Origin of the sequence: Rhodococcus sp. IEGM 1354 (assembly GCF_030056855.1) — a bacterium.
Lineage (GTDB): Bacteria > Actinomycetota > Actinomycetes > Mycobacteriales > Mycobacteriaceae > Rhodococcoides.
The window spans coordinates 227360-284545 of the sequence record NZ_JASHKT010000003.1 but is presented as its reverse complement, the minus strand read 5'-3'; the positions used below and the strand labels follow the sequence as shown (position 1 = coordinate 284545).

Here is a 57186-nt window from a genome sequence, read left to right as displayed (position 1 = left end):
CGACCACGACGATCAGTCGATCGTCGCGACCGTCGAGAATGTCGACGACACCGGAGCGTCCGGTACGAACACTGGCCGAGATCGCGTCGTCCACCGCATGCTCGCGGCGCACGACCGACGGCGCAACCAGCGGACTGATACTGATCGTGCGCTGATCGTCGAGTGACGGGGTGTCGAGGGAGAGCGTCATGAGAGGGGTTCCTGTTCCCAGGCCGGCTCCGCATGCTCCACGCGCACTTCGAGCCGGTCTGTATCCGGCTCGTGGGGTGGAGGTCAGCGCATGGCGTCGCTGGCTGACCCACCCGGGGCCGGCCTGCTAAACCAGAAATACGTGCGCTGCATGGAAAGCACCGTAACAGACTCTCCCGCGATGCATCCATGTGCTGACCCCAGGCTAGGGTTACCTATCCATGCCCGCTCGGTGAAAGAGATCGAAGTGAAACGTCTGCTCGTCGCCACTGCCCTTGTCGCAGTCGCAGCTCTGACCACCGTCGCGTGCGGCGACAGCGGCGAGCAGACGCCGAGCACCGCCACCTCTCCCACCTCCAGCACCGACGCGGCATCGGACGCACCGGGCCCCACCGGCATCCCCGACGGGATGGGTTCGGGTGCTGCCGACGGCGAGTTCCCGCGCACCGTCGGGCATTTCGGCGGATCCACCGACATCCCCGCCGAACCGAAAAAGATCGTGGTGATCGCCACCGGCCAACTCGACGCCGCGTTGACCCTGGGCGTGATCCCCACCGGTGCCGCCTACGGCGACGGAGCCGATCTGGTGCCCGACTACATCAGCTTCTCGTTCCCCCAGTACGCGGACCGACTGGCGCAGATGGCAGATCTGGGCAACCGCCAGAGCGTCGACATCGAGGCCGTCGCCGCCGCCGAACCCGACCTCATCCTGGCCAACAAGACCGGCTCGGAAGACATCTACCCGACCCTGTCGGCCATCGCGCCGACCGTACTGACCGAGGGCACCGGCGTGAACTGGAAGCAGGACTTCCTTCTTCTCGCGGACGCACTGGGACGCACCGAGCAGGCGCAAGGGTTCCTGGACACATTCGCGTCCGACGCTCGCGCACTGGGTGATTCGGTCTCCAACGGCGGCGGATCCGGGGGCGCTCCGACGGTGTCGTTCGTCCGCTTCACCGCAGACCGGGCCCGCGTGTTCGGCGTCGCGTCGTTCGCGGGATTCATCGCCTCGGACGCTGGGCTGGCGCGCCCGCCCAGCCAGCAATTCGACAAGACCTCGCAGGACTTCAGCGAGGAAGAGATCCAATTGGCGAACGCCGATTGGGTATTCGTCTCCAGTCAGGACGCGGGAGCCGATTCGAGCGCCGCGTCGTACACCACCAATCCATTGTGGACCGGGATGAGCGCGGCAACGCAGAACCACATCGTGCGCGTCGACGACGACCCGTGGTACCTCAACGCCGGCCCCACGGCGGCAACCATCGTGCTCGACGGCCTGAAAAACGCCCTGCAGAGCTGACCCCCATGTGAGTGACGGAGCCTGATTGGTCGTTCCGCAGGCTCCACTCCCGACTCGTAGCAGGCCACGAAGTTCCACTCAGATCGAGCAGATAGGTTGCACACAACTTAACTGTGCGCTACCGTTCTTCTCGTGACCAACGAACTCGCACTCGATCGTCAGGTGTGCTTCGCGCTGTACTCCGCATCGCGGGCTACGACCGCGGTGTACCGCCCGATGCTCGACGAGCTCGGCGTCACGTATCCGCAGTACCTGGTCCTGCTGGTGCTGTGGGAGAAGGACGGGCGCGGCGTCAAGGAGATCTGCGCCGAACTCGACCTCGACACCGGCACTCTCTCGCCGATGCTCAAGCGACTCGAAGGTCTCGGTTTCATCGAGCGTCGACGACTGAGCACCGACGAACGCCGGGTCGAGATCCACCTCACCGAGACCGGTAGCGCCATGCGCGCGAAGGCACTCGACCTCCCCCGCAAGCTGGCCGAGAAGACCGGCATGGGAGTCGACGATCTCGTCAGGCTCAAGGAATCGCTCGACGCATTGACGAGCGCTCTGCATCACACCGATTCGCGCACGACAGAAGGAGAATCATGAAGACCATCTACACCGCCGAAGCTCTCGCCACCGGCGAAGGACGCAACGGCCACGCCCGCACCTCCGACGGACGTCTCGACCTCGATCTCGCCATCCCGGAGGCCATGGGCGGCAGCGGAAACGGCACCAACCCCGAGCAGCTGTTCGCAGCCGGCTACGCCGCGTGCTTCCACTCCGCACTGCAGATGGTGGCGCGTCAGGACAAGGCCGACGTCACCGACTCGGCCGTCGGCGCTCGCGTCGACATCGGACCCAACGACGCAGGCGGCTTCCAGCTCGCAGTCACCCTCGAGGTGACTCTGCCGAACCTGAGCCGCGAGAACGCCCAGGCCCTGGCCGACAAGGCCCATCAGGTCTGCCCGTACTCCAACGCCACCCGCGGCAACATCGACGTCACCGTCACCGTCACCGAAGACGAGTAAGAGGAAACACCATGAAGGCACACGAAATTCACCTCGCGTCCCGCCCAGAAGGCTGGCCGACCGAAGACAACTTTCGCGCGGAGGTCGTCGACCTTCCCGAACTGCAGGACGGGCAGATCCTCGTTCGCAACATCGTGATGTCGGTCGATCCGTACATGCGTGGTCGGATGAACGACGTGAAGTCGTACGTCCCGCCGTTCCAGCTCGATGCGCCGCTCGACGGCGGTGCCGTCGGCGAGGTCGTCGAATCCAAGGCCGACGGTTTCGCAGCCGGCGACGCTGTTGTGCACGGCAAGGGATGGCGCGATCTCGCGATCGTCCCGGCGAACGGCGCAAGCAAGGTCGACCTCTCGGCCGCGAAGGCGTCTGCATACCTGAGCGCACTGGGAATGACCGGAACGACGGCGTACGCCGGTCTGACCGAAGTTGCCTCGTTCGAGGAGGGTGACGTCGTCTTCGTCTCCGGCGCTGCCGGTGCAGTCGGGTCACTCGTCGGCCAGATCGCCAAGGCGCTCGGCGCTTCTCGCGTCATCGGCAGTGCCGGGTCTCCCGCCAAGGTCGCCCGCTTGCTCGAGCTCGGGTTCGACGCGGCATTCGACTACCACGACGGCCCTGTCGCCGAGCAGCTGCGCAAGGCGGCACCGGACGGCATCGACGTGTACTTCGACAACGTCGGCGGCGAGCACCTCGAAGCCGCCATCGGTTCGATGAACAAGCACGGCCGAATTGCCATGTGCGGAGCCATCGCTCAGTACAACTCCACCGAGCCGACTCCCGCTCCACGCAACCTCGCGCTGGCGATCGGCAAAGAGCTGACACTCAAGGGCTTCATCGTCGGTTCGTATGCGCACCTCACCGAGGAATTCCGCGCGAAGATGACGGAATGGCTCGCAAGCGGCGCAATCGAATTCGACGAAACGATCGTCGAAGGCCTCGACAATGCTCCGGCCGCCTTCATCGGACTGATGAAGGGCGAGAACACCGGCAAGATGGTCGTCACCATCTAGATCGGACCAGCACGGCGTCACCGCAATCCACACCCCGGTCGGGAATTCCGACCGGGGTGTTTCCATGCGCGTACCGATTACAGTCGTTGCATGCCTGCCGCCCCACTTCCGTTGCGCGACGGCCTCGACCCCACCAGGGTGCGGATGCCCGACGTCGCGACCGGCGCAACGGTGCTCGAGTATCTGTGTGCCCGCTTCCCGCAGGATGCGGCCAGGCTGACCGAAAAGGTGTCCGGCGGGGAGGTCGTCGATGCGACGGGCGTACCGATCGACGCGTCGACGATCGCCGGCCCGCGCGCGGACATATATCTCTACCGTGACCCGCCGGTGGAATCGGCCGTGCCGTTCTCCCTCGATGTGCTGCACCGCGACGAGAACCTGCTCGTGGTGGACAAGCCGCACTTTCTCGCCACGACGCCGCGAGGCGCGTACATCGCACGCTCGGCGTTGGTCCTGCTCCGCCGCCGGTTCGACCTACCCGAGCTGAGCCCGGCGCACCGTCTGGACAGGCTGACAGCAGGCGTTCTCGTGTTCACCGTCAGACAGCAGGCTCGCCGGCCGTACCAGGAGCTGTTCGCTCAGCGCACGATCACCAAGCAGTACGACGCCATCGCCCCACTCGCTCGCGAACTCCGGTTCCCGATGACGGTGCGCAGTCGAATCGTCAAGGAACGCGGCGTTCTTCAGGCCGTTGAGGTACCGGGCGAACCCAATGCCGAGACACGCGTCGAACTGGTCGACACTCTCGGGTCGTACGGTCGATATCGGTTGCACCCGCGCACCGGGAAAACGCATCAACTTCGGGTTCATCTGTGCTCGTTGGGAATCCCGATCGTCGGAGACAACTTCTACCCGTCGTTCCGCGAGGTCGCCGACGACGATTACTCCGATCCGCTCCGCCTACTGGCTCGCTCCATCGAGTTCGTCGATCCGCTCAGCGGCGTGGTCCGACGGTTCGAGAGCAATCGGAGTCTCGATCCTCCGGCAGCACAACCGATCCCGTAATTCTGGCCATCTCGTCGGCTCGGACGGTGATGCGGTGCGAGATGACCGCGAGCGCGAACAGGCCGACCGCCACATTCCCCAGCGCAGCGAACCCTTCCTGAGCGAAATCCACGAGCGCGTTGAGCAAAGTGAACACCAGTGCGGACACGCGGAGAGTGCGCAACGGCCACAGGGGACCGTCCGTTCGCCACCGCAGCATCGCCGGAAGCGCCGTGGCGAATGTGATGCAAGCACTGACGAACAGGATGCCGCTGGCGATGCCCATCCTGTCGACGTCGATCGTCAGGTCTCGGCGATCGATCAGCAGGTCACCCAAGACGAGTTCGACGATCCCGAACACGACTCCTGCCCCGGAAATCAGGACCAGCCCCCAGCCGACGACGGGAACCCAACGGGGACTGGTGAAGAACGCGGGGATCAGCCGTGGAACGAACTGGCGCATCGAGTGGGTACGCGATGTCGACCGGCGGCAGGTGCCGAGCAACAGTCTAATTCCGGCTACGGTGTCCGGGTCGGCTCCGTCCGACTCGGCTCGCGCCACCATCCGCAGCGCCCAGTCGCGCCGATGCTCGGGAAGACCGTGCGCGACGCCATCGGCGGCGATCGCGGCCGCATTCGCCAGTGACTCGTCCCGCGAGGGCCTGCGGAACTCCCGCACGATCCTGCTGAACACCAGCAGCAGCACCACCAGGACGTACATGATCTCCGACGACGGGCCGTAGAAGTAGTCGTTGTCCTTGGTGACGAACTTGCCGACCTCGTCGAGAAACAGCCCGAACCCGATTCCGCCGAGCACCACGGTGAAGACCCGAACGCCGAACCCGATGAACATCCACCCGATCAACAGAGCCAGCATCATCGCCGCCCCGCCGTACAGGGCGTGCGCGATGTGCAGCGACTTGCCACCGACCTGCGGGTAGTGGGTGAGCTCCAAATACGCCCTGGTGACCAGAATCGTTGCAATGGCCACCACCATGAAGGCCTCGGACGCGGAACTGCCGTAGGCATCGCGGACCACACCAGTACGTTGCGGGCGCCCCGGACGAGCGGTCATCAACCGAGTATGAGCTTCCCGCCGTCGCCTCCGGGCTGTTTTCGCCTGTGCATTCCCGCGCGCCCGTGTGAGTAGCTTGACAAATTCGTTTGCCGAAACTGCAATGGATCGATGACCGATGCAGAAACCACCCTCGACGAACTCATTGCCGGCCTCGGCCCCCGCCTCAAGCGCATCCGAATGGAAAAGAACACCACCCTCGCCGCGCTGTCCGACACCACCGGAATTTCGATCAGCACGCTCTCGCGGCTCGAATCCGGTGACCGCAAACCCAGTCTCGAACTGCTGTGGCCGATCGCCCGCGCGCATCAGATGGCGCTCGACGATCTGGTGACGGCTCCCCCCGTCGCCGATCCCCGGGTACGCACCACGGCCACCGTGCGCGAGAACCTGACCATTCTTCCGCTGACGCTCCGCCCGGGTGGCCTACAGGCATACAAGCTGGTGGTTCGCCCCGACGACAAGGAGCCGCGCCCGCGGGTGCACGAGGGGTACGAGTGGTTCTACGTTCTCGACGGAACCCTGAGACTGATTCTCGGCGAACACGATCTGACGATGAAGGCCGGTGAGGCCGCCGAATTCGACACCCGGGTACCGCACTGGTTCGGCGCAGTCGGTAACCGACCGGTGGAGCTGCTGAGCTTGTTCGGACCTCAGGGCGAGCGCATGCACGTCCGTGCGAAACCGACTGTATGAAAAGTCATGTCGGTGTGAGACAGTGAAGCCCGCTCGACGCAGAATCCACTCGGTCATCCGCACCGACAACACCATCTCGAGGAAAAAGATGACCGACAGACTGCCCGATTCACCCGCCTCTCGTACCGACGTCGACATCGCGACCGGAGTGCTCATCGGTATCCACGGTGGCTCGGTGGCCGACGCCATCGACGAGTTGTTCACCACGGCGAAGAATCACCGGGTAAGTCTGTTCGAGCTCTCCCGCACGCTGATCACTGTCGCCGAAGGGCGCGACGTCGAGCAGTCCACGACGACGGACGCGGTGTACTCGGTGTGGGGTTCGGCGCTCGGTCGGCGTGGAGCCGAGACCACGTTCGGCTTGGTCACCGGTTCCGCCGCAGTCTGATCCGGCGGTCGCTATCCGCGCACTGCCGGGTCGGTCCGCAGTTCCGGGAATCGAGCCGTCATCGCGTCGATGTGCCGATACATCTCGTAGAGCTCGGTGCGCAGAGTGGATGCCTCGGACTCGAATTGCCTCGCGCGAGACTCGGCACGGTCGGCGCGAGCCCGAAATGCTTTGGATTGCGCAATTTCGATGGCCGCCGAACACGTCCGAATGTGTTCGGCCAGTCCTCGCGCGAACACTCTCGCCTGGGCAAGATTGACGTCGTAATTGTCGTCGCGCGGTGACGGTGCGCCGTTCGCTGTGCCCATGAAATGAAGTCGCCCTCGGTCGTCGGCCTCGATATCCTCCGACGAACTCTACGCTCGGATTCGAGCGACCCGTTCGAGAACCGCCCCTCCGAGAATCGCCATCACCCGAAGACGAGTGCCAACACCACCGACGCAGAGGTGGCAACGATGGCAATGACGATGGTCGCTGCGATCGCACGTTGCCGCACGGTGCGGTAGCTCGACGTTTCCAACCCGTCGTCGGCATCGTCCTCGTCGACGGTGCGCGCGCCGTAGAAGTCGTCGGAATCGACTCCGTCCTCGTCGAAGTACACGACATCGCGCGGTGGGATCCAGCTCTGCCCGTTGGCTGCGATTGCGGCCCCCAGTCGTTCCAGGCGCATCTGAGCCCGCACTGGATACCAATCCGAGGGCGCGTGGATGGGGAGCGCTCCGGCGAGCATCAGCGGCGACCGGTACTGCTTCTGCAGTGCCGCGAACGCAGCGGACGCCGTCGGATCGTCGTCGGCCTTGTCGGTCAGAAACCACACGGCACCGGCAGCCGCACGATCACCGAGAAGGAGATACGTGTACGCGAGCAATTCCAGAACCGTCGGCGACGACGGGTTGCGAGGCAAAGCGTCGAGCAGCCCGTTTCGTGCGGCGATGGTGTCTCCACGTGCGAGATCGGCTTGCGCGCGAGCGATCACATCCACCTGTCGAGCCTAACGTTGCAATCGCGCGCCGTCACGGGACAGTGGGTACAACCGCACACGACAAAGCCCCTCCCGACCGAAGTCGAAAGGGGCTCTGTGCGTGTTTGTCGATCACAACCGTGGTGGCCAGGGCCGGGATCGAACCGGCGACCTTCCGCTTTTCAGGCGGACGCTCGTACCAACTGAGCTACCTGGCCGGGCGGCACCGGTGAAACAATGCCATCGCAATGCCGGTGCTTTCACACCGATTCTGCGACCCTGACGGGACTCGAACCCGCGACCTCCGCCGTGACAGGGCGGCGCGCTAACCAACTGCGCCACAGGGCCTTGCTGTTGTTGCCGCGCTATTTCTAGCGCACCAACTCTCCGAACTGCAAATCTGCTTCTCGCCGGAGCGAGATGAAGAATGCTGTACTGCACATCGGATTGTCAATCCGATGTTTTCCTGCGTACCCCCTACGGGATTCGAACCCGCGCTACCGCCTTGAAAGGGCGGCGTCCTAGGCCGCTAGACGAAGGGGGCCCGCCGAATTGCTTCGACGCTACCCTCAACGGCGTTCCGTTGGGAGCTGGGATAGCTTAGGACACTTTCGCTGTAAATCTCAAACCGGCAGGTCAGAGGCGGTTTTTGCCTCGTTTTCGCCGAATTGCTCCCACCCGTGCAGTTCGAGTTCGGCCAACCAGCTGTCCGACGCCATGGCGAGCAGCACGATCTCGACGGACTCCTCGAACCGTTCGCGTAGATCTGCGTTGTCGGCCACCAGATCCGACATGTAACGCTGACCCGCCATCGACGCGGCGAGCACTCGCACGAACTTGGCCGCATCGAACTGCGGCTTGAGGTCTCCCATCGCCAGCGCCCTCTCGGCCTGCGCGTACCCCTGTGCACCCCACACCCGGCCACCACCGGAGTGCACCTCCGCGTAGAACTCGGGCTCGACGATCAGCCGGAATTCTGCACGCACGATCACGTCGTTCTGAAAGTTCTGCGCGATGTCGTCGACGATTCCCTTGATGACGTAAAAGGGATGTGCGGTCGAATCGGCCCATTTCTCGGAGATTGCGACATAACGGTCGAGTCCGGCCGCGAGCACTGCTCGGGCCAGATCTTCCTTGGATTGGAAATGGAAGTACATCGCCCCCTTGGTGGCGTTCGATCCTTCCAAGATGGTGTTGACGGACGCAGCCGCATATCCGCGCTTGGCGAATTCCGCCGCCGCTGCCTCGACGATCGCCGCCCGGGTCCGCCGTGCGCGCTCCTGTTGTGCCATTTACTCCGTGCCTCCGAGCCCAAGCGCCCTGCATATCCACAGGTAGTACAAGTAGAGAGTACTTCACCCGAACGACACGCGACTCGACTCACCTGCGGTCCGCTACGACGCGTGCAGCCGACAGAAAATTCGGTTGAGTAACTGAAACAAGCCGAATGGTATTGTTCACCCGGCTCGAGTGCGCTGCAGGGGGTGCGCACTCGAGCCGATTTTCGTACTTCCACTCGAGCCACGTCGACATCGTCCTTCGAGCCGGAGCACCGATACCGGGGATGGATACGAACTCCGCAGCGTGGCCGCCGGTGTGCGCGCCGGTCTCGCACATCGAAAAGCAGTTGAATATCGAATTAGATTCTGCACGAGCATCTCTCGCGACATGTTCGTTTGCATCGCTCCTTAGCGCATGAAAACTGTTGCTCGTCAATCGAATACGAAAAAAGCGCTCCACAGGGTCACCAAAAGTACTGTCCGCTAGTCGATGTCAGCGGAGAATCGATAACGGTTTCGACACGTTCTCGCCATAGTCGGCGACGTACACCGCCTCGGGCATAGCGTGATGCGCATCACACACGATGCTTCGGCCGATCGGGGACGGGTGCACGCCATGAATCTATCGATCCGCGTATGTCGTTCGATGACAGTACTACTCGTGTCGTCGGCATTGACGTTGTCGACGGCTCACACAGTCGCCGCCGATCCGCTGACGAACTTCCTCGATCCCGTCGCCGATCCCGCCCTCTACCTGCCGACACCACTCGGCGAGCCGTTCTTCGACCCGCCGGCAGGATTCGAGCAACTCCCGCCCGGATCGATTCTCGGCACCAGACGCGTGAGCGTGGGGCCGCTGTTCACCCCGGTCACCTCGACCCAAATTCTCTATCGCACAAACGATTCCAAAGACCGACCCGTCGCAGCGGCCACGACGGTCGTCGTGCCCGACGCGCCCTGGGCCGGTCCCGGCACGCGTCCCGTCGTCGCGTACAACATGGCCATCAACTCACTGGGCAACACCTGTGCACCGTCGTGGACCCTGCCCCGAGGTATCGCCCGCGAGATTCCAGCGGTGCAGGCGTTCCTCGCCAAGAACTACGCAGTGGTCGTCACCGATCACGAGGGTCCTCGGCAGGCGTACGCGGCCGGGCGCATGGCCGGCCATGCGGTGCTCGACGCGTTGCGCGCGATGGTGCGCCTTCCCGAACTCGGGTTGCCCGCGTCCTCCCCGATTGCCGTCACAGGCTATTCGGGCGGGGCGATCGCCACCGGATGGGCCGCTCAACTCGCCCCGTCGTACGCGCCGGAGGTCAATCTGGTGGGCGCGGCCTTCGGCGGTCCACCGACCGACTACCGGATTCTGCTGACGTCGATGAACGGCAACGTCGCGTCGACGTTGTTCCTGTCCGCAGCGCTCGGAGTTGCCCGCGAGTATCCCGAGATGTTTTCCCTGATGAACGCCAACGGACTGCGCCTGGCCACCGTGGCCAAAGATCTCTGCATCACTTTGCTCGCTCCCGGCGGCCTGGTGGCACCGATCCCGGCGCAGGCCCTCTCGGACGTGCCGAACGTCGACCGGACCGAGATCGCCGAACGCATCATCGCCGCGACCCGCATGGGCGGTGATATCGCCCCCACCGTGCCCACGATGATCTACCAGGGCCGTCAGGAATTCTGGATCCCCCGGGAAGGTGCGGAGACGCTGTACGACGAGTGGTGCGCACACGGTGCCGACGTACGCCTCGAGGAGTACTTCGGTGAACACCTCGTCGTCGCGATCAGTGGCATTCCCGGTGCGTACTCCTGGATCGACGACCGCCTGGCCGGTATCCCCGCGCCGCAAGGCTGCAGCAGTTTCGGGCGCTGACCCCCGAAACGCGGTGCCGGGGGTGCATGACCGACACGGCTGCACTGCCCATTACACTTTCGATCCGCGCCCCTATAGCTCAGTTGGTAGAGCTACGGACTTTTAATCCGCAGGTCGTAGGTTCGAGTCCTACTGGGGGCACCACACACCTTTCCGCCGAACTGCATTCGGCGGCACCCGGTCCGTACACTCGGGGTAACGATCGGCCCGTCCGCAGCGACGTGCAGGGAGAACTGCAGCAGTCGCGAAGATCCCCACATCGGCCGATGTCGGTCGTCACGACTGCTCGAACAGCAAGTGAACAGCCGCGACACGGTTCACACCGAACCTACGGTGCCGTACGCTGGACCGGTCGTACGCAATCTATGGAGGCGATCTAATGGCGAGGGATCTGACACAGCTCGAGCTTCTGCAAGAGCTGGTGCCCACTGCCGAGGACAACGTGAACCGTCACATTTCGATGGCGCGTGAATGGCACCCCCACGACTACGTGCCGTGGGACGAAGGCCGCAACTTCGCCGCACTCGGCGGCAAGGACTACGACCCGGAGCAGTCCAAGCTCTCCGACGTCGCGCAGGCTGCGATGATCACCAATCTGCTCACCGAGGACAACCTGCCGTCCTACCACCGTGAGATTGCCGAGAACTTCTCCCAGGACGGTGCCTGGGGAACCTGGGTCGGCCGCTGGACCGCCGAGGAGAACCGCCACGGCATCGTCATGCGTGACTACCTCGTCGTCACCCGTGGCGTCGATCCCGTCGCCCTCGAAGAAGCCCGCATGATCCACATGACCAACGGCTTCGCGTCCCCCGCAGGTTCGCAGACCGGTTTGCTCCACTCGGTTGCCTACGTGACCTTCCAGGAACTGGCGACCCGCGTCTCGCACCGCAACACCGGCAAGGTCTGCGACGACCCGATCGCCGACCGCATGCTCCAGCGCATCGCCGCCGACGAGAACCTGCACATGATCTTCTACCGCAACATCACCGGCGCAGCGATGGACATCGCACCCGACCAGACCCTCGACGCCGTCTCCGACATCGTGACGAACTTCGTCATGCCGGGCGCGGGAATGCCCAACTTCCGCCGCAACGGTGTGTTGATGGCCAAGCACGGGATCTACGACCTGCGTCAGCACCTCGAAGACGTCGTCTGGCCCGTGCTGCGCAAGTGGAGCGTCTTCGAGCGCAACGACTTCACCGCCCGCGGTGAGAACAAGCGCGAAGAACTCGCCGCGTTCCTCGAAGACCTCGAACGTCAGGCCACCAAGTTCGAGGAGATGCGAGATCGCTCGCTCGCTCGCGAACGCGCCAAGGCCGAAGCACGCGCGTCCTGAGTTTCGATCGACTGGTGTGCCCGGTACCGACTTCGGTGCCGGGCACCGCCTTTTCTCCCGAAAGTTCTCCCTTCGTTCCAAAGGCTTGTTTTCCATGACATTGCAGATCGGCTCCCTGGAGTTGCGCAGCCCCGTCGTCCTCGCACCGATGGCAGGCGTCACCAATGTGGCGTTCCGCACGTTGTGCCGTGAGCAGGAACTCGAGCGCGCGGGCAGCACGTCCGGTCTGTACGTCTGCGAGATGGTCACCGCACGCGCTCTCGTCGAACGGCAACCCGCCACGATGCACATGACGACGTTCGGGCCCACCGAAACTCCCCGGTCCTTGCAGCTCTACACGGTCGATCCGGACACCACGTACGCCGCGGCGAAAATGATCGTCGACGACAACCTGGCCGATCACATCGACATGAACTTCGGCTGCCCGGTCCCGAAAGTCACCCGCAAGGGCGGCGGTGCCGCATTGCCGTACAAGCGAAACCTGTTCGGCCGCATCGTGGCTGCGGCGGTCAAGGCCACCGAGGGCACCGACATCCCCGTCACGGTCAAGTTCCGTGTCGGAATCGACGAGAACCATCACACCCATCTCGATGCCGGCCGGATCGCCGCCGACGAGGGTGCAGCGGCCGTGGCGTTGCACGCCCGCACTGCCTCGCAGCGGTACTCCGGCACCGCCGACTGGAACGAGATCGCTCGACTCAAGGAGCACGTCACCGGGATTCCCGTCCTGGGCAACGGCGATATCTTCTCGGCGTCCGACGCCGTCCGCATGATGGCGGAAACCGGATGCGACGGCGTCGTCGTCGGGCGTGGCTGCCTCGGTCGTCCATGGCTGTTCGCCGAGCTCAGTGCCCGCCTGAACGGGCGGCCAGAGCCGACGCCGCCGACCCTGGGTGAGGTGGCCACTATCATCGCGCGCCATGCCGAGTTGCTCGCGCAGCACCATGGTGAGGGCAAAGGCCTGCGAGAGTTGCGCAAGCACGTGTCCTGGTACCTGCGCGGCTTTCCGGCCGGCTCGGATCTTCGGGTGTCGATGGCACTGGTGTCGACCCTCGCCGAACTGGACGACCTTCTGGCGCAACTGGATCCGACCGTTCCGTTTCCCAAGGACGCCGAGGGTCCCCGCGGCCGGCAGGGCTCGCCCGGCGCAGTGTCGCTGCCCGACGGATGGCTCGACGATCCGGAGGACCTGTGTGTCCCCGCCGGTGCAGATCTGATGCATTCCGGCGGCTGATCGACCCCCTCACCAGGGCCCGTCTCGCACGAAGTGGACCGCGCCGCTCGAGTCAGTACTATGGCTTGGATTGCCGAGTAGACGGCACATGCGTGTGATGGAAGGCCAGGTTCGAATTCGTGGGAGACGATCGAGAGTCGGGCCCGTCTGTGCCCGAGGGTCGCGCCCCATGGGAGCGCCCGCTGTCCTCTATCGGACGAACCGGCGCAGGCGGACGTTCCGGACAACGTCCCCCTCGGTCCGACGACCCCGCCACACCCGACCCCTCTGGTTCGGAACCCGACTCGACAGACTCCGATTCTCCACCGAAGCCGGGTGACAGCGGCCGACTGGGTAAACGCTCCCCGCGCAACGCGGACACGGTGTCGGTCGCCGAGCTGGTCGACAAGATGTCTCGTTCGGGAGCCACCCGACGTGATCCCCCCGAACGGCCGGACGTCGAAGAGCCCACCGAGGTCATCTCACCGATCACCGACTCCACTCCCCCGCCGGCTCGGGCGAACCGTCCGATGCCCACCCCGCCGCCGCACGCTGCCCCCGAACCCGTCGGAGCACCCGCCGCCGACCGGCCGGCACTGACGCGTCTGGCGATGAGCCGAGTACGGCGACGACGACGGATACGCATGATCGGCCGAAGTCTGGTCTCGATCGTCGCCATCCTCGCCGTGGCACTCACCGGAGTGGTGTGGGGCTATCTACGCAACACCGATCAGGGATTCCTCCAAGTCGCCGCGCTCGACCCCGATTCGACCGACGTCGTCGACGCCGCAGGCCAGTACGGAGACGAGACCTACCTGATCGTCGGCACCGATACGCGCGCCGGTGCCAGTGGGCAGGTGGGCGCAGGAACCGTTGCCGATGCCGAGGGATCTCGATCGGACACCGTCATGCTCGTCAACATTCCAGCCGACCGCAGCCGCGTCGTCGCCGTGTCGTTTCCTCGCGACCTGGACGTGACCCGACCCGAGTGCGAGCAGTTCGACAACGTCACCAATACCTACACGGGCGAGATGTTCCCGGAGGCGTACGGCGACAAGCTGAACGCCACCTACGCCCTCGGCGGCCCGAAATGCCTGGTCAAGACCATTCAGAAGATCTCAGGACTGCGGATCGGACACTTCGTCGGCATGGACTTCGCCGGTTTCGAGTCCATGGTCGACGAGGTCGGCGGTGTCGAGGTGTGTACCGCTCAGCCTCTCGTCGACTACGAACTCGGAGACGTGCTGCCCAACGCCGGTACCCAACGCATCGACGGACGCACCGCACTGAACTACGTCCGAGCCCGGAACATCGAATCGGAGGGCAACGGCGACTACGGCCGGATCAAGCGCCAGCAGCGCTTCCTGTCGTCGCTGTTGCGATCGGCGTTGTCGAACAAGGTGCTTCTCGACCCGGGCAAACTGAACGGATTCGTCAACGCGTTCACCTCCGACACCTTCGTCGAGAACGTCAAGACCCAGGATCTGGTGACACTCGGCCGATCGTTGCAGAACGTCGACGCCGGCGCGGTGACCTTCCTGACCATTCCCACCACCGGAACCAACGACTACGGCAACGAGATCCCCAACGAAGACGCCATCGGTGCCATCTTCCAGGCGATCATCGACGACCTACCCCTGCCCGGCGAAGAACGGGCCGAACCGGTGACACCGGAACCGACCCCGCCGCCCGCCGCTCCCGACGCCCCGCTGCTGGCCGTCGATCCGGGCACCGTGTCGCTGCAGGTGTCCAACGCGTCGGACATCGCGGGAATGGCACAGACCGCATCCGATCAGCTGGCGACGTACGGGTTCCAGATCCTCACGGTCGGCAACTTCTCCGGCTCCGCCGCTCAGACCGTCGTTCGGTACTCCCAGGATCAGGAAGCCGCTGCGGCGACGGTGGCGTCGGCGATACCCGGTGCTGCCACCGAACTGGCTCCGAGCCTGAACAACGTCGTGGAAGTGGTCCTCGGTTCCAACTACCCGGGCTACACCCAGTACCCGGCCGAGGTCGGTGCGCAGATCGACCCCACCCAGGTGGAGGGAACGACCGAAAGTGCACAGTTGCCCGAGGATCTGTCGTTCACCAACGCGGCCGACGACACGTGCGCCTGACTCCATTCATTCCCCGTTAACCCTCGGGACAGAGAACTGGTCGGTGTGACCTACTAAACTGCGCTCATGCGCGTCGCCTACAACGAACAGATGAACGAGCTCGCCGATCTCCTCGGAGAAATGGCGAGCCTGGCTGGTGCGGCCATGGAAAAGGCCACGCAGTCTCTCCTCCAAGCAGACCTGGTTCTCGCCGAGCAGGTCATTTCCGAGCACGACAAGATCACCGAGCTCAGCGCGATCTGCGAGGAGAAGGCATTCACGCTTCTTGCGCTGCAGGCTCCGGTCGCGGGCGATCTCCGTTCGGTGGTGGCCGGCATCCAGATCGTCGCCGACATCGACCGAATGGGCGCACTCGCACTCCACGTCGCCAAGATCACCCGTCGCAGGCACCCGAACCATGCCCTCCCCGAGGTCGTCAACGGCTACTTCGCCGAGATGGGACGCCTCGCCGTGCAGATCGGTGCGTCGGCCCGTGAGGTGCTCGAGACCCGCGATCCCGAGCGCGCTGCGAAGCTGCAGGAAGAGGACGAGGCGATGGACGATCTGCACCGTCACCTCTTCACGGTGCTGATGGACCGTGAGTGGAGCCACGGCGTCGCCGCCGCGGTGGACGTGACCCTGCTGGGCCGCTTCTACGAACGCTTCGCCGATCACGCCGTCGAGGTCGGCCGCCGAGTCATCTTCCTCGTCACCGGCCAGCTTCCCGCCGACCTCCACCAGCAGAACATTCCCAGCTCGTAGCACCCACTTCGTTCGAGGTCGAGTAGCGCTGCGCGACAACGCCACTCGATCTCGACCCCAGGGCAGGCGCACAAAAGAACCCCCGTCGAGCTTTCGCTCGGCGGGGGTTCTCTGTGCGGTGTGCGGTTATCCGAAGCGGCCGGAGATGTAGTCCTCGGTGGCCTTCTGCGTCGGATTGGAGAAGATCTTCTCGGTGTCGTCGATCTCGATCAGCTTGCCGGGCTTGCCCGTTGCCTCGAGGTTGAAGAAGCCGGTCTGATCGCTCACGCGCGCGGCCTGCTGCATGTTGTGCGTGACGATCACGATCGTGAAGTCCTGCTTGAGTTCCTGAATCAGGTCCTCGATCGCCAGGGTCGAGATGGGGTCGAGGGCCGAGCACGGCTCGTCCATCAGCAGCACGTCGGGAGAGACGGCAATGGCGCGGGCGATGCACAGACGCTGCTGCTGACCGCCGGAGAGCCCGCCGCCGGGCTTGTCGAGGCGGTCCTTGACCTCGGTCCACAGGTTGGCACCCTTGAGCGAGCGCTCGGCGATCTCGTCGAGCTCTTTCTTGCTGCGGCCACCCTGCAACTTCAGCCCGGCGACGACGTTGTCCTTGATGGACATGGTCGGAAACGGGTTGGGCCGCTGGAAGACCATGCCGATGGTGCGTCGCACCCCGACGGGGTCGACGCCGCTGCCGTAGATGTCCTCGCCGTCGAGCAGCACCGAACCTTCGACGCGAGCGCCGGGCGTGACCTCGTGCATACGGTTGAGCGAACGCAGGACGGTCGACTTACCGCAGCCGGACGGTCCGATGAACGCGGTGACGCTGCGCGGCGGGACTGCCAGAGTGACGTCGGAGACGGCATGGAACTTGCCGTAGTAAATGTTGACGTCCTTGAGATCGAGACGCTTTGCCATGTTCTGATTCCTTAGGATTCTCTGGAGTCGGGTGGGTCAGAAGTTCTTGGGCGAGAAGAACTTCGAGACCAACTTCGCGCCGATGTTGAGTATTGCGACGATCAGGATCAGCGTCAGGGCTGCTCCCCACATGCGCTCCGCGGTGAGCACGCCGGTTCCTGCTTTCTGCAGGTCGACCATCATGAGCGGCAGTGACGTCTGCGGCCCCTCGAAAATATTGAAGTTGATAGCAGTGGCCGAGCCGACCAGGATCAGTACCGGAGCCGTCTCACCCATGACGCGGGCCAGAGCCAGCATGATGCCGGTGACGATGCCGGACAACGCGGTGGGGATGACGATCTTGGCGATGGTCTTCCACTTCGGCACACCCAGTGCGTACGACGCCTCGCGCAGGTCCTGCGGGACGATGCGCAGCATCTCCTCGGCCGAGCGCACGATGACCGGAATCATCAGCAGCACGAGGGCGAAGGCAACGGCGACACCGGAGCGCTGGAACCCGAAGGTGGCGATCCACAGCGCGTAGATGAACAGGGCCGCGACGATGGACGGGACACCGGTGAGGATGTCGACCATGAACGTCGTGACCTTGGCCAGTTTGGTACCTGCGCCGTACTCGACGAGGTAGATGGCGACGAAGATGCCGATCGGGATGGAGATGACGGCGCAGAACAGTCCTTGCAGGAGGGTTCCCACGATCGCGTGGTACGCACCACCGCCGGCGATGAACTGGGTGATTCCGGCCTGCGAGTTCTGCCACCAGGCCGGTGCGACCACGGCGGACAGTCCACGCGAGATCACCGTGTAGAGCACCCAGATCAGCGGTACGAGGGCGACGAGCACCGACAGGCTGACGAGAATCGTCGCCGCGAGGTTCGACGCCTTGCGCCGGGCGCTGACGCCCTGGAACGTGGGCTCCTTGACGGGCTTGTCCATGGTTGCGGTCATGGGTCAGTCCTTCTTTCCGGCGATGGCGGCGCGGGCACCGGCGTTGACGACGAAGGTCAGGACGAACAGCACCAGACCGGCGGCGATGTAGGCACCGGCCTGCAGCGGGTTGTTGAACTCGCCCGCTGCCAGCGCGATCTTGGTCGCGAAGGTCGAACCACCGTCGAACAACGTTCCGCCGAAGGTCGCCTGGGTGCTGCGAATGATGATGTAGAGCGCGATGGTCTCACCGAGTGCGCGGCCGAGGCCGAGCATCGAACCGCTGACGAAGCCGGACTTGCCGAACGGAATGACCGTGGTGCGTACGACCTCCCAGCGAGTGGCTCCGAGCGCGAGAGCCGCTTCGACCTGCCCCTTGGGCGTCTGGATGAACACCTCACGGGTGACGGCGGCAATGATCGGCAGGATCATCACGGCCAGGACGATGCCGCCGGTGAAGATGGTGCCGCCGCCTGCGATCGATACCGAGCCGGTGCTGAAGAGCGGGAACCAACTGAGCGACGAGTTCAGCCATTCGGCGAACGGGCTGATCGCCGGGGCCAGGACGTACAGGCCCCACAGGCCGAAGACGATCGACGGGACCGCAGCGAGGAGGTCGATGACGTAGCCGAGCGGTCCGGCAACACGCTTGGGCGCGTAGTTCGTCAGGTAGATCGCGATGCCGAGCGCGACGGGCATCGCCAGGATCAGAGCGAACAACGACACGGTGACGGTGACCAGGAACAGGTCGAGTACACCGAACACCATTGCCGAGGTGTTCGAGGTGTCCCACGCGCCGTTGTAGGTCAGGAAGTTGACCGTGTTGTTGGACAGTGAGGGAATCGCTCGCCAGAGCAGGAAGATGCCGACCGCAGCGATCAAGGCGATGATGAAGATGCCCGAGCCCTTGGCCAGGCCGGAGAAGATCCTGTCACCGGGACGGGTGACCGTCCCCGATGTTTTCGAGTCTGACAATTGTGGTTCTTCCGGTTCGTGGGCGGCACCTGTGGTAGGCACGGTAGCCGCTGAGGGGATGCCGGTGATCGAGTGGGTGTCGCTCATACCGCTCACTGTCTCGTGTCGATGCAGGGTGGTCCGCCTTCGGCCCGCGTCACCGCGAACCGAAGGCGAAACCGGGTTTATCGAGGATCAGGCGATCGCTTCGATGGCGGCGACCAGGCGTTCCTTGAATGCGTCGGGCAGCGGCACGTAACCGGCTTCTTCGAGGCCCTGCTGGCCCTCGTTTGCCGCGCTGAGCAGGAACGACTTGACGGCGGCCGTGGTGTCGGCGTCGTAGCCCTTCGAGCAGACGATCTCGTAGGTCGCGAGGACCAGCGGGTAGGTGTCTGCTTCGTTGCTGGCGTAGAGGCCGTCGATGTCGATGACGAGGTCGTTGCCCTCGCCCTTGAACTTCGCGGCGTCGATTGCCTTGCCCGCGGTCTCGCTGCTCAGCTCGACCGGTCCGTTACCGAAGTCGACGGCTGCCTTGCCGAGGCTCTCCTGATCGGCGAAGCCCTTCTCGACGTAGGTGATGGCGCCGGGGGTAGCGGCCACGGCCTGGGCGACGCCAGAGGATCCGTTGGCACCTTCGCCGACGCCGCCGGCCCAATCGGAGCTGTGGTTCAGCGTCCATGCCTCGGGAGCGGATGCGGCGAGGAAGCGCTGGAAGTTGTCACTGGTGCCCGACGAGTCGGAGCGGTAGACCGGGGTGATCGCGGTCGACGGGAGCGTTGCGCCCTCGTTGAGTGCGGCGATGGCCGGGTCGTTCCAGGTGGTGATCTTGCCGGTGAAGATCTGTGCGATGACGTCGGGGTTCAGCACCAGGTTGTCGACACCGTCGACGTTGTAGGCCACTGCGACCGGACCGAAGACCAGCGGCAGGTTCCACGCCGGGTTGTTGGCGCAGCGGACTGCGGCCTGTGCGGCCTGGTCGTCCTTGATGGACGAGTCGGAGCCGGCGAAGTCGACGAGGCCAGCGACGAACTGCGTGCGGCCGTTACCCGAACCACTGGTGGTGTACTCGACGGCCTTGCCTGCGCAGACGCCGGAGTAGATCGAGGTGAAGTTGGACATGGCGTTCTGCTGTGCGGACGAGCCCTCACCGGTCAACGGGGACTTGCCTTCGCACGAAGCCGAGGACTGCGATGCACCGTCCGTGGTGGCGACGTTGGCGTCGCTACCGCATGCGGCCAGCAACATGGCACTGACTGCCACTGCACTCATGAGAGCACCGTTGCGCTTGAGGTTCACCTGTTTCCTCCGAGGAATCTTGGGCCGTGGTCGCGGCGCGAACCCGAGGTTCGCGTCGAGACTGTGAAGGTGCCGGCTCAGAAGAAACCTCGCACCAGGCAGCGTAGGTTGCCGCCCAGAGAGAAAGGTAAAGGCAGGTGGTAGACGTTTACCCCCGCGTGGGTGAACGGAAGATGAACACCGTGCTGGAAATGTCCGATTACACGGTCCGCGCGTATGCGGCGTCGACGTGGTAATTCGTGAAACCGAGCTTGGTGTACGTGTGCACCGCCGCGGTGTTGTCGGCCTCGACGTACAGCATGATCTGGTCCAGTGCGCGTCCGCGCAGATAGTGCAGCCCGGCCAGGGTCAGTACCCGTCCGAGACCGCGACCCTGCGACTGCGGATCGATACCGACCACGTACACCTCGCCGATGGCCGGGTCGTTGCTGTCCGCCGCATGAACTTTGGTCCAGTGAAATCCGAGCAGGTGGTCGCTGCCTTCCTCGAACGCCAGGAACAGGCCCGCCGGATCGAACCACGGCTCGTCTCGCCGCGACGCGATGTCGCGATCGGTCCAGCCGCCCTGCTCGGGATGCCAGGAGAATGCCGCGTTGTTCACCCTCAGCAACTCGGCATCGTCCTGGTGCCCACGATAGGTTCGCAGCGAAATGCCTTGCGGTACAACCACATCGGGCAGGTCGGGCTCTGCCGCGGCCCGTCGCATCTGTAGCAGTTCCCGTGCCACCGTCAGCCCGAGCGCACGCGCCACGGACTGCGCTGCGGGCAGATTTCCGTGCGCCCAGATCCGCGTGTCGGAGCCGAGATCGAGTGCGCTGGTGACCAATCGACGACCGATGCCGCGGCCGCGATACTCCGGATCGACCACCGCCTCGGCCATACCGTCGGCAACGCCGGCGTACCCGACGACTCGATCTGCGTCGGTGGCGACGAATCGCACGACGCGCTCACCCCCGTCGACGGCCTTGACGGCCTGCTCCGAGAGAGGCGCAGTACCGTCGACTTCGGTTGCACGCGAAAGGATCCGGTGGATACCGTCGCTGACGCGCGAGGACGGTGCGTCGCCGTCGATGGGGTGGACGTCGAACGCAGTATCCGAATTCATCTACGAGAGCGTACTCTCTTGCTGGAACTCGAAATCCGCATCGTCGGAATCGCCGGCCATGGCGTCCGGAGCCGTACCGCCCTTGGAGTTACGCGACGGACGCACGGCCTTGTAACCCACGTTCCGCACCGTTCCGATCAGCGATTCGTACTCGGTACCGAGCTTGGCGCGGAGACGTCGAACATGGACGTCGACGGTCCGAGTGCCACCGAAGAAGTCGTAGCCCCATACCTCCTGCAGCAACTGGGCGCGCGTGAAGACGCGGCCCGCATGTTGAGCCAGGTACTTCAGCAGCTCGAATTCCTTGTAGGTCAGATCGAGTGGGCGACCGCGCAATCGTGCGGTGTAGGTGCCCTCGTCGATGACCAACTCACCGAGCGTGATCTTGCCCGACGTCTCGGGACTCGCGACCCCGCCGCTCCGGCCGACCAACAGACGTAGCCGAGCGTCCAGTTCCGCGGGACCGGTGCCGGGCAGCAGGATGTCGTCGAGCCCCCAGTCGGAGTTCACCGCGACCAGGCCGCCTTCGGTCAGGACCGCGACCACGGGGATGGCCGAGCCGGTACTACCGAGCAGCCGACACAGACCGCGAGCAGCAGCCAGGTCGGTACGCGCATCCACCAGCGCGATGTCGGCGGAACCTGCTTCGAGGAGAGAAGACACCTCGGTCGGTACCGGCCGGATGTGGTGGGCCAGCAAAGCAAGAGACGGGAGTACGCCCTCCGGATTGGGATCGGAGGTCAGCAACAGGAGCTCCACTGCGTCTCCGTTCTTACCGCTGGCCGGTCCAGCACAGGCTGGAATCGAGTGATCGTCAAGGACACAGACTAGCTTGTCCGTACAACCGGTCGAAGCGGGCAGTACGCGATGCTTCGGTCACAATGGACCGGTGCGCACACTTCTCATCGGACTCGTCAGCCTGTTGGCCCTCGCGCTCGTCGTCGATTTCGGGGCCGCGGCCTACTCCGAATATCGCGTCTCGCGTGCCATCCGCGACGGCGGCGAACTCACCTCGGACCCCCAGGTGATCGTGCACGGTTTTCCGTTTCTCACCCAGGCCGCCGACGGGCGCTATCAGAACATCGAGATCCGAGCCCAGGACGTACCGACCGAATACGTCGGCTCGACGACCATCGAAGCCAATCTGCGCGGCGTCCACATCGCGCTGTCCGATCTGATCGACAACAACGTCCGCGACATCCCGGTGGACGAGCTCGACGGCCGCGTCCGCATCGAGGCAACCGACCTCGGGCGGTTCCTCGGCATCGTCGACCTGCAGGTTTCCGCACCTCCGGCCGACAAGTCCGACGGCACGGGCGGCTCCGGCGGGTCGGGCAAGACCACCGCCGGTGGCGTCGTATTGACGGGAACGGTTCCGGTGGGACCGTTGCAGACCACCGTCAGCGTGCAGGCCGACCTTCTGCTCGAAGGTGACAGTGTCGCCATCGTGGCATCGGACTTCTACTTCGGGCCGGAGGGGCAGGCCGACTTCACGATTCCCGATTTCGCCAAGCCCACAGTTCTCGGTCTGTTCACCAAGACCATCGAACGCCAGAGCCTGCCGTTCGGACTGCTGCCGACGGACGTCTACGCGGAGGGTTCGCAGATCGTCGTCGAAGGGTCGGGAGAGAACGTGAACATCGACCTCAACGAGATCGAAAAGCCGTGACAGGGATCACAGTTCTGGTGGTCGTGGCGGTCCTTGCCGTTGCTGTCGGTTTGATTCTGCGTCGTCGTTCCGGTGCCGTACGCACCATCGCGTCCACCGATTCCGACGACCTTCGCCCGCTGCTCGTCGATGCAGGCGTCACCTCGGGAACCGCAACTATCCTGCATTTCTCGGCGGACTGGTGTGGACCGTGTGCCGCCGTGCGTCGTGTGGTGCACCAGGTTCTCTCCGATCGCACCGATGCACGCGACGTCGAACTCGACATCGATACTCATCCTGTTCTCGCCCGTGAACTCGGAGTGCTGTCTCTGCCGACGACCTTCGTCCTCGACAGCGATCTGCGTCGACGGTCGAGAATTGCCGGCGTGCCGTCGGCGACAGCTCTACGTGAGGCTCTCGACGCCCTGTAGGGCGCAACCCGGTCGGGTGGGCGGTACGACGCGCCCCTGGTAACGGGTAGGATGCACTTCGTGTTCTCCCGCCGCGAGCTCATGCTCACCAGTCGACGCACGGTTGATCTGTGCCGACTGGGCGGTTGTTGCTGTCGCTGCTGCTGATTTCCGTCTGCCGCCACGCCCTTGCGTGATGTCGGCCCGATGATCGAAATCCACATCCGAGCACCGGCGACAAGCCGTGCCCCGGCCTCGCACAGGAGTACCTCTCGATGTCGACATCCGACACCCACACCACCACGATCGACCAGGTCGACGTCCGTGGTCCGCGCTTTGCCGCGTGGATCACCACCGCAGTTCTGGTCGTCGTTCTCCTCGCGAGCACGGTCTCGGTTCCCGCAGCGGCAATCCTGCTGGGGCTCCAGGCGATCGTGTTCGGAATCGGAGCCGTCCGCGGACCCAAGCACAGTCCGTACGGCACGATCTACGCGACATTCGTCGCGCCGCGGCGCTCACCGACCACAGAACGTGAGCCGGTGGCCCCGCTGAAGTTCGCCCAACTGGTGGGCTTCGTGTTCGCCGCCGTCGGAGTCCTCGGATTCGCTCTCGGCGCTCCCGTCGTCGGCACCGTAGCGACAGGCTTCGCGCTCTTCGCAGCGTTTCTCAACGCAGCGTTCGCAGTGTGCCTGGGCTGCATGATCTACCCCCTCGCGGCTCGACTGCGCGGCAACTCGCGCACCGCCGCGTGACAAGTACCCCCTGATCCGACAAGAAAGACCGAAAGGAACACCATGGCTCGCTCCGACGTCCTGGTCTCTGCCGACTGGGCCGAGCAGAACCTGAACGCACCGAAGATCGTCTTCGTCGAGGTCGACGAAGACGCCAGCGCCTACGACGGCGGACACATCGAAGGTGCGGTCAAGCTCGACTGGCGCAAGGACCTGCAGGACCCGGTTCGCCGCGACTTCCTCGATCAGGAGCAGTTCTCCGGCTTGCTCTCGGCCAAGGGCATCAGCAACGACGACACCGTCGTGCTCTACGGCGGAAACAACAACTGGTTCGCCGCGTACGCGTACTGGTACTTCAAGCTGTACGGCCACAAGGACGTCAAGCTGATCGACGGCGGACGCAAGAAGTGGGAACTCGACGGCCGCCCGCTGTCGAAGGACGTCGTCAGCCGCGAGAACACGCAGTACCGCGCCGAGGCACCGGATCTGTCGATCCGCGCGTTCCGCGACGAGGTCATCGACGCCATCGGCAACAAGAACCTGATCGACGTGCGCTCCCCCGACGAGTTCTCCGGCAAGATCCTCGCTCCGGCACACCTCCCGCAGGAGCAGGCTCAGCAGCGTGGCCACGTCCCGTCCGCGATCAACATCCCGTGGAGCACCACCGCCAACGAGGACGGCACGTTCAAGTCCGACGAGGCGCTCGAAAAGCTGTACAAGACCAAGGGCTACGACGACAGCAAGGCCACCATCGCCTACTGCCGCATCGGTGAGCGCTCGAGCCACACCTGGTTCGTGCTCAAGGAGCTCCTCGGCAAGGAAGACGTCAAGAACTACGACGGCAGCTGGGTCGAGTACGGCTCCCTCGTCGGAGCACCCATCGAATTGGAGGTTCACTGATATGTGTGGAGCACCCGTGCAGGGTCAGACCATTCCCGCAGGCGTCGACGTCGAGAAGGAAACGGTCATCACCGGCCGTGTCCTCGCCGGCGACGGTGAGCCGGTAGCGGGCGCGTTCGTGCGACTCCTCGACGGCACCGGCGAATTCACCGCCGAGGTCGTCGCGTCGGGAACGGGTGATTTCCGTTTCTTCGCTGCCCCCGGACAGTGGACGCTGCGCGCGTTGTCCGCATCGGGCAACGGCGACACCGTCATCACGCCCGAGGGCGCGGGCGTGCACTCGGCCGACGTCACCGTCGGAGTCTGAGTCACCGAACCGAACACATAGAAGAACCCCGCACCTGGCAACCAGGTGCGGGGTTCTTTTTGTTGCTCTAGCCGACCGCTCGCGCCGGCTCGGGGACCGTGGAGTACTGCGGCGGGAACATGCCGGGAGGTACCGGGATGCCCTGGGATTCGAGGAAGGCACCGAGGTCGCTGACACGAGTCTGCGTCCCCGGCTCCGGTAGCACCCGGGGTTCCTGGGCAGGCTGAGGGGCCTCGGGGGTGGCCGGCGTGGCGGGATCGACCGTGGAAGGCGCGTTCTTCTTCTCGCGTTCGGTTCGGGCGAGATCGGTCACCCACGCGACCATTTTCTCGCTTTCCCACTCGACGCCGTCGTTGGGGTCGTTGTACCAGTAGGACAGGTGCTGCAGAAAGCCGATCGCCAGGTAGGGGCCGAGCACGACGTCGACGATGCCCTTGTTGTTCTCCACCAGGCCCTCGCCCTCGGCGCGCAACTTCGCCTTCACCGTCTCGGCACCCGGACCGAGGGCCCAGTTGAGATCGGCGAGTAATTGGTCGGGCGACAGCGCTGCTGCAGCCTTCGCGTCGTCCACCTGATACTGGCGGTCGGAGACTTTGACCAGAACCTGCAGGAGCGTCTCGTCCGACTCGAGCCACGACTTGTTCGTGGCGATGTCGATGATCGCGCGGGTGGCAATGGAGGCGACCGTCCGACCGAAGTCGGAAACGGTCTGCACCGGGTTGAGCAGCGTCAACCGCATCTGACCGAGCACGCCGAGCGCCAGCTGCAGCAGCTCGATCTTGTCCGGCGAGTCGCAGGCGAGATCGTAGGGACGACACGACCACGTGACCTTGTCGGTCATCGACCCGTAGTCCCGCGGCGACTGGTCCATGAAGCCGCCGAGCGACTGGCCCACCTCGTCACCGAAGTTCGGCACTCCGGCCGGGCGGTAGGGCGACCCCACCATGACGACGCCGACGACGTCGTCGGACGTGACGAGAGCGTTGGGGTCACGGTGGCCGAGTTCCATCGACACGCGATCGAGAATTTCGCCGCCGACGCTGTACCCGAGCAGCGCGAACTTGGTCTTCTCACCGCACTTTGTCTTGTACTCGTCCATCAACCGATTGGTCGACGCGATGCCGTCGGCGATCGATTCCTGGTAGGTCGGCACGTTGTCGAGTACGTCGAAGCCGTAGGTCGAGGAATACGGGACGTAGAGCCAGCCGACGGTGCCGGGGCTGTCCGCGTTGGCCTCACCGACCGGAACAGTGACGTTACCGACCCAGTTCGACGCGATCGTCTGAGCTTCTTCGTTGAGCGGGTTGCGATCCGCGTCCGAGTCGGTGGCTCCGGACACCGCCAACAGCAGCACGTCCGGGCAGTCCTGCGCATAATTGTTGGGATCGATGTTCGGGCCCTGAGACGAACCGAAGTCGGCCGAACCGGAACTTGCCGAACCCGAATCCGACGATCCCGAGTCGGGTGCGGCCAACGCAGCAGCAGGAGCTGCGAGGGCCAACGCCAGTGTGACAACCGCCGATCGAACCAACACGGAACCGAACGACGATGTCAGAACACGCTTACGACGCAGCATTTCTGCAGAGACCTCCCCAGCCTTCACGAGACAACAGCCTTACGAGACAACAGCCTTAACGGCACACACACAGTGAATTCGTCGGCGCTGTCGAAGTCGAGAGCCCGACGCCCCCGGGAAGAAGGTACCTGCTCGCGTCGATTTCGCCATCACTACGAGTGATCCAGGGCACTGCGGGCCGCAAAAAGGGCGGTGTGTCACCAATGCCACAGCGCGGAAACGGACCGTTGTCATCGACCGGTCTCGCCGCGGGTTAAACTCGGTTCCGTGGTCATCTTCTTCGAGGTATTGCTGGCGCTTGCGGCAGTAGCCATCATCGCGTTCTCGCTCTATGTCGTCTACCGACTGGTCAACGACGAGTCGTGACGGATCCGGGCGCGGGCAACCCCGACAGCATCGACGACGGACTGGGCACCCCTATCACCAGCGGTGACCAAGCCATTTCGGCTGCGGAGCAGAAGTTCGCCGAAGCGTCGGCGCGCAACATCCCGGTGCTGCCCGACATCCCCCATCCGGACGACACCGCGAACCTGCGGCTCGGCCCCGATCTGCACCCGTCGATGCTGGCGCTGCTGCCACTCGTCGGCGTCTGGCGCGGTCAGGGCGAGGGGCACGATCCCGAAACGGACACCGACTATCCCTTCGGCCAGCAAATCGTCGTCTCGCATGACGGCGGCAGCTACCTCAGCTGGGAATCGCGCTCCTGGAGACTCGATTCCGACGGTAACTACGCGCACCCCGACCTCAGAGAGACCGGGTTCTGGCGCATCAGCGGCGGCGACGGAGTCAAGGGGTCCAAGGACGAAGAAGTCGTCGAACTTCTACTGACGCACAGCACCGGCGTCGTCGAACTGTATTACGGTCACGCCCTGACCCAGTCGTCCTGGGAACTTGCCACCGACGTCGTCATCCGCAGCACCTCGGGTGCACTGGTGGGCGGAGCTCGCCGCCTGTACGGAATCGTCGAGGGCGGCGATCTGGCGTACGTCGAAGAACGCGTTGTCGCCGACGGCCCGCTCGCACCGCGTCTGTCGGCCCGCCTCACCCGCTACATCGGCTGAAACAGAATCTCTTTCGGGTCTCGGGGGCCGTTCGCATGCGAACGGCCCCCGAGCCATACCTGATATCAGGTCCCGACCGGACAGGTCGGGGGCTCGGGGGCCGGGTAGCTGCCTGGGATTCGCCTGCCGCTCGCGCGGTCTTCGCAGTGAATCCGTCAGCGATTGCGGCTAGCTGACAGCCACCTCACGCGTCCTAGAGTTCATCAACTTCAGACCACCTCCTCTCTCGTGTACTCCCAACGTACGCCCGCGATCGAGAGTCGGCAAAGGGTTTTTTCGCAGTCTGCTCTCCGAGGTCGATCACCTGGTCGGCGTCGGTGTTCTCGGGCAATTGATGAGTGACGACGACCACTGTTCGCCCGGCACCGAACAGGCCGCCGTCGGTGGTGAGCAGCTCTCGCAGTATCTGTTCGCCGGAGATTCGGTCGAGATGTTCGGTCGGCTCGTCCAACAGCACGATGGGCGCGGTACTCAGCAATGCGCGTGCGAGAAGGAGTCGACGACGCTCGCCACCCGAGACCGCCTGCGCGCCGCCGACCAGTGTCGTGTGGACGCCCTGAGGCAACGCGTCGAGCCACGGTCCGAGACCCACTCGTCGCAGTGCCTGCGTCGCCTGGTGTTCGTCCACGTCGCCTCGCACCACTCGCAGGTTCTCCAGTATCGAGGTGTCGAACAGGTGCGCATCTTCGGCGAACAGCGCTGCATCCGAGCCGAACCGGGCCGCGAGTGCCCGGAGCATCGTCGTCTTCCCCGATCCGCTGGGCCCGATGATCGCGCTCCGCGCATGTGCGTGGAAGTTCGTAGCAGGGGTCGAGTTTCCACTCACATGGGGAGCCGCATCGATCATGGTCATGATGCGCGATGCCGCGATTCGGCCACGCATCAGTGCGATCGCCGCTGCGGGCAGCGCTGCGGTCGCCTCGAACGCGGCCAGCGGAACCAACACGATGATCGCCAGGGCCATGGGGGTCATACCGCCCGAAGTACCACCGTCCGGGCCGTACAGCCCGATGCCGATCAGCAACGACCCGATCACCGACGCTCCGATCGACAGTGGCTGTGCGGCATCGGCCAGTGCCGACGGACGCGCCGCGCGATCGCGGGCAACCACCGAGTCCTGTGCTGCGCCTGCGGCTTCGGCGAGCGTCGCGTCCAACCGCCGGGCGACTCGCAGTTCCGCAGCATGATCGAGTGCCCGAACGGCTGTCTCGGCGAAGCGCACGTCGGCATCGGCACCGGCTTCCTCGGCGATCCTCGCCGAGCGGGCCGCGAGCATCGGTGCACCCACGCCGGCGATCAGCAACGCCACCGCGAGAATCGCTGCGGCGGCTGGTGCGATCCCCGCGAGCAGGCCCACGGCAGCGAGCATCATCACCGCGCTCACGCAGATGGGAACGACGGCCCGGATGACGACGTCGCCGAGAACGTCCACGTCCGCACCGGTGCGCGCCAGAACGTCACCACGTCGCAAAGCGACCGCGCCGGTCCCGTTCGCCAGTTTCTCGTAGATCCTCGTGCGGGCTGCCGTCGTTCCTCGCAGCGCCACATCATGAGTGGTCAAGCGTTCGAGATACCGAAACACTCCGCGCGAGATACCCAGTGCCCGAACAGCTACGACGGCAACCGACAGGTCCAGTACCGGTGGCATCTGCCACGCCCTGGTGATCAACCACGCCGACAGTGCCGCCAGGGCGAGTGCACTGCCCAGCGTCGCTACTCCCGCCAACACGGCCAGTACGACTCTGCGCGGAGACAGCTCCAACAACGCCAGTGCTCGTCGCAGATCAGACATGCTCGAACTCCCGCTTCGTGGTCGAGTCGCTGCGCACCTCGACGATGCGGTCGGCGGCATGCAGCACCGAACGCCGATGACCGACCATCACCACGGTGACGCCGCGGTCGGCGGCATCTCGAACCGCCTGCAGCACAGTCGCTTCACTCATCGGATCCAGGTGTGCTGTCGGCTCGTCCAACAGCATCACCGGAGCATCGGACACGAAGGTACGCGTCAGTGCGAGGCGCTGTAGCTCGCCGAGGGAGAGCCCCACCCCACCCTGCCCGACGCGGGTGTCCCAACCCTCGGGGTGTTCTCGAAGCACCTCGTCGAATCCGGCTGCGCGGCAAGCGAGTTCCAGTGCAGCCGAATCGGGGATTCCGTGCAGGGTCACGTTGTCGTAGAGCGTGCCCGGCACCAACACCGGCCGCTGCGGGAGCCAGGCCACCTGCGCCCACCACTGTTCGAGCTCGAGGTCGGCGATCGGCACTCCCCCGACACTCACCCCGCCGGTCGACGGCGGAGTCAAGCCCAGGATCGCGTGCAGCGCAGTCGTTTTACCTGCGCCGTTCGGTCCGATCAGGACCGTGACGGTGCCCGCCCGGCACAGCGCACTCAGCTCCGCCGGTGCCGCTCCGTCCCGACTGGCAACGCCGAGTCCATCGAGTTCGATGTCAGCGGCTGTCGCGTCGACGGTGCGGCCACCGCCCGGCCGCGCCGTTCGCCGGTCCAACACCCGGAACGCCCGATCGGCCGCCTCGACGCCGTCCTCGGCGGCGTGAAACTGGGTGCCGACGGCACGCAATGGAAAGTACACCTCGGGCGCGAGGACGAGCGCGATGATGCCGGCTTCGAGTGTCATCTCGCCGAACACCAGACGCAGCCCGATGCCGACGGCAACCAGCGCTACACAGAGCGTCGCAAGCAACTCGAGCACCATCGACGACAGGAACGCAATCTTCAGTGCGCGCATGGTCGTTCGACGGTGGGCTTCGCCCAATGCACGAACGCGAGCGGCCGGCCCGTGCTCGCGCCCGAGCGCGCGCAGGGTCGGCAGGCCGGCCAACAGATCGAGCAGTTGCGCAGACAACCTGGTCATCGTGGTGAGCGTGGCGGCCGCGCGGCCCTTGGTCAGCAAGCCGATCAGGATCATGAAGACAGGGATGAGCGGCAGGGTCACGGCGATGATGGCGGCCGACGTCAGATCCTGTGTGAGGATGACGATCAGGACCAACGGGGTGACGATGACGGCGAGCACCAGCGCCGGCAGATAGCCGGTGAGGTACGCCCGTAGTCCGCCGATGGCACGGGTCACGACGACGGCCACTTCCTCGCGCTCGGCGTCGAGCTCGCGAGGCTCGAAACGCGTTGCCGTCGTCAGTACTTCGATTTCCAGCTCGGCGACGACCCGCGAGGCCGACCGGTGTGCGTAACGCGACTGCGCTCCGGTCGCGAGCACACGAACCACTGTTGCACCTGCCAGCACGGCCAGTTCCGTCGTCCATGCGGCCAACGATCTGGCCGACGGGTCGGTGATGACGCCGGCCAGCACGCGTCCGATTGCCAGTGCACTCACGATGATGCACAGGGTGACCACGGTCGACAGCGCGACCGTGACGAGCACGTAGCCACGGGCGGAGCGCGAGTACTTCCACAGTCGCGGATCGACCGGGCCCTTCGGCCGTGTCCGAGGGTTGGTCACGACTTCACCGACAGCCCGATCGAGTCGGGGATCTGGGCGCTCGAAATACGTTGCCGGAAGACCCAATACGTCCACGCCTGGTAGCCGAGGACGACGGGTGCAGCGAAGGCCGCAGCCCACGTCATCACCTTCAACGTGTAGGGACTGGACGACGCGTTGGCGATGGTGAGATCGAAGGCGGCATCGGTGCTGGACGGCATCACGTTGGGGAACAGGGACGCGAACAGCAGCACGACGACGGCGACGATGGCAATGCAGGTGAAGACGAAGGCCCAGCCCTCGCGCACTTTCGCCGTCAGCGCGACGACGAGCAGCAGGGCCACTGCTGCCACCGCAACGAGTACCCAGGTCCAGGTTTTTCCGTACGCGAGTTGTGTCCACAGCGCGAAGGCTCCACCGACGAGCACTGCCGGAACCGACAGCCACGCTGCCATTTTCACCGAGTCCTCGTGGACGTCACCCGAGGTCTTCAGCGCAATGAACACGGCACCGTGCAGGGCGAACACCACGGCCATCGTCACTCCGCCGAGCAATGCGTACGGGTTGAGGAGGTCGAAGAACCCCGCGGTGACCTTCTTGTTCTCGTCGATCGCGACTCCGCGGACGATGTTGGCGAACGCGACGCCCCACAGCACAGCCGGAACCCACGAGCCGATACCGATGCCGATGTCGCAGCGTCGACGCCACACCGGGTCGTCGATCTTGCCGCGCCATTCGATGGCGCAGATGCGCAGGATGAGCGCCACCAGGATCAACAGCAACGGCAGGTAGAAGCCCGAGAACAACGTGGCGTACCACTCGGGAAATGCTGCGAACAGGGCACCACCGGCGGTGATGAGCCAGACTTCGTTGCCGTCCCAGACCGGACCGATGGTGTTGAGGACTGCGCGACGACGCTTCTCCCCCGTCGCCGCGTCGGGATGGCGTCCCAACAGGGGCATGAGCATGCCGACGCCGAAGTCGAACCCTTCGAGCACGAAGTAGCCGACGAAGAAGAAGGCGATGATGAGAAACCAGAATTCGGGCAGTGACATTGCTATCCCCTAGTACGCGAACGAGAGCTGCTTGGGCTCATCGTCTTCCGATTCCGGTGGGTCGACGTGCGGATGCGCGTCGTGGTCGAGAGGTCCTTCGATGACGTAGCGCCGAAGCAGGTAGAACCAAACCCCTCCTAGAGCGGCGTACAGCAGTGTGAACGTCACCAGCGAAGCGACGACGAGGCCGACGGGATGGTCGGAGACACCCTGGTCGACGGTGAGCCGGATCTGATCGACTCCCGAGAGGTTGGGCGCGACAACCCATGGCTGACGCCCCATTTCGGTGAAGATCCAGCCGGCACTGTTGGCCAGGAACGGCGTCGGAATGGCCAGCAGAGACAGCCACGAGAACCACTTCTGGTCGGGAATCCGGCCACCTCGGGTGACCCACAGTCCCGCGACAGCGAGCAGGGCGGAGCCTGCGGCCAGACCTATCATCATCCGGAAGGCCCAGTAGGTGACGAACAGGTTGGGCTTGTAGTTGCCCGGTCCGAACTGCTGCTCGTATTGATCCTGTAGTTGATTGACGCCCTGCACAGTGGCACCGAAGTCGTTCTCCGCCAGGAACGACGTGAGGCCGGGGATCGAGATGAGGTGCACCACGGATTCGCAGTTGTTGTGGGTACCCACGGTCAGGAGCGAGAAGCTGGCTCCGGTTTCGGTGTCGCACAACGATTCTGCGGAGGCCATCTTCATCGGCTGCTGCTCGAACATGAGCTTGCCCTGAATGTCTCCGGTGATGGCAAGCGCCCCACCCGCGACGATCATGACGATGAAGGACATGCGTGCTGCCGATCGGAACATCGTGCGCGAGTCGGTGGCCGGGAGCGCAGCCTGCGGAGTGACCCCATTGGCCGGGAGGTTGCCGAGCTCGTTCTCGGCCTTCTTCTTGCGCGCCTCGCGCACCATCCACCATCCGGAGATGCCTGCCACGAATGTCGCGGCGGTGAGGAAGGCACCTGCGACCGCGTGCGGAAATGCTGCCAGCGCAGTGTTGTTGGTGAGCAGCGCCCAGATGTCGGTCAGCTCGGCGCGGCCGGTTTCCTCGTTGTAGATCGCGCCGACGGGATGCTGCATCCAGGAGTTGGCCGCGATGATGAAGAAGGCCGAGGCGTTGACACCGATGGCGACGAGCCAAATGGTCGCCAGGTGAACGAGTTTGGGTAGTCTGCTCCATCCGAAGATCCACAGACCGAGGAACGTGGACTCGAGGAAGAACGCGACCAGTCCTTCGAGTGCGAGGGGTGCACCGAACACGTCACCGACGAATCGTGAGTATTCGCTCCAGTTCATCCCGAACTGGAACTCCTGCACGATTCCCGTCGCGACGCCGAGTGCGAAGTTGATGAGGAACAGCTTGCCGAAGAACTTGGTCAGTCGATACCAGGAATCCTTGCCGGTGATCACCCACATGGTCTGCATGGCCGCCACCATCGGCGCGAGGCCGATGGTGAGGGGTACGAGAATGAAGTGATAAACGGTGGTGATACCGAACTGCCACCGCGAGACATCCAACGCGTCCATCGATACTCCGAACTCTTCCACCCGAGCTGTGACGGGCAACACCGCAGGTCAGGGCATTGGCCCGCGACTGATTCGAATGTACTACTACGAGTAGTAGTAGGGAAGAGTCTTTCGACAGGGCCGTTGGGCCCTCAGAGCATCCGGACGGTCTCCACCGCGAGATCGACCATCTCGGGCACCTCGTCCGCGCGGCTGGGCCGCCCCAGAACGACGCCGTTCATCGACGTCACCCGCGCCGCGAGCGTGACGCTCGAAACCAGCCAAACACCTTCCGCTGCAATAAGATCCGCCGGATAGAGATGTCCGTGCTCGCACGTCCAGCCGGCCGCCTCGGCCACCGAGAACAGGGCGGCAACAGTGGTGCCCGCCAGAATGCCCTGTTCTACCGACGGTGTGACGAGTGTCTTACCGCGCGCCACCACCACCGTCGAACGGGGTCCCTCGAGCACTCTGCCCTCACTGCTGAGGTAGATCACGTCGTCCACGCCGTGGCGGGCAGCGTGGCGCAGCGCGGCCATGTTGGTCGCGTACGACAACGTCTTGGCACCTGCCAGCTGCCACGGCGCACCGGCGGAGAAATCGACCGAGTAGCCCCGATCGAGCGTCATGACCGACACCCCGTTCTCCCGTGCGGTGCGCACTCGCCCCGGAAGTGGTCCCAGTGTCACGAACGCCGTCGGATCACCGCCGCCCTCGCGACCTCGGCTCAGCACCAACCGCAGAACGCCCTCGTCCGTGGATTTCTCCGTCCACAGGCCGACCGACTGCTCGATCACCGCGCGCCAGGCGTCCGGATCGGGGGCGGGAAGATCCAGGGCCGCCGCCGACACGGCCAGACGCGCCAGGTGCAGCTCGACGCCGCAGGCCGAGCCGCCACGCACCAGCAGAGTCTCGAACGCGCCGTCACCACGCACGGCCGCCAGATCGTCGGCGAACAATAACGGCCGATCCGCGTCGTGCACTCGGCCGTCCAACGTCACCACTACCGACTCCGACATGCCGCCACCCTAAAGGCTGTGTCCGGGTGCTCCTACTATGGAGTGGTGTCCGATCCTGTGACGATCACCCCGAGTCCTCTTCTCACTCTCCCCGGCGCAGTGCCCTCTCCCGACGACAGCGTCGATGCCGGCGTCGCTTGGCACTACGGCAATCCGTTCGGCGAACAACGCAGTGCCGTCAGCGCGGCCGCCGTCATCGATCGATCCCACCGATTCGTGCTTGCCATCAGCGGCGACGAGCGCTCGAGTTGGCTGAACACGATCTCGAGCCAACTCGTGTCGGATCTGCCCGACGGCAGCTCGGCCGAAAACCTGAGCCTGGACGTCAACGGCCGCATCGAGCATCACTTCGTTCAGACCGATCTGGGCAGGGTCACCTACATCGACACCGAACATGCGCAGGGACCGGATCTGCTGTCGTTCCTGAAGAAGATGGTCTTCTGGGCCAAGGCCGAACCCCGTGAGGCCGACGAACTCGCCGTTCTTTGCGTCCTCGGATCCGACGCGGCGTCGATCCTGGACAAGGCGGGCCTCCCGGTTCCGAGCAAGATCTACGGCGCGTCGGCAGTGGACGGCGGCGGTTTCGTCCGGCGGATGCCCTGGCCGGGTCCGAACTCGTACGACGTCGTCGTCCCCCGCGCAGGTCTGAGCGACTGGTTCCTTCGCCTCCGCGACGCCGGTGCTGTCCCGGCCGGGACCTGGGCGTACGAGGCGTTGCGGGTGGAATCGGTGCGACCGCGGGTGGGTGTGGACACCGACGAGAAGACCATTCCGCACGAGGTCCGATGGATCGGCAGCGCAGCCGAGTTCGGCGCGGTTCATCTGGAGAAAGGGTGTTACCGCGGCCAGGAGACCGTCTCGCGGGTGCACAACCTCGGTCGACCGCCACGCCACCTGGTACTCCTGCATCTCGACGGTTCGGCCGACGGACGGCCCGAGACCGGCGACCCCGTCACGGCCGGTGGCCGCGCGGTGGGGCGTCTGGGGACCGTTGTCGACCACTTCGAGCTCGGGCCTGTCGCCCTCGCGCTGGTCAAGAGAACGATTCCGGTGGACACCGCCCTGGAGGCGGGTCCGTGTGCGGCGTCGATCGACCCCGACTCCATCCCCTCGTACGACGAGGTGCAGGCCGGCCGCGCGGCCGTCGATCGCCTTCGCGGCCGGTGACCGGGACCGTCTCGGCGGTCTGCGTGGTGCATGCCGACGTCCCGTTCGGGCGGCGCGGCGTCGTCGACAGCGGCATCGACAAGCGCCCCGTGCACGGCCCGGTGGATGTGCACGAGCTCGGCATCGGCGGGGACCACTGTTCCGACACCAAGTTCCACGGTGGTCTCGATCAGGCGGTGTACGCCTACGACGAGGCAGAAGCCCGGTACTGGTCCGATCAGCTGGGTGCGCCCGTCGAGCCAGGACGGTTCGGCGAGAATCTACGGACCAGCGGCGTCCCGGTGACCGACGCGGTGATCGGGACGCGGTGGCGCATCGGCACGGTGACGCTGGAGGCAACCATCGCACGCAAGCCCTGCGGCACGTTCGCGCGGTGGATGGGCGAGCCGGGCTGGGTTCGCCGATTCACGGCCCGGGGCGATGTGGGTGCGTACTTCCGAGTGCTCGAGCCCGGGGTTTTCGCCGCCGGTGATTCGGTGACGGTCGAATCGGTTCCTCGGCACGCGGTGACGGTACGGATGCTCTTCGAGGGACGAGACGGCGCGGCGATGCAGACTCTTCTGGACGAGCCCGATTTGGCGCCGAAGGTGTATCGCGATGCGGCGGCGGCGCTGAAATCGTTGCGGAGGCCATGACGCGCAGCACGTAGTTTTCGTGTCGCATCGCGAAGATAGTTTGCCTGTGCACGGATATGCGCAGGTACAGGCAGCGCGGACCCGTGCCCCGGGCGTGTCGCGCCGCCGGGCCCGGCATCGACACGTGGTGCCGTATGCGCATCGCGGCGATTCGCGCGCTAGAGTGTGTGCCAGGAAGAAATACCAACTCTAACGGGGCCGCCAAATTTCCCCAGGCCGCCCCGCAAGTCCGCGAGGGGGCACCGCCATGGGCCGAGGCAGGGCTAAGGCAAAGCAGACAAAGGTCGCTCGTGAGCTCAAGTACAGCTCGCCGACAACGGACTTGGAGAGTCTGCAAAGAGAGCTCTCCGGTGGTTCGTCCAACTCCCATCGTGGCGGCATCCACTCTGACTCGGATGTGCATTCCCGAGTCGAGGAAGACGAGTACGAGGACTGGCGACGCTAGAACTGTGCACTGAACGACTGAGGGGGAGCCGCACTGCGGCTCCCCCTCAGTTGTTCGTGGTGTGACCGGTCGGTCAGAACCTCGGGTGGTTACCCAGCAGCAGTGCGCGCTCGTCGGCGACGTCCTTGCCTGCAGCCTTCTTGACCGTGCCCAGAGTCCAGCAGTCGATGTGGCGTGCGGTCAGTACCGCCAGAGCACGATCGACGTCCTCGGGGGCAACGATCGCGACCATGCCGACACCCATGTTGAACGTCTGCTCCATCTCGGCCCGTTCGACGCGTCCGCGCTGCGCGATGAGGGAGAAGATCGGGGCCGGGCTCCACGTGGTCCGATCGAGTTCGGCCACGAGACCCTCGGGCATGACGCGCGAGAGGTTGTTGGCGAGTCCGCCGCCCGTCACGTGGCAGAACGTGCGCACGTCGGTCTCGGCCGCCAACGCGAGGCAGTCCTTGGCGTAGATCTTCGTCGGCTCGAGCAGTTCCTCGCCGAGGGTGCGCCCGAACTCCTCTACGTGTCCGCCGAGATCCATGTGGTTGATCTCGAGCAACACCTTGCGAGCGAGCGAGTAGCCGTTGGAATGCAGACCGGACGATCCCATGCCGATGACGACGTCGCCGGGACGCACGCGCTCGGGTCCGAGGATCGAGTCCGCCTCCACGACGCCGATGCCGGTGGCGGACAGATCGTAGTCACCGTCGGCCATCAGCCCCGGGTGTTCGGCCGTCTCGCCGCCGAGCAACGCACAACCGGCGATGATGCAGCCCTCGGCGATGCCCTTGACCAGTTCCGCGACCTGCTCGGGAACGACACGGCCGACGGCGATGTAGTCCTGCAGGAACAGCGGCTCGGCTCCGCACACGACCAGATCGTCGACGACCATGGCCACGAGGTCGAGACCCAGGGTGTCGTGCTTGCCGAGGGCCTGGGCGACGGCGATCTTGGTGCCGACTCCGTCGGTCGAGGCAGCCAGGACCGGCTCGCGGTAGTCGCCCTTGAGCGCGAACAGACCGGCGAAACCACCGAGACCGCCCATGACCTCGGGCCTGCTGGCCTTCTTGGCGAGTGGCGCGAACAGTCGAACTGCTCGGTCTCCTGCGGCGATATCGACCCCGGCCGCCGCGTAGGAGGCACCGCCCGAGTGAGTTGCGCTCGTGGGTTGGGATTCCTCGGTCATTCGGCTCCAGCCTGTGTACTCGTTCATGTCAGCGCCCCCAAGCACGCGAAGCGTGCGTAGCGGCGCAGATAGCGCCCTAACGGTACCGGAGTGCCCGCTGGCGGGAAGAATTCACGTGTGCAGCCGCTTGCCCGGGATGGCGGCCAACAGCTTCTTCGTGTACTCCTCCTCCGGCGAGCGCAGAATCTTCCACGGCGTGCCCTGCTCGACGACCTGGCCGCCCCGCAGCACCACCACCCGATGTGCGACGCGATCGACCACCGCCAGATCGTGGCTGATGAACAGGCAGGCGAAACCGAACTCCTGCTGCAGCGCCTCGAACAGGTCGAGCACGGCCGCCTGGACCGAGACGTCGAGTGCACTGGTCGGCTCGTCCGCGACCACCAGATCCGGTCCCAGCACCAGTGCCCGCGCCAGGCTGACGCGTTGCCGTTGCCCACCGGACAGCTCGTGCGGGTAACGCTTGTCGGTGCCGGACGGTAGTTGCACGGCGTCGAGCAGCTCGGTGGTCCTGGCCGCGATCGCATCCTTGGAGCCGTACTTGTGCACGATCATCGGCTCGGCAATGCACTGTCCGACGGTGAGCCGCGGATTCAGAGATGCCGACGGGTCCTGGAAGACGAAGCCGAATCGCTTGCGCAAGGGCTTGAGCTTGCGCTCGCTCACTCCGGCGATGTTCTGCCCCATCACCGTCACGCTGCCGCTGGTCGGCTTCTGGAGCGCTGCAACGCACCTGCCGATCGTCGACTTGCCGGAGCCCGATTCGCCCACCAGACCGAGGGTTTCGCCGCGGTGGATGGTCAGCGAGACGTCGTCGACCGCTCGGAATGCCGAGGAGCCGACCCCACCGGAGAACTGCACCACCAGCTGTGAGACGTCGAGTACCGGCTCGCCCGACGTGTCGATCGTCTTGTCCGACTCCACTGCGGCAAGGGTCGGCACCGCGGCCAGCAACTTCTTGGTGTACTCGTCTTTGGGGGCGTCGAACAGCTGTACCACCGGCGCTTCCTCGACGACGCGGCCGTTCTGCATGACGACGACGCGGTCCGCCAGATCGGACACGACGCCCATGCTGTGGGTGATCAGCACGATGGCGCACCCGAGCCGGTCTTTCAGATCGCGTAGCAGCTCGAGGATCTCGGCCTGCACCGTGACATCGAGGGCGGTGGTCGGCTCGTCGGCGATGATGACTTTCGCCTCACACGAGATGGCGATCGCGATCATGACGCGTTGCTTCTGGCCACCGGAGAGCTCGTGTGGGTAGTACGAGAAGCGCTGCTCGGGGTTCGGCAACCCCACCATCGTCAACAACTCGATGGCCCGCGCCTTGGCCTCCTTACTGCCCATCCGTTCACCGTCCGCGCGGGTGTGCGCGCGCAACGCCTCGACGATTTGATACCCGATGGTGAACAACGGATCGAGAGCACTGCCCGGTTCCTGGAACACCATCGAGATCTTGTTGCCCCGCAGCCTCGCCCACGCCTTGTCGTTCAGCGTGGTGACGTCCTGCCCGCCGAGAACCACGTGCCCGTCGACCCGCGCGGTATCGGGCAGCAGCCCGATGGCGGAGCGGACACTGACGGACTTACCCGACCCCGACTCCCCCACGACGGCGAGAACTTCACCGGGAAAGACTTCGAACGAGACCTCGGTGACGGCATCGACTTCGCCGGCATCGGTGACGAACGAAACGGACAACGACTGCACCGACAACGCGGACTCGCGTGGAGTCACGACACTCGATGTCATACCTTCACCGCCTTCTTGAACTTCTTGCGGGTGCGCAGCAGCGGATTGAGTGTCTCGCTTGCACTTTCACCGACCATGGTCAGACCGAGCACCACCAGCACGATACCGAGGCCCGGGAACACCGACGTCCACCAGATGCCGTTGGAGATGTCCGGTAGGGCCTTGTTGATGTCGTATCCCCACTCCGAGGCGGAGGTCGGCTCGATCCCGAAACCGAGGAAGCCGAGCCCGGCGAGGGTGAGGATGGCCTCGGCTCCGTTGAGCGTGATGATGACCGGCAGTGTCTGCACCACGTTGGCGAGTATGTGGCGGAACAGGATTCGCGGCGTGCCGGCTCCGGTCACCCGCGCGGCGTCGACGTACGGTTCGGTCTTGACGGCGACCGTGGCGTTGCGGACCACCCGGAAATACTGGGGCACGAAGATCGCCGTGATGGCAATGGCCGCGGAGGCGATGCCGCCGAAACTCGACGACTGACCGCCTGCCACGACGATCGAGATGACCACGGCCAGAAGCAGAGACGGGAATGCGTACATCGCGTCCATGAACAGCACGAGCACCCGGTCGAACCAGCGGCCGATGTAGCCCGAGGCCAGGCCGAGGGGAACGCCGATGATCAGCGAGAGAATCAACGACGACGCGATGACCATCAATGCTGTTCTGGCACCGTAGATCACCCGCGAGAACACGTCCTCGCCGCGAACCGAGGTACCGAACCAGTGGTCCGCGGACGGTGCGGCTTGGCGAGCGAAATCCGCACCGGCGTCGCTGGTCTGCGAGAAACCGTACGGCGCGAGAATCGGCGCGAACAGCGCCGCGATCACGAACCCCACCATCAGCGCCAACCCGACGAGCAGTGTGACCCGCTGCAATCCCGAGGTGGACTTCACGAACGCGACGCCGGGGAATCCTCTGCGGTGCGGACGGGTGGGAGGGACGTCGGACAGCACGACTTCGGTGCTCATCAGAACCTCACTCTCGGGTCGATGAGGGCGACGATGGCGTCGGTGACGAAGCTGACGACGGCGACCACCACGGCCAGGAACGTGACGATGCCCTGCACCGCAACGAAATCGCGGGCCTGCAGGTACCGGGCGAGTTCGTACCCCAGTCCTTGCCACTCGAAGGTCGTCTCGGTGAGTACGGCACCGCCGAGGAGGACGGCGATCTGCAGTCCGATGACGGTGACGATGGGAATCATGGCGTTACGGAACGCATGTCGCCTCGTCACCGTGCCCTCGCTCAGCCCGCGCGCGCGGGCGGCGTCGACGAACGGCGATTGCAACGTCTGAATCAGGTTGACTCGCACCAATCGCAGGAACACGCCGGCCGTCAGCAGGCCGAGCGCAAGTGCGGGCAGAACCGCGTGTTCGAGCACGTCGACGGTGTAACCGGTGTCGCCGTACAGGAACGAATCGATGATCAGAATGTTCGTCTTCGGGGATACGTTCTGCAGTGCCAGTTCCACATTGGTACTGGCTCGCCCGGCGACCGGCAGCCAGCCGAGCTTGACGGCGAACAGCAGCTTGAGCAGCATGCCGACGAAGAACACCGGAGCTGCGTACGCCAGGATCGCGAAGATTCGCAGCGACGCGTCACCGAACCGGTCGCGGTGGGTGGCGGCGTAGAACCCGAGCGGGATGCCGACCGCGAACGCGACGAGCAGCGCCCAGAACGCCAATTCCAGTGTGGCAGCACCGTTGACGAGCAGGACATCACCGATCGCGCGATTGTCGGTGGCGGAGCGGCCGAAGTCGCCGCGCAACAATCCGGTCAGGTACTCCCAGTACTGCGTCAGGATCGGCCGGTCGTATCCGGCCTCGGCCTTGCGCTGGGCGATCTGTTCGGCGGGTAGTCGACCGCCGAGGGCCGCGGTGATCGGGTCACCGATCACGCGCATGAGAAAGAAGACGACAGTGACGAGAATCCAGGCAGTCGGAATGATCAGCAGAAACCTGATCCCGAGATAGCGGGCGAGCGCGCCGTATCGTGACGGCGCGCTCGCCTGCTGCGCTTTCTTCTCCCCTACCGGCGTCTGTGCGGTAGCGGGCACCGGTCAGCTCTTGGCGAGAGTGACGAAGCGGAACTTGAACGAGGCGTCGAGGGTCTCGTCGACGCCGCTGATCGCATCGGTGGCGACGGCGATCTGCTTGCCCTCCAACAGCGGAAGGGTGGGCAGGTAGTTGGTCGCGAGCTCGGTCTGAATCTGTCCGATGATCTGCATCCGAGCGTTCTCGTCGGCCGTCGTGCGCTCGAGGTCGAGCAGTGACGTGATCTCCGGGTTCTCGAAATGCGACTGGAGGAAGTTGTCCGGTCCGAAGAACGGCGTCAGGTAATTGTCTGCATCGGGGTAGTCCGGGAACCAGCCGAGCTGGTAGACCGGGTACGCGTCGGCGACACGTTCCTTGGTGTACGTGCTCCACTCGGTGGACTGCAGATTGACGTTGAACAAGCCCGTCGCGTCGAGCTGACTCTTGATCGCGGCGTACTCCTCGCTCGAGCTCGAGCCGTAGTGATCCGGGTTGTACTGCAGGTTGAGTTGGATCGGAGTGGCCACGCCTGCGGCCGAGAGGAACCCGGCAGCCTCGTCTTTGTTGGGGGTCTCACCGTAGACGTCGGAGAAGGCCTTGTTCGAACCCTCGAGACCGGTCGGAACCACGGAGTACAGCGGGGTGTACGTGCCCTTGTAGACGCCGTCGGAGAGCGCCTGGCGATCGACCGAGGCCGCAATTGCCTTGCGCACGGCCAACTTCTGCTCGGGGGTGTTGCCGGGCATCGTGTTCATGTTGAAGACCATGTAGCGGGACTCGCCGCCGGGTCCCTCGTGCACCGTCAGGCCGTCGACGGCTCCCAGCGATTCGACGTCGGTCGGGGTGAGGGAACGCCACGCCACATCGATGGCCTTGTTCTGCACATCGAGCTTCAGGTTGTCCGAGCTGGTGTAGTACTTCACGTTGACCGACGACGTCTTCGGAGTACCGAGAATGCCGTTGTAGTCCCCGTTGGCCACGAAGCTCACGAGCGAGTTCTTTCCGTAGCTCGAGATGGAGTACGGGCCGGCGAACGGCTTGCCCGCAACCACTGCATCGTCGTCGAGCACCTTGTCGGCCGGGAACACCGTCTGGTCGACGATCGGGCCCGCGGGTGTCGCGAGGATCTGCGGGAACGTCTGATCGTTGGCCGCTTTGAGAGTGAATTCGACCGTCTTCTCGTCCGGTGTCGCGATGCTGTCGAGATTGGTCAGCAGCGACGCCGGCCCGTTCGGATCGTTGATCGCGACGATGCGGTCGAACGAGAACTTGACGCTCTCGCTCGTGAGCGGATTGCCGTTGGCGAACTTCAGGTCGTCCTTGAGCGTGCACTTGTAGACGGTCGGCTCCGCGAAATCGCAGCTCTCGGCCGCATCGGGCTCGAGCTCTGAGCTACCGGGAGCGAAGTTCATCAAGAAGGGATACGTCTGGTTCATCACCATGAACGATCCGTTGTCGTACGAGCCGGCCGGGTCGAGCGAGGTGACCTGGTCCGTGGTGCCGACCGTGATGGTCTCACCGCCACCGCCGCCGTCGCCGGATCCACCGGCATCGGTGCGTCCCGAACCGCACGCTGCGGCGGTCAGTGCGAGTACCGACAGTGCGGCCACTGCGGCGGTCTTCTTGCCGTGCTTACGCACAGCCGTTCGTGATGCGGCGCTGTAGCGCTGCATGCGTCCGTCGTCGGGCGACAGGGTCATCTGAGCCTCTATCCAATCGGTGTGTCCTATGTAACTCGGGACAGTACCGATGGACTGTTTCCAATATGTGGCATTGAGAAAACCCTGCTGTTCCCTTACGGAAAAGACCAGGTCAAGGGCGGCTGAGAGCGCTCACATTCGCGTCGTTGTCCACGGGTTGCCCAGCGGCCGACGCCAACAGACCCTCGAGCACGTGCTTGCCGAGTGCATTGTCCGCGGGCAGATCGATGGGGTACTTCCCGGTGAAACATGCTGCACACAAGCGCGATTCGGGCTGCTCCGACGCCGCGATCATGCCGTCGATGGAGATGTAGCCCAATGAATCGGCACCGATGGCCTGCCGGACGCCCTCGAGGATTCCGTCCTCGGAATCGACACCGTTGGCGATCAGCTCTGCGGGAGAAGCGAAGTCGATGCCGTAGAAGCAGGGCCACCGCACCGGCGGGGACGCGATACGTACGTGGATCTCGAGGGCACCGGCCTCGCGCAGCATCCTGATCAGAGCCCGCTGCGTGTTGCCGCGAACGATCGAATCATCCACCACCACGAGCCTTTTGCCGCGAATGACCTCTTTGAGAGGGTTGAGCTTGAGCCGAATACCGAGCTGCCGAATGGTCTGCGACGGTTGAATGAACGTGCGGCCCACGTACGCGTTCTTCATGAGCCCCTGGCCGTACGGGATTCCCGAGCCCTGGGCGAAGCCCACGGCTGCCGGAGTTCCGCTCTCGGGCACCGGGATGACCAGATCGCCCTCGGCCGGATGCTCCTTGGCGAGGCGACGTCCGATTTCCACCCGTGTCGAGTGCACCGAGCGACCGCCGATGACGCTGTCGGGCCGTGCGAGATAGACGTACTCGAACACGCAGCCCTTGGGCTCGGGTGCAGCGAAACGCGAGGACCGAACGCCGTCGGCATCGATCGCCAACAGTTCGCCGGGCTCGATGTCGCGGACGAACGCCGCACCGACGATGTCGAGTGCTGCGGTCTCGCTGGCGACGACCCAGCCGCGATCGAGGCGACCGAGGCACAGCGGCCGAACGCCGTGCGGATCACGCGCGGCGTAGAGAGTGTGCTCGTCCATGAAGGTCAGGCAGAACGCGCCTTTGAGCAGCGGAAGCAATTCCATGGCCGCCTGCTCGATGGTGCAGTCGGCGGCCTTGTGCGCCAGCAGTGCCGTCACGACATCGGAATCCGACGTGCCGTTGCCCTGCAACCGATCGCTGATCAGGCCCGCATCGCGAGCCTTGGTGGCGAGTTCGGCGAAATTCACCAGATTGCCGTTGTGCCCGAGCGCGATACCGGTACCGGCAGTGGTGGTACGGAAGATCGGCTGCGCGTTCTCCCACGTCACCGAACCACTCGTGGAGTAACGGCAATGACCGATGGCCACATGCCCGGGCATCGCGCCGAGTGTCTGCTCGTCGAAGACCTGACTGACCAGGCCGAGATCCTTGAACACGAGCACCTGGGAGCCGTCGGACACCGCGATGCCTGCGGCTTCCTGACCACGGTGCTGCAGTGCGTAGAGGCCGTAGTACGAGAGCTTGGCCACGTCCTCGCCCGGTGCCCACACACCGAACACTCCACACTCTTCGCGCGGCTCGTTCTCCGGCTCGTCGATGGGTTTGCCTACCAGAAGATTCGGACTGTCGACCGACAAATCGGCGTTGGTCACGGGCATTGCTCCCTAGGGGGTCCGGGGCGGGGGGCCGTACCCAGTCTACGGGCACACGGGCTGACACAACGCATCGTGTGTCCAGGAGATTCCCGACGACCGAACGGCCGCTGAATTTCGACGGTCACGCGATGGTCAGCAACGGCAACCAACGACCCACCTCGACGGCCCGGCTGCCGGACGCGTCGATCGAGCCGTCGCCGAGCGCCTCGGCGAAATCACGGGTCCCGGTAGCCACCTGAAGCCATGTCAGAGCATCGGTTTCGACGACGTTCGGCGGGGTTCCTCTGGTGTGCCGAGGACCGACGATGCACTGCACCGCGACGAACGGTGGTACCCGCACCTCCACCGACGACCCCGGTGCGTTCTGACCGAGGGTCCTGGCCGTGGTGCGCACGGCGGCGGCGATCTGTGCCCGCGGAGGCTTCTCGGCCTCGCCTCTGATCCAGCCCGCGACGGCCAGAACGGCCTCGCGAACCTCGGCAGGCCCGACCTCCTTGTGCGGTGGCATCGCCGGTCAGCTCCTTTCGCGTTCGGTAGCCGCGAGATGCGCCAACACGGCACCGCTCGCATTGAGTGCGTAGTGCAGCGCAGCTGGGGCGAGCACACTGCCGCTCCGCGCACGCAGCCACGAGAACACCACCCCGGCGACGGTCGTCGCGGCGACGGTCCCGACCACGGAATCCCCGGCGGCGCGGGCGGGTCGAATGTGCCACAGTCCGAAGAAGATCGGCGACAGGGCAGGCGATGCAGCGTCGAGCACACCGCGGAAGAGCAACTCTTCGGTCAGCACCGTCCCCACCGGAATTCGGAACAGCACCCACTCCGCGAGATCGTCCTCGGACGGTCGGACGCGGCGTCGCAGCGCCGGAATTGCGGCGACGACGGCAGACCCGAGGACAGGAATCGCCGCCGCCACAGCGCCCCACTTCAGGCCGGCAGCGGTATTGCGCAGACCGAGCTCGTCCGCGCTCTTTCGAGACACAGTGGCCACACCCACTGCGAACGAGGCGTTGGCCACCGCCCGCGCACGGGCATCGAGACCGAGCGTGGGGAGGAGGTAGGTGCCCCACGCCGTTGTCGCGAGTCCGGTCAGAATGGGTCGTTCCGCAGGCTCCACTCCGGCCGTCAGAGCGGTTCTCACTTCTCGGGACCGTCTCGTCCGGCGAATTGCTCCATGACACCGCGGACTCGTTCGGTGTCGCGGTCAGTCCAGCCCTCGGGCGCGGCGACGGCCACCCAGCCGTCGAGCACGAGAGTTCCGTAGTTGTGGCCGTGGCCGTCGGGGACGCCCGCAGCGTTGGTCAGGTCGGCTGCCACCTGCCAGAACGTCACCACCGGGAACCAGCGCATGCTCGGCAGTCTGTCCGGCCCCGGCGGCTCGGACAGCCAGTCCGGACGCTCGAACAGCAGGTCGGGTGACCACCAGACCACCGGATCCGACGCATGCTGGACGTACAAGATTCGTGGGGCGTACCAGGGCTGATCCTCCGGCGGGATGCCCGACGAATTGTCGGCGAAGCGAACCGTCAGGCCCTCGGAGTACACCGGCCGAACCTCGGGGCTGCCCGGATCACGCCTGCTGACGAACTGACTCCAGATGCGGTTGTCGTTCGGCGGACCCACCCACAGGACGCCGTCGGTGGTGGCGCGGATGTCCGCCAACCCGTCGAACGCACCTTCACCCGACTTCGTCCCCAGACTTTCGCCGTAGACGTAGAACTTGGGACGGGTGGCCTCCGGCTCCTGCAGCCACCGGTCGTGCACTCTGTCGATCAGCGCCTTGCCTGCCTGGGCGGCTTTGTCGCCCTCGGCGATGAACGAGATCCAACTCGGCAGGTACGAGTACTGCGAGGCGACGGTGGCGACATCGCCGTCGAACATCAGCTCTTCGGCCTCGACGGCGGTCGGGTTGACCCAGCCGGTGCCGGTGGTCGGCACGACGATGAGCGCTTTGCGTTGGAACGCGCCGGTGCGTTCGAGTTCGGCGACCACGATGTCGAGTCGTTCGGCCTGAGTCTCTGCGGTTTCCAACCCCGCGTAGGCCCTGATCGGTTCGAGACTCGGACGTCCGGTGGCCCGTTCCATCTCGTCGGCTCGCAGGCCGCTGGAGACGAAGTTGCGACCCTCGAATCCGAGTGTGTCCCACGGAGCCAACGAATTCGGGCTACCCGACCTCTCGTCGGCGACGGGTTGTTCTGTGCCCTCTCGCGTTTCGTCGTTCTGCAGACTGAACACCGAGTTGGTCACTTCGGAGACCGCACGCAACAGCACACCCTGGACCAGGGCGACGACCAACACCACCAGAACGATCACGCCGAGTGCATTGGCCACCTCGCGCGGCATCTTCACGATGCGATTGATCTGACGGGCCAGCAACCGGACGACGTCGCGTAGCACCCGCGAGATCGAAATGAGCAGTGCGGCAATGGCAATACTCAACGCCCCGGTGCGGAAGTACCCCGTCGTGGTGGTCCCCTCCGCGTCCATGAGCGCGGAGAGCTCACGCTGCCACTGCGCCGAGACCGCCAGCATGATCATCGACGCAGCGACGGCGGCGACGAGTACGAGGACCTTGACTGCGAGTTCGACCTTGCGCGGCAGCGGCCACCACGAGCGCGACGACAGCCACCATCGCGTCACCGCCCAACCCACGGCCACCCCGAAGGCGTACCCGATAGCCGAGTTGATGCCGCCGATGATGCCTTGGAACAGCCATCCGCGAGGGAGCAACGACGGCGTCAGCGACCAGCAGAAGAACAACGCGCTGAACGCGATTCCGGTGAAGTCCAGACGCAGCAGACCCCACGACCACATGACGAACGGATGCTTCTCCGGCGACGGAGCCGAGAACTCCACTGTCGGAAAGTGATACCGATGATGCTGGTCCTGCTCGAGTGTGGGCTCGGTCCCCCTTCGACGCTCCGATACCTGTCCCCCCACCTCGGTCAGCCGAAGAGTCTGGGAAGAGTGCTCTCGAACGTCTCACGCAGTTCCGTCATCGGCACGGAGAACTGCCCCTGGACCTCGATCGAATCCGAGCCCTCGTCGACGACGCCGACGCGCGCCCACGGAAGTCCGCGTGCGGTGCACATGCCGGTGAACCGGGTCTCCTCGGTGCGCGGCACGGCGACCAGGACCCGGCCGGAGGATTCGGAGAACAAGGTCACGAACGGGTCTGCGCCCTCGGGAACGATGATGCGACAACCGGTTTCGCCGGCCAAGGCAGCCTCGACGACGGCCTGAGCGAGACCACCCTCGGACAGGTCGTGTGCTGCCGAGACGAGGCCGTCGCGGGAGGATGCGAGCAGGATGTCTGCCAACAACTGCTCCCGAGCGAGATCGACCTTCGGCGGAACGCCGCCGAGGTGATCGTGCTCGACCTGCGCCCAGATGGACCCGTCGAACTCGTCGTGGGTCTCCCCCAGCAGGATGAGCGTCTCGCCGGGCTCGAGGCCGAGCCCCGTCGGGATGCGGCGATGGACGTCGTCGATGACGCCCAGCACTCCGACCACGGGGGTCGGCAGGATCGGCTCCGCGCCGGTCTGGTTGTAGAAGCTGACGTTGCCGCCGGTGACCGGGATGCCGAGGGTGACACACCCGTCCGCCAAACCGCGTACGGCCTGCTGGAACTGCCACATGACACCCGGGTCCTCCGGCGAACCGAAGTTCAGGCAGTTGGTGACGGCCTTGGGAGTGGCGCCGGTGACCGCGACGTTGCGGAACGCCTCGGCCAGAGCCAGCTGCGCGCCCTGGTACGGGTCGAGTGCGGTGTAGCGGCCCGACGCGTCGGTGGCCAAAGCGATTCCGCGACCGGTCTTCTCGTCGATGCGGATGACGCCTGCATCGGCGTTCTCGGCCAGCACGGTGTTGCCGCGGACGTAGCGGTCGTACTGCTCGGTGATGAATCGGCGGCTGCACAGCTGCGGCGAGCCGATCATCTTCAGCAGAGTGGCCTTCAGCTCGTCCGCGGTTTCCGGACGCTTCAGCGACGCCGTGCTGTTCGCGATCAACGCGTCCTGGGTGTCCGGGCGCTGCACCGGACGGTTGTACACCGGGCCTTCGTGCGCAACGGTTTTCGGCGGTACATCGACGACCGTATCGCCGTGCCAGGTGATCTGGAGATGTTCGCCGTCGGTGACCTCACCGATGACCGTGGCCAGCACGTCCCACTTCTTGCAGACGGCCATGAATGCGTCGACGTTCTCGGGGGTCACCACGGCGCACATGCGCTCCTGGGATTCGCTCGAGAGCACCTCGGCCGGAGTCATGCCGGTGGCGCGCATCGGCACCTTCTCCAGCTCGATGTGCATACCGCCGCTGCCCGCAGATGCGAGTTCCGAAGTAGCACAAGACAATCCGGCACCGCCGAGATCCTGGATGCCGACTACCAGCTTGTTGGAGTACAGCTCGAGGCAGGCCTCGATGAGCACCTTCTCGGTGAACGGGTCGCCCACCTGAACCGCAGGCAACTTCTTTCTGCCGCCACCGGTCTCGTCACCATCGAACGTCTCCGACGCCAGCACCGACACGCCGCCGATGCCGTCGAGACCCGTTCGGGCACCGAACAGAATGATCTTGTTACCCAGACCCGACGCGAACGCCAGGTGCATGTCCTCGACCCGCATGACACCGGCACACAGGGCGTTGAGCAGAGGGTTACCGGCGTAGGAGGCGTCGAACACCGTCTCGCCGCCGATGTTGGGCAGGCCGAGGGAGTTTCCGTACCCGCCGACGCCTGCGACGATGCCGCTCAGGACGCGGCGCGTATCGGGTGCATCGGCAGCACCGAATCGCAGCTGGTCCATGACGGCGATCGGACGAGCGCCCATCGCCATGATGTCGCGGACGATGCCGCCGACGCCCGTCGCCGCACCCTGGTAGGGCTCGACGTACGACGGGTGATTGTGGCTCTCGACCTTGAACGTGACGGCCCAGCCGTCGCCGACGTCGACGACGCCCGCGTTCTCACCGATACCGGCGAGCATCGGCTTGCGCATCTCGTCGGTGGTGGTCTCACCGAAGTACTTCAGGTGCACCTTCGAGGACTTGTACGAGCAGTGCTCGCTCCACATGACGGAATACATCGCCAATTCGGCGTCCGTGGGCCGACGGCCGAGGATTTCCTTGATGCGGACGTATTCGTCGTCCTTGAGTCCGAGTTCCTTGTACGGCTGCGCAACGTCGGGGGTGGCGACGGCGTTCGAGACAGTGTCTGTGGGTACAGAGCTAGCGGACACGAGGAATAGGTCCCTTCGATGGAGCGAAATGCCAGGGAGAGTCTATAAGGTGCCCCCGACATCTACGGCATCGGACGTATCGGCCTCGTGCGAACATCACCTGATGGACATTGCACTGACCGAGGACGATCTGGACGAAACGGGCGTCATCGACCCGTCGATGGTAGCCAAGGGAGTCGACGTACCGCCGAAAGCCGTCGTCTGTTTCTTCGCCGAGGTGATCGAGAGCATCTGCGCGAAAGGCGACGCCCGAGTGGTGTCGATCATGCGCTCCGAGCACGGCGAACACCCCGTCTACGAGATCGAACGAGGCGGACAGAAGCTCGCCGTCTTCCACCCGGGAGTCGGCGCACCGCTGGCCGCCCTGTTCCTCGAAGAGGCCATCGCGATGGGCTGCACGCAGTTCGTCGCCGTCGGCGGTGCCGGAGCGCTGTCCGACGACCTGGGCATGGGACACGTCATGGTGGTCGACAGCGCCGTCCGCGACGAGGGCACCTCGTTCCACTACCTGCCGCCGGGCCGAGTGGTCGACGCCGATCCCGCCGGAGTGGCCGTACTCCAGTCGGTACTGACCGACGCCGGCATCGACTTCGTCACCGGCCGCTCCTGGACCACCGACGCGCTCTACCGCGAAACCCGCGGCCGAGTCTCGCGCCGCGTCGAGGAAGGCTGCCGAACGGTCGACATGGAAGCGTCGGCCTTCTGCGCAGTCGCCCGATTCCGTGGAGTCCGATTCGCGCAACTGCTCTACGCAGGCGACTCCTTGGCCGCCGACTGGGACCACCGCGGCTGGACCAAGGCGACGACGGTGCGCGAACAGTTGTTCTGGCTCGCTGCAGACGCCTGCCTGCAACTCGATCCGCTCTAGGCCCTCGGGTCGCTGGTCTCGGGTTCGCTTCCGGGTCGCTGGTTCACCCCCCCGGATTTCGCAAACGCGCGCGCGTTCGCCAAACGCGAGCGAAACAGCCCCGGAATCGGGCACGAAACTCCGCGCACCTAACGAATGCGCGCGCGTTTGCGACTGACCGACCGGCTACTGCGCAGGGGCGAGGAAGGCCGCCAGCGCGTCGGCGTAGGACTTCACGTCGCCGGCCCCCATCAACTCTCGCGACGAGTGCATGGCCAACTGCGCTGCGCCGACGTCCACTGTCGACAACCCGGTGCGTGACGCGGTGATGGGCCCGATGGTCGATCCGCACGGTAGATCCGCGCGATGGACGTAGCGCTGCAGCGGTACGTCGGCTTGCTCACAGGCCAGCGCGAATGCACCTGCACCCGCGGAATCGGTTGCGTAGCGCAGGTTTTGGTTGACCTTGAGTACCGGCCCCCCGCCGAGTTCGATGCGATGGGCGGGCTCGTGCCGATCCGGGTAGTTCGGGTGTGTCGCGTGCGCCATATCGCCTGAAGCACAGATGGATCCGGCCATCGTGCGCAGAAATTCCTCGCGGCCGCCGCCGCGCCCCAGCACGATGCGTTCGAGCACGGTGTTGAGCAGGTCCGAGAACGCGCCACGGTCGGACATACTGCCGACTTCCTCGTGGTCGAACAAAGCCAACACGGGAGTGACGTCGGTCGGATTCTCCACTGCCGCAAGCAAAGCCTGCGTTCCGGCGTAACAGGTGCCCTGATTGTCCAGACGCGGCGCACTGACCAACTCGGATTCGACGCCTACCACCGCGCTGGGTGCCAGGTCGTGTGTCATCAGTTCCCAGCCCAGTACCGAACCGGGATCGACGCCTTCTCGCTCGGCGACGTAGGAGACGAAGGACCGTGGCGAATTACCCACTCCCCAAATGGCATTGACGTGTCGCTGCGGATCGAGCGTGACACCTTTGCGGTCCTCGGACAGGTGAATCGCGAGCTGCGGAACTCGGAGGATCGGCTCGTCCACCTTGACGAGTACCTCGCGGGCGGTGTTGCCGTCACGCACGCTGAGCCGGCCGGAGATACCCAGGTCGCGATCGAGCCAGGAGTTGAGCCAGGCACCGCCGTACGGCTCCAGCCCGACCATCTGCCAACCCGCCGACTCCAGATCAGGATGCTGTTTCACCCGGAGATTGGGGCTGTCGGTGTGTCCGCCGACGATGCGGAAGGGGCCCTCAGGAGTGGAGCCTGCGGAACGACCCGAATTGATGCGCTCGGTGCTCCAGGCAACGAGTGAGCCGCCGCGGATCAGGTAGTAGCGGCCCGCTTCCGTCGGCCAGGCATCGGTCTCGTCCAGACGCACGAACCCGGCGTCCTCGAGTTGCACCGATACCGTCCGACACACATGGAACGGGGACGGTGAGACGTCGACGAAGTTGCAGAGACCGGCAGCAGAGGCAGAGGACGACATGGGAACCATTGTGTCAGCCGCCGCGTCGAACACCCCGAGAGCACACACCGACCGGGGGAGAAACATGAAGATCGAGCCGATACCGAACCAACACGCCGCTCACGCAACCACACTCGCCATCGTGCGAATGAAAACCATCGAAGCATTTCGTACCCGCGGAGTGGTGGTGCACCGTGAGGACGCCACCACGCTCGGTGCAGAGTCGGGTGCACGCTTCCCGCTCGACAACGTGTTCGCCCGCTGCTCGGGTGCACCCCGGTCGGCGTGGGACGGCATCATCGGCGGCCACGTCCAGGTCATGATCGAGGCAATGCGCGAGTCCGCTCCGGCGTTCATCGCCGGCCTGTCCGACGACGAGTTCTACTCGAAGCTCCGTGAACGCGTCGTTGCGCCGTGCGTATTGGAATCCGTGGGTTCGTACCGTTACTCGGTTCCCCTGCTCGCGGCACCCGATGCGCCGAGGCGGGTGTTGAATCTGTCGTCTCCGAATCGAGCTCTGACGTTGTCCGACAGTCACTTCGAGGGTCGCGACATCGACGCTGCGTGGGCCGCGGGTCGGAAGAACACTGCCGCGATCGAATTCGAGGGAGCGCAGTTGCTCGAACGAGAGGGGGTCTGCATCGAGGTGCTCGACGGCGATTCGATCTATCTTGCGTCGAAGATCGCCGATATGACCACGTTGATTTCGTCGCATCTGGGCGAATGCCTGTACGGCGTACTTTTCGCAGTCCCCAACGCGTACGAATTCGCCTTTCACCGGCCCCGCGACGCCGACGACGCAGTCTCGGCAGCCGCCGCACTCGCCGAGTTGGCCGACGTGTTCTCTCGCGATACACCGAGCCCACTGTCGCGCTCGGTGTTCTTCTGGCGAGACGGCGAGTACTGCGATGTGACGCATGGGCCTACGGGTATTTTCGAGTCCACTTTGGCGGAGCTGCGAGCGTGCGCGGCCTGACTGCGATGACGTGCCGGTAGACCCGCTATTCGGGCGGTGGAATGGTCGGTCGTCGCGCTGCAGCGTCGCGAATCCAGTCGGGTACGGGTTGCTGATCGCGTTCGGCCATGGTGATGTACGCGCGGGCAGCGGCAGCGGCGACCGTTGGCCGCGGTGCTTTGATGTTGCGTTCGTCGGTGGTGGTCATCGCGGGTCCTCCTGCTCGCTCTCGCCGTCAGTGTCCTCGGTTTCGCGCGGTTGCGCCAGTGCGCGACGTGCAGACCGGCCCGCAACTGCCAGCAGCACCTTGCCGCTCAGTGCGCCCTGGATACGCAGAACACGTTGTCGTCGGGATCGCTCAGCGTCACCCAGCGAAAGTCACCCATGGTGTGCTGTTGGATCTCGGTCGCACCCGACTCGACCAGCCGAGCGACCTCGTCGTCGAGGTTCTCGGTCGTCACGTCGAGGTGGACGCGATTCTTACCCGGCGTCGGGTCGTCGACCTTCTGGAAGGCCAGCCGATACGGGGCCGAAGCGAGGGCGACGACGTAGAACCAGCCGTCGTTCTCCTCGACGATCGATCCGTCGACCTGTGAGGCCCACCAGCGGGCGAGCGGGCCCGGGTCGGTGGAATCGAACGTGATCATGCCCAGGGTCAGTGTCATGGCGGAAGATTAGACCCACCCACCGACACGAAAATCAGGCGTTGACGATCGCGTCCAGTGCCGAGTAGAAGATGCCGAGGCCGTCGTCGCTGGGACCGGTCAGTGGCTCGGTGGCGTGCTCGGGGTGCGGCATCAGGCCGACGACTCGACCGTTTGCCGACGAGATGCCGGCGATACCGCGCTGCGAACCGTTCGGGTTGGTGCCGCTGTAGCGGAACACGACCCGGCCTTCGCCTTCGAGCTCGTCGAGCACGTTCTGCGGTGCCTGAAACCGGCCCTCTGCGTTCTTGACCGGAATCAGGATCTCGGCATCCTGCTCGTATCGCGACGACCACGCCGTACCAGCATTCTCGACCTTCAACCACTGGTCGCGGCACACGAAATGCAGGCCCTCGTTGCGCGTCAACGCACCGGGAAGCAGTCCGACCTCGCACAGCACCTGAAAACCGTTGCAGATACCCAAGATCGGCATCCCGCCCTCTGCCGCCTTGACGACGGACTCCATCACAGGAGCGAAGCGGGCGATCGCACCGGCCCGCAGATAGTCGCCGTACGAGAATCCGCCGGGGACGACGATGGCGTCGACGTTCTTCAGATCGGCATCGGCGTGCCACAGGCTGACGGCCTCGCCGCCGGCGAGAGTCACGGCGCGGGATGCGTCGACGTCGTCGAGAGTTCCGGGGAAAGTGATGACTCCTACGCGGGCGCTCATGAGATGCGGGTCACTTTCCAGTCCTCGATCACCGTGTTGGCGAGCAGCGATTCCGCAATTCTTTCGAGCTCGGAGTCGTCGACGGAATCGTCGATCTCGAGCTCGAAGCGCTTGCCCTGACGAACGTCGGACACACCGGAGACTCCCAGCCTGCCCAGCGCACCTGCGATGGCCTGACCCTGCGGATCGAGAATCTCGGCCTTGGGCATGACATCGACTACGACTCGGGCCACGAAAGCGCTCCTTGAAATACGTACAGCAAGACAGTTACCGGCAGGTGGGAGTCTACGCAGCCCTGGCCAGCGGAGCGAAACCGCGCTTACTGTGGAGTGCATGCGGCTGACACACTTCGGACATTCCTGCGTTCTGGTCGAACTCAACGGCACCACGGTGCTGTTCGATCCCGGCACGTTCTCTCACGGATTCGAGGGGATCACCGGGCTCGACGCCATCCTGGTCACTCACCAGCACCCCGATCATGTCGATCTGCAGCGCCTTCCTGCACTTCTCGACGCCAATCCCCGCGCCGAGCTGCATGCCGATCCCATGACGGCAGGCCAACTCGGGGGCAAGTGGAACGCGGCCCCGGCGGGCAAGGCCTTCTCCGTGGGCGGCATCACCGTCACCGGCGTCGGCGGCACGCACGCCGTCATCCATCCGGAACTGCCGGAGATCGACAACACCGGTTATCTGCTCGGTACTCCGGAGAACCCGGGGCAACTGTTCCATCCGGGTGACTCGTTGTTCGTTCCCGAGCAACAGGTCGAGGTACTGGCATTGCCCGCGGCAGCGCCGTGGTCGAAGCTGTCCGAGACGGTCGAATTCCTCCGTGCGGTGGCACCGAGGATGGCGTTCCCCATTCACCAGGCCGTCGTTGCCGAACAGGCGAGGGGCATCTACTACGGCCGCTTCAAGGACATGTCCGACGCCGAAATCCGCGAACTACCCGAGGAATCGTCCGTCTCGATCTAGCCGGTGACCTCGGGCGGAAGGGTGCCGATCATGGTCACTTGCGTTCCGTCCCACTGGTAGTCGATCGTGGCGGGTCCGCCGGTCGGGTTCGCATTCGCGTCACCGGCGAGTGGCCAGCGGTAATTCACTGTGATCGTGTCGGAGGATTGCGCCGCCACCGACGTGAACCCGTACGGCTCCAACGTCGCAGTGCCGAGGTACTCGGCGTCGTGAAAGAAGAGCAGATGCGTCGGCGAGCTCACCGTTGCCCCGTACGGCAGGGCTTCGACCCAGGTGAACGACGCACAGGGATCGCCCATGTCGGTGGCGACCCACGGTGAATCTGCGAACACGAGCGGCAGCGAGTCCACCGCCTGCGGTACCGGCCCCCACGTCAGATCCAGGCACAGCGGCTCGGCTTCCGACGGACCCATGGGAACCAGGTCGCTGGCCTCCTCGGGGGGCGTTCGCTGCGGCTGCGTTCCTTCGGTGACGGTGGCCGGGTCGGGTGTCACCGGTGCCGGACTTGCCTGGGTGGTTGCCTGGGTGGTCGGCGGAACCGCCGAGGACGGCGACGCCGAGGGGGTTCCTTGCTCCGCTCCGCCGCAGCCGAAGAGGGCTGTTGCACTGATTACGAGGAGTAGAAGTCGTTTCATGAAGACCACCTGGTTCGATTTGCCCGACGCCAGGTATGTCCCCTCGTAAACATGTTCCGTTACATCACATTTCGATCAAGGGGTCGTTACATTCACGG

57 protein-coding genes and 4 tRNA genes (1 of these 61 running past the window's edge) are annotated in these 57186 nt (G+C 64.9%); 25 read left to right on the top strand and 36 right to left on the bottom strand.

Annotation, left to right across the window (positions count from 1 at the left end):
* Window positions 1-190, bottom strand: partial view of a 3-deoxy-7-phosphoheptulonate synthase gene (locus tag QM588_RS08505; protein WP_283312606.1) — the beginning only. Its footprint begins 902 nt before the window's first position; only the first 190 of its 1092 coding nucleotides appear in the window; its start codon is at window positions 188-190; the stop codon falls past the left edge of the window.
* Window positions 191-436: 246 nt separating this feature from the next.
* Between QM588_RS08505 and QM588_RS08500 the strand changes: the two genes are divergently transcribed.
* From QM588_RS08500 to QM588_RS08480, 5 genes are all read left to right on the top strand, one after another.
* A complete protein-coding gene (locus QM588_RS08500) occupies window positions 437-1489 on the top strand; it encodes an ABC transporter substrate-binding protein (protein WP_283312605.1) in 1053 nt (350 codons plus the stop codon).
* Window positions 1490-1621: 132 nt separating this feature from the next.
* Window positions 1622-2080 (top strand): MarR family winged helix-turn-helix transcriptional regulator, encoded by a 459-nt coding sequence (locus QM588_RS08495; protein WP_032371321.1) that lies wholly within the window; start codon window positions 1622-1624, stop codon window positions 2078-2080.
* Window positions 2077-2502 (top strand): organic hydroperoxide resistance protein, encoded by a 426-nt coding sequence (locus tag QM588_RS08490; RefSeq protein WP_027495882.1) that lies wholly within the window; start codon window positions 2077-2079, stop codon window positions 2500-2502. Before QM588_RS08495 ends, QM588_RS08490 begins: the two co-directional genes overlap by 4 nt.
* Window positions 2503-2513: 11 nt before the next feature.
* Complete coding sequence (locus tag QM588_RS08485) at window positions 2514-3509, top strand: NADP-dependent oxidoreductase (protein ID WP_283312604.1); 996 nt, start codon at window positions 2514-2516, stop codon at window positions 3507-3509.
* 90 nt (window positions 3510-3599) lie between these two features.
* On the top strand, window positions 3600-4514 hold the full coding sequence (locus QM588_RS08480) for a pseudouridine synthase (RefSeq protein WP_283312603.1): 915 nt from the start codon (window positions 3600-3602) through the stop codon (window positions 4512-4514).
* On the opposite strand, the gene QM588_RS08475 is transcribed toward QM588_RS08480, so the two are convergent.
* The gene (locus QM588_RS08475) at window positions 4444-5568 is read right to left on the bottom strand and encodes a hypothetical protein (RefSeq protein WP_283312602.1); all 1125 of its coding nucleotides are present in this window, start codon (window positions 5566-5568) and stop codon (window positions 4444-4446) included. The two genes, QM588_RS08480 and QM588_RS08475, sit on opposite strands and share 71 nt — an antisense overlap.
* Before the next feature lie 111 nt (window positions 5569-5679).
* Here QM588_RS08475 and QM588_RS08470 point away from each other — a divergent pair, with 111 nt between their 5' ends.
* Entirely contained in the window at window positions 5680-6264 is a 585-nt protein-coding gene (locus QM588_RS08470) for a helix-turn-helix domain-containing protein (protein ID WP_032373745.1), read from the top strand.
* An 88-nt stretch (window positions 6265-6352) separates the two neighbouring features.
* Entirely contained in the window at window positions 6353-6652 is a 300-nt protein-coding gene (locus QM588_RS08465; RefSeq protein ID WP_045842143.1) for an ANTAR domain-containing protein, read from the top strand.
* Between the two features lie 11 nt (window positions 6653-6663).
* Here the strand turns inward: QM588_RS08465 and QM588_RS08460 are convergent, their stop codons facing one another.
* The 6 genes from QM588_RS08460 to QM588_RS08435 form a co-directional block, all read right to left on the bottom strand.
* The gene (locus QM588_RS08460; protein ID WP_032365867.1) at window positions 6664-6960 is read right to left on the bottom strand and encodes a hypothetical protein; all 297 of its coding nucleotides are present in this window, start codon (window positions 6958-6960) and stop codon (window positions 6664-6666) included.
* 101 nt (window positions 6961-7061) lie between these two features.
* Entirely contained in the window at window positions 7062-7634 is a 573-nt protein-coding gene (locus QM588_RS08455; RefSeq protein WP_283312600.1) for a DUF6584 family protein, read from the bottom strand.
* Window positions 7635-7754: 120 nt separating this feature from the next.
* A tRNA-Phe gene (locus tag QM588_RS08450) sits at window positions 7755-7831 on the bottom strand.
* A 56-nt stretch (window positions 7832-7887) separates the two neighbouring features.
* Window positions 7888-7961 (bottom strand) — tRNA-Asp (locus tag QM588_RS08445).
* Between the two features lie 123 nt (window positions 7962-8084).
* Window positions 8085-8157: transfer RNA gene (locus QM588_RS08440), tRNA-Glu, on the bottom strand.
* 79 nt (window positions 8158-8236) lie between these two features.
* Window positions 8237-8905, bottom strand: coding sequence for a TetR/AcrR family transcriptional regulator (locus QM588_RS08435; protein ID WP_283312599.1), 669 nt, complete (start codon window positions 8903-8905; stop codon window positions 8237-8239).
* Between the two features lie 634 nt (window positions 8906-9539).
* Here QM588_RS08435 and QM588_RS08430 point away from each other — a divergent pair.
* The 6 genes from QM588_RS08430 (at window position 9540) to phoU (ending at window position 16170) form a co-directional block, all read left to right on the top strand.
* Entirely contained in the window at window positions 9540-10763 is a 1224-nt protein-coding gene (locus QM588_RS08430; protein ID WP_283312598.1) for a lipase family protein, read from the top strand.
* A gap of 68 nt (window positions 10764-10831) precedes the next feature.
* Window positions 10832-10907: transfer RNA gene (locus QM588_RS08425), tRNA-Lys, on the top strand.
* A 235-nt stretch (window positions 10908-11142) separates the two neighbouring features.
* Window positions 11143-12099, top strand: a complete 957-nt coding sequence (locus QM588_RS08420; protein WP_032381649.1) for an acyl-ACP desaturase — start codon at window positions 11143-11145, stop codon at window positions 12097-12099.
* Window positions 12100-12193: 94 nt separating this feature from the next.
* Window positions 12194-13333, top strand: a complete 1140-nt coding sequence (gene dusB, locus QM588_RS08415; protein WP_027495874.1) for a tRNA dihydrouridine synthase DusB — start codon at window positions 12194-12196, stop codon at window positions 13331-13333.
* 119 nt (window positions 13334-13452) lie between these two features.
* On the top strand, window positions 13453-15429 hold the full coding sequence (locus QM588_RS08410) for an LCP family protein (RefSeq protein ID WP_283312597.1): 1977 nt from the start codon (window positions 13453-13455) through the stop codon (window positions 15427-15429).
* Window positions 15430-15495: 66 nt separating this feature from the next.
* Entirely contained in the window at window positions 15496-16170 is a 675-nt protein-coding gene (gene phoU, locus QM588_RS08405) for a phosphate signaling complex protein PhoU (RefSeq protein ID WP_027495872.1), read from the top strand.
* A gap of 126 nt (window positions 16171-16296) precedes the next feature.
* On the opposite strand, the gene pstB is transcribed toward phoU, so the two are convergent.
* From pstB to QM588_RS08375, 6 genes are all read right to left on the bottom strand, one after another.
* On the bottom strand, window positions 16297-17073 hold the full coding sequence (gene pstB, locus QM588_RS08400) for a phosphate ABC transporter ATP-binding protein PstB (RefSeq protein ID WP_032381647.1): 777 nt from the start codon (window positions 17071-17073) through the stop codon (window positions 16297-16299).
* 36 nt (window positions 17074-17109) lie between these two features.
* Window positions 17110-18018, bottom strand: a complete 909-nt coding sequence (gene pstA / locus QM588_RS08395; protein WP_027495870.1) for a phosphate ABC transporter permease PstA — start codon at window positions 18016-18018, stop codon at window positions 17110-17112.
* Between the two features lie 3 nt (window positions 18019-18021).
* Window positions 18022-19059 carry a phosphate ABC transporter permease subunit PstC gene (pstC, locus tag QM588_RS08390; RefSeq protein ID WP_032381646.1) on the bottom strand — a complete coding sequence of 346 codons (1038 nt, stop codon included), beginning with the start codon at window positions 19057-19059 and terminating at the stop codon, window positions 18022-18024.
* Between the two features lie 87 nt (window positions 19060-19146).
* The gene (gene pstS, locus QM588_RS08385) at window positions 19147-20247 is read right to left on the bottom strand and encodes a phosphate ABC transporter substrate-binding protein PstS (RefSeq protein ID WP_283312593.1); all 1101 of its coding nucleotides are present in this window, start codon (window positions 20245-20247) and stop codon (window positions 19147-19149) included.
* Window positions 20248-20446: 199 nt separating this feature from the next.
* Window positions 20447-21352, bottom strand: a complete 906-nt coding sequence (mshD, locus tag QM588_RS08380; RefSeq protein WP_283312591.1) for a mycothiol synthase — start codon at window positions 21350-21352, stop codon at window positions 20447-20449.
* Window positions 21353-22111, bottom strand: a complete 759-nt coding sequence (locus QM588_RS08375) for a winged helix-turn-helix transcriptional regulator (RefSeq protein ID WP_283312590.1) — start codon at window positions 22109-22111, stop codon at window positions 21353-21355.
* A 130-nt stretch (window positions 22112-22241) separates the two neighbouring features.
* Between QM588_RS08375 and QM588_RS08370 the strand changes: the two genes are divergently transcribed.
* The 5 genes from QM588_RS08370 (at window position 22242) to QM588_RS08350 (ending at window position 25348) form a co-directional block, all read left to right on the top strand.
* Window positions 22242-23021 carry an LmeA family phospholipid-binding protein gene (locus tag QM588_RS08370; RefSeq protein WP_027495865.1) on the top strand — a complete coding sequence of 260 codons (780 nt, stop codon included), beginning with the start codon at window positions 22242-22244 and terminating at the stop codon, window positions 23019-23021.
* Window positions 23018-23431, top strand: a complete 414-nt coding sequence (locus QM588_RS08365; RefSeq protein ID WP_283312588.1) for a thioredoxin family protein — start codon at window positions 23018-23020, stop codon at window positions 23429-23431. The genes QM588_RS08370 and QM588_RS08365 overlap by 4 nt, the downstream gene beginning before the upstream one ends.
* Before the next feature lie 254 nt (window positions 23432-23685).
* Window positions 23686-24162 carry a DUF4395 domain-containing protein gene (locus QM588_RS08360; protein WP_027495863.1) on the top strand — a complete coding sequence of 159 codons (477 nt, stop codon included), beginning with the start codon at window positions 23686-23688 and terminating at the stop codon, window positions 24160-24162.
* 42 nt (window positions 24163-24204) lie between these two features.
* On the top strand, window positions 24205-25041 hold the full coding sequence (locus QM588_RS08355) for a sulfurtransferase (protein ID WP_283312586.1): 837 nt from the start codon (window positions 24205-24207) through the stop codon (window positions 25039-25041).
* Between the two features lies 1 nt (window position 25042).
* Complete coding sequence (locus QM588_RS08350) at window positions 25043-25348, top strand: DUF1416 domain-containing protein (protein ID WP_008719402.1); 306 nt, start codon at window positions 25043-25045, stop codon at window positions 25346-25348.
* A 67-nt stretch (window positions 25349-25415) separates the two neighbouring features.
* On the opposite strand, the gene QM588_RS08345 is transcribed toward QM588_RS08350, so the two are convergent.
* Window positions 25416-26951: a cutinase family protein gene (locus QM588_RS08345; protein ID WP_283312583.1), complete on the bottom strand. Its 1536-nt coding sequence runs from the start codon at window positions 26949-26951 to the stop codon at window positions 25416-25418.
* Window positions 26952-27319: 368 nt separating this feature from the next.
* Between QM588_RS08345 and QM588_RS08340 the strand changes: the two genes are divergently transcribed.
* Complete coding sequence (locus QM588_RS08340; protein ID WP_027495859.1) at window positions 27320-27985, top strand: FABP family protein; 666 nt, start codon at window positions 27320-27322, stop codon at window positions 27983-27985.
* Between the two features lie 193 nt (window positions 27986-28178).
* Here QM588_RS08340 and QM588_RS08335 read toward each other — a convergent pair whose 3' ends face one another.
* The 5 genes from QM588_RS08335 to QM588_RS08315 form a co-directional block, all read right to left on the bottom strand.
* Entirely contained in the window at window positions 28179-29777 is a 1599-nt protein-coding gene (locus QM588_RS08335) for an ATP-binding cassette domain-containing protein (protein WP_283312582.1), read from the bottom strand.
* Window positions 29770-31461: a thiol reductant ABC exporter subunit CydD gene (gene cydD, locus QM588_RS08330; protein WP_283312580.1), complete on the bottom strand. Its 1692-nt coding sequence runs from the start codon at window positions 31459-31461 to the stop codon at window positions 29770-29772. Before cydD ends, QM588_RS08335 begins: the two co-directional genes overlap by 8 nt.
* Window positions 31458-32495 carry a cytochrome d ubiquinol oxidase subunit II gene (cydB, locus tag QM588_RS08325; RefSeq protein WP_283312578.1) on the bottom strand — a complete coding sequence of 346 codons (1038 nt, stop codon included), beginning with the start codon at window positions 32493-32495 and terminating at the stop codon, window positions 31458-31460. The genes cydD and cydB overlap by 4 nt, the downstream gene beginning before the upstream one ends.
* Window positions 32496-32504: 9 nt before the next feature.
* Complete coding sequence (locus tag QM588_RS08320) at window positions 32505-34022, bottom strand: cytochrome ubiquinol oxidase subunit I (RefSeq protein WP_283312576.1); 1518 nt, start codon at window positions 34020-34022, stop codon at window positions 32505-32507.
* 131 nt (window positions 34023-34153) lie between these two features.
* Window positions 34154-35020 carry an aminodeoxychorismate lyase gene (locus QM588_RS08315; protein WP_283312575.1) on the bottom strand — a complete coding sequence of 289 codons (867 nt, stop codon included), beginning with the start codon at window positions 35018-35020 and terminating at the stop codon, window positions 34154-34156.
* Window positions 35021-35065: 45 nt separating this feature from the next.
* Here QM588_RS08315 and ygfZ point away from each other — a divergent pair, with 45 nt between their 5' ends.
* The 3 genes from ygfZ (at window position 35066) to QM588_RS08300 (ending at window position 37267) form a co-directional block, all read left to right on the top strand.
* Window positions 35066-36187, top strand: coding sequence for a CAF17-like 4Fe-4S cluster assembly/insertion protein YgfZ (gene ygfZ, locus QM588_RS08310; RefSeq protein ID WP_283312573.1), 1122 nt, complete (start codon window positions 35066-35068; stop codon window positions 36185-36187).
* The gene (locus tag QM588_RS08305; protein ID WP_283312571.1) at window positions 36184-36822 is read left to right on the top strand and encodes an MOSC domain-containing protein; all 639 of its coding nucleotides are present in this window, start codon (window positions 36184-36186) and stop codon (window positions 36820-36822) included. The genes ygfZ and QM588_RS08305 overlap by 4 nt, the downstream gene beginning before the upstream one ends.
* A 247-nt stretch (window positions 36823-37069) precedes the next feature.
* Window positions 37070-37267 carry a DUF3073 domain-containing protein gene (locus QM588_RS08300; protein ID WP_072692062.1) on the top strand — a complete coding sequence of 66 codons (198 nt, stop codon included), beginning with the start codon at window positions 37070-37072 and terminating at the stop codon, window positions 37265-37267.
* Window positions 37268-37340: 73 nt separating this feature from the next.
* Here QM588_RS08300 and purM read toward each other — a convergent pair whose 3' ends face one another.
* The 10 genes from purM to purL form a co-directional block, all read right to left on the bottom strand.
* Window positions 37341-38441, bottom strand: coding sequence for a phosphoribosylformylglycinamidine cyclo-ligase (purM, locus tag QM588_RS08295; protein WP_283312858.1), 1101 nt, complete (start codon window positions 38439-38441; stop codon window positions 37341-37343).
* Window positions 38442-38552: 111 nt separating this feature from the next.
* On the bottom strand, window positions 38553-40190 hold the full coding sequence (locus tag QM588_RS08290) for an ABC transporter ATP-binding protein (RefSeq protein WP_283312570.1): 1638 nt from the start codon (window positions 40188-40190) through the stop codon (window positions 38553-38555).
* Window positions 40187-41155 carry an ABC transporter permease gene (locus QM588_RS08285; protein ID WP_283312569.1) on the bottom strand — a complete coding sequence of 323 codons (969 nt, stop codon included), beginning with the start codon at window positions 41153-41155 and terminating at the stop codon, window positions 40187-40189. Before QM588_RS08285 ends, QM588_RS08290 begins: the two co-directional genes overlap by 4 nt.
* On the bottom strand, window positions 41155-42150 hold the full coding sequence (locus QM588_RS08280) for an ABC transporter permease (RefSeq protein WP_283312856.1): 996 nt from the start codon (window positions 42148-42150) through the stop codon (window positions 41155-41157). The genes QM588_RS08285 and QM588_RS08280 overlap by 1 nt, the downstream gene beginning before the upstream one ends.
* A 96-nt stretch (window positions 42151-42246) precedes the next feature.
* A complete protein-coding gene (locus QM588_RS08275; RefSeq protein ID WP_442972889.1) occupies window positions 42247-43893 on the bottom strand; it encodes an ABC transporter substrate-binding protein in 1647 nt (548 codons plus the stop codon).
* Window positions 43894-44032: 139 nt separating this feature from the next.
* Entirely contained in the window at window positions 44033-45595 is a 1563-nt protein-coding gene (purF, locus tag QM588_RS08270; protein ID WP_032367510.1) for an amidophosphoribosyltransferase, read from the bottom strand.
* A 124-nt stretch (window positions 45596-45719) separates the two neighbouring features.
* Complete coding sequence (locus QM588_RS08265) at window positions 45720-46106, bottom strand: sterol carrier family protein (protein ID WP_283312567.1); 387 nt, start codon at window positions 46104-46106, stop codon at window positions 45720-45722.
* 6 nt (window positions 46107-46112) lie between these two features.
* Window positions 46113-46739, bottom strand: coding sequence for a CPBP family intramembrane glutamic endopeptidase (locus tag QM588_RS08260; RefSeq protein WP_283312566.1), 627 nt, complete (start codon window positions 46737-46739; stop codon window positions 46113-46115).
* Entirely contained in the window at window positions 46736-48412 is a 1677-nt protein-coding gene (locus tag QM588_RS08255) for an alpha/beta hydrolase (protein ID WP_283312854.1), read from the bottom strand. The genes QM588_RS08260 and QM588_RS08255 overlap by 4 nt, the downstream gene beginning before the upstream one ends.
* A gap of 131 nt (window positions 48413-48543) precedes the next feature.
* Window positions 48544-50835 carry a phosphoribosylformylglycinamidine synthase subunit PurL gene (purL, locus tag QM588_RS08250; RefSeq protein WP_283312565.1) on the bottom strand — a complete coding sequence of 764 codons (2292 nt, stop codon included), beginning with the start codon at window positions 50833-50835 and terminating at the stop codon, window positions 48544-48546.
* Between the two features lie 103 nt (window positions 50836-50938).
* On the opposite strand from purL, the gene QM588_RS08245 reads away from it, so the two are divergent.
* Window positions 50939-51703 carry a nucleoside phosphorylase gene (locus QM588_RS08245; RefSeq protein WP_283312564.1) on the top strand — a complete coding sequence of 255 codons (765 nt, stop codon included), beginning with the start codon at window positions 50939-50941 and terminating at the stop codon, window positions 51701-51703.
* Window positions 51704-51868: 165 nt separating this feature from the next.
* Here the strand turns inward: QM588_RS08245 and QM588_RS08240 are convergent, their stop codons facing one another.
* Entirely contained in the window at window positions 51869-53179 is a 1311-nt protein-coding gene (locus QM588_RS08240) for a M18 family aminopeptidase (RefSeq protein WP_283312563.1), read from the bottom strand.
* A gap of 55 nt (window positions 53180-53234) precedes the next feature.
* Here QM588_RS08240 and QM588_RS08235 point away from each other — a divergent pair, with 55 nt between their 5' ends.
* Window positions 53235-54125 carry a hypothetical protein gene (locus tag QM588_RS08235; RefSeq protein ID WP_283312562.1) on the top strand — a complete coding sequence of 297 codons (891 nt, stop codon included), beginning with the start codon at window positions 53235-53237 and terminating at the stop codon, window positions 54123-54125.
* Window positions 54126-54150: 25 nt separating this feature from the next.
* Here QM588_RS08235 and QM588_RS08230 read toward each other — a convergent pair whose 3' ends face one another.
* From QM588_RS08230 to purS, 4 genes are all read right to left on the bottom strand, one after another.
* Window positions 54151-54312: a hypothetical protein gene (locus tag QM588_RS08230; protein ID WP_283312561.1), complete on the bottom strand. Its 162-nt coding sequence runs from the start codon at window positions 54310-54312 to the stop codon at window positions 54151-54153.
* Window positions 54313-54418: 106 nt separating this feature from the next.
* The gene (locus tag QM588_RS08225) at window positions 54419-54769 is read right to left on the bottom strand and encodes a VOC family protein (RefSeq protein ID WP_283312560.1); all 351 of its coding nucleotides are present in this window, start codon (window positions 54767-54769) and stop codon (window positions 54419-54421) included.
* A 34-nt stretch (window positions 54770-54803) separates the two neighbouring features.
* Complete coding sequence (gene purQ / locus QM588_RS08220; protein ID WP_283312558.1) at window positions 54804-55481, bottom strand: phosphoribosylformylglycinamidine synthase subunit PurQ; 678 nt, start codon at window positions 55479-55481, stop codon at window positions 54804-54806.
* Entirely contained in the window at window positions 55478-55714 is a 237-nt protein-coding gene (gene purS / locus QM588_RS08215) for a phosphoribosylformylglycinamidine synthase subunit PurS (RefSeq protein ID WP_283312557.1), read from the bottom strand. The genes purQ and purS overlap by 4 nt, the downstream gene beginning before the upstream one ends.
* Before the next feature lie 100 nt (window positions 55715-55814).
* Between purS and QM588_RS08210 the strand changes: the two genes are divergently transcribed.
* Window positions 55815-56453, top strand: coding sequence for an MBL fold metallo-hydrolase (locus tag QM588_RS08210; RefSeq protein WP_283312555.1), 639 nt, complete (start codon window positions 55815-55817; stop codon window positions 56451-56453).
* Here the strand turns inward: QM588_RS08210 and QM588_RS08205 are convergent.
* Window positions 56450-57088, bottom strand: coding sequence for an LppP/LprE family lipoprotein (locus tag QM588_RS08205; RefSeq protein WP_283312554.1), 639 nt, complete (start codon window positions 57086-57088; stop codon window positions 56450-56452). The two genes, QM588_RS08210 and QM588_RS08205, sit on opposite strands and share 4 nt — an antisense overlap.
* Window positions 57089-57186: the final 98 nt, after the last annotated feature.

Bases quoted from the DNA above. Each gene is read 5' to 3' on its own strand.
- QM588_RS08490 (WP_027495882.1), top strand. From the start codon at position 2,077: ATGAAGACCATCTACACCGCCGAAGCTCTCGCCACCGGCGAAGGACGC.
- QM588_RS08485 (WP_283312604.1), top strand. From the start codon at position 2,514: ATGAAGGCACACGAAATTCACCTCGCGTCCCGCCCAGAAGGCTGGCCG.
- QM588_RS08480 (WP_283312603.1), top strand. From the start codon at position 3,600: ATGCCTGCCGCCCCACTTCCGTTGCGCGACGGCCTCGACCCCACCAGG.
- QM588_RS08475 (WP_283312602.1), bottom strand. From the start codon at position 5,568: ATGACCGCTCGTCCGGGGCGCCCGCAACGTACTGGTGTGGTCCGCGAT.
- QM588_RS08470 (WP_032373745.1), top strand. From the start codon at position 5,680: ATGACCGATGCAGAAACCACCCTCGACGAACTCATTGCCGGCCTCGGC.
- QM588_RS08465 (WP_045842143.1), top strand. From the start codon at position 6,353: ATGACCGACAGACTGCCCGATTCACCCGCCTCTCGTACCGACGTCGAC.
- QM588_RS08460 (WP_032365867.1), bottom strand. From the start codon at position 6,960: ATGGGCACAGCGAACGGCGCACCGTCACCGCGCGACGACAATTACGAC.
- QM588_RS08435 (WP_283312599.1), bottom strand. From the start codon at position 8,905: ATGGCACAACAGGAGCGCGCACGGCGGACCCGGGCGGCGATCGTCGAG.
- QM588_RS08430 (WP_283312598.1), top strand. From the start codon at position 9,540: ATGACAGTACTACTCGTGTCGTCGGCATTGACGTTGTCGACGGCTCAC.
- QM588_RS08420 (WP_032381649.1), top strand. From the start codon at position 11,143: ATGGCGAGGGATCTGACACAGCTCGAGCTTCTGCAAGAGCTGGTGCCC.
- dusB (WP_027495874.1), top strand. From the start codon at position 12,194: ATGACATTGCAGATCGGCTCCCTGGAGTTGCGCAGCCCCGTCGTCCTC.
- phoU (WP_027495872.1), top strand. From the start codon at position 15,496: ATGCGCGTCGCCTACAACGAACAGATGAACGAGCTCGCCGATCTCCTC.
- pstB (WP_032381647.1), bottom strand. From the start codon at position 17,073: ATGGCAAAGCGTCTCGATCTCAAGGACGTCAACATTTACTACGGCAAG.
- pstA (WP_027495870.1), bottom strand. From the start codon at position 18,018: ATGACCGCAACCATGGACAAGCCCGTCAAGGAGCCCACGTTCCAGGGC.
- pstC (WP_032381646.1), bottom strand. From the start codon at position 19,059: ATGAGCGACACCCACTCGATCACCGGCATCCCCTCAGCGGCTACCGTG.
- mshD (WP_283312591.1), bottom strand. From the start codon at position 21,352: ATGAATTCGGATACTGCGTTCGACGTCCACCCCATCGACGGCGACGCA.
- QM588_RS08360 (WP_027495863.1), top strand. From the start codon at position 23,686: ATGTCGACATCCGACACCCACACCACCACGATCGACCAGGTCGACGTC.
- QM588_RS08355 (WP_283312586.1), top strand. From the start codon at position 24,205: ATGGCTCGCTCCGACGTCCTGGTCTCTGCCGACTGGGCCGAGCAGAAC.
- QM588_RS08350 (WP_008719402.1), top strand. From the start codon at position 25,043: ATGTGTGGAGCACCCGTGCAGGGTCAGACCATTCCCGCAGGCGTCGAC.
- QM588_RS08335 (WP_283312582.1), bottom strand. From the start codon at position 29,777: ATGTCTGATCTGCGACGAGCACTGGCGTTGTTGGAGCTGTCTCCGCGC.
- cydB (WP_283312578.1), bottom strand. From the start codon at position 32,495: ATGTCACTGCCCGAATTCTGGTTTCTCATCATCGCCTTCTTCTTCGTC.
- QM588_RS08320 (WP_283312576.1), bottom strand. From the start codon at position 34,022: ATGGACGCGTTGGATGTCTCGCGGTGGCAGTTCGGTATCACCACCGTT.
- QM588_RS08315 (WP_283312575.1), bottom strand. From the start codon at position 35,020: ATGTCGGAGTCGGTAGTGGTGACGTTGGACGGCCGAGTGCACGACGCG.
- QM588_RS08300 (WP_072692062.1), top strand. From the start codon at position 37,070: ATGGGCCGAGGCAGGGCTAAGGCAAAGCAGACAAAGGTCGCTCGTGAG.
- purM (WP_283312858.1), bottom strand. From the start codon at position 38,441: ATGACCGAGGAATCCCAACCCACGAGCGCAACTCACTCGGGCGGTGCC.
- QM588_RS08290 (WP_283312570.1), bottom strand. From the start codon at position 40,190: ATGACATCGAGTGTCGTGACTCCACGCGAGTCCGCGTTGTCGGTGCAG.
- QM588_RS08285 (WP_283312569.1), bottom strand. From the start codon at position 41,155: ATGAGCACCGAAGTCGTGCTGTCCGACGTCCCTCCCACCCGTCCGCAC.
- QM588_RS08275 (WP_442972889.1), bottom strand. From the start codon at position 43,893: ATGCAGCGCTACAGCGCCGCATCACGAACGGCTGTGCGTAAGCACGGC.
- QM588_RS08265 (WP_283312567.1), bottom strand. From the start codon at position 46,106: ATGCCACCGCACAAGGAGGTCGGGCCTGCCGAGGTTCGCGAGGCCGTT.
- QM588_RS08255 (WP_283312854.1), bottom strand. From the start codon at position 48,412: ATGTGGTCGTGGGGTCTGCTGCGTCTGGACTTCACCGGAATCGCGTTC.
- QM588_RS08245 (WP_283312564.1), top strand. From the start codon at position 50,939: ATGGACATTGCACTGACCGAGGACGATCTGGACGAAACGGGCGTCATC.
- QM588_RS08240 (WP_283312563.1), bottom strand. From the start codon at position 53,179: ATGGTTCCCATGTCGTCCTCTGCCTCTGCTGCCGGTCTCTGCAACTTC.
- QM588_RS08235 (WP_283312562.1), top strand. From the start codon at position 53,235: ATGAAGATCGAGCCGATACCGAACCAACACGCCGCTCACGCAACCACA.
- QM588_RS08230 (WP_283312561.1), bottom strand. From the start codon at position 54,312: ATGACCACCACCGACGAACGCAACATCAAAGCACCGCGGCCAACGGTC.
- QM588_RS08225 (WP_283312560.1), bottom strand. From the start codon at position 54,769: ATGACACTGACCCTGGGCATGATCACGTTCGATTCCACCGACCCGGGC.
- purQ (WP_283312558.1), bottom strand. From the start codon at position 55,481: ATGAGCGCCCGCGTAGGAGTCATCACTTTCCCCGGAACTCTCGACGAC.
- QM588_RS08210 (WP_283312555.1), top strand. From the start codon at position 55,815: ATGCGGCTGACACACTTCGGACATTCCTGCGTTCTGGTCGAACTCAAC.
- QM588_RS08205 (WP_283312554.1), bottom strand. From the start codon at position 57,088: ATGAAACGACTTCTACTCCTCGTAATCAGTGCAACAGCCCTCTTCGGC.